Genomic DNA, 57,671 nt, shown 5'->3' with positions numbered 1-57,671 from the left:
TTACGAACGGCAGGTCCCAGCGATTGAACAGGTGCCGGGTGGTGGTCGGCGCATCACTGCCGGTAATCCGGTGCCCGGCTGGCGGGTTGTTGATGGGCACAATGGTTTCGGCTTCAAACCCCCACTCTTTCTTCACAAACTCATACTTGGATGGCTTTGGCTGATTGAGCATCCCGAAGTTGGCTTTATGCACGAAGGAAAAGTGCGAGTTATCGAAGGAGTTTTCCATAAATCGGAGTGGGCTGGTTTTCCACTGCTCGTAGAACTGGAAGATCCTGCGGTAGGCCGGCGCACCGTCCTCTTCGAACACAGGAATGGGCTGCAAAGGTTCATCAAGGCATACCCACACGTAGCCGTATTTCTCCTGACAGTGATAGGCCGTGGTTCTGGCCCCGACGGGGATAGGTGCCCCATCGGCCTGCTGCGGAATGCACACACAGGCGCCGGTCTGGTCGTAGCGCCAGCCGTGATAGCCGCACACAATCACGCCATCCTCTACCCAGCCCCTGGACAGTTGAGCAGTGCGGTGGCAACAGCGATCGGCCAGCGCCACCGGGCCTTGTCGGCCCATAAACAGCACCACCCGTTCACCGAGCAAGGTGAACGGTTGCGGGCCAGCCTCCAGGGCAGACACGGGCATCAGGGCATACCAGAAACGACGCAATACAGGTTGTTGAGTGACGAGCATGGTGGAGTTCCTCAATTCTTGGCGGCAACGGTCTTCTGCGAAACCGGATCACGGGCAGTCGGTTATTGGCTGGCCTGGCTCTGGGCCAACGGCAGTACGTTCAGGTCTTTCACAAAACGGGTGTCGTAGGCTTTGCGCCAATCGGCGTCGGCCTTGAGCAAACCGGCCTCAACCATGAAATCGCGGGTCGCCTGCCAGCGGGCATCGGTCATCACGCCAATGCCTTGGGTCTGCGCATCCCCGCCGTCCACCAGCCGGTACTGCTTGAGGGTACTGACGCCCCAACTCAGCAGTTCATCGCTCATGTTCGGATTGGCCTGCTTGATCAGCTCATTCCCCGGCGCCGGGTTGGCCAGATAGCTGCGCCAGCCTTGCATCGTGGCCTCGATAAAGCGCTGCAACACCTCTGGCCGCTGCTCGATAACGTCAGGCCGGGTCACCAGCGTTGAGCCGTAAGGCGGATAGCCCGCCTCGGCAAACAAAAAAAAGCGGGCGCCCTGCTCGGCCTTGCGCCCCTGAAACAACTCAGAGCTGGCATACGCTTGCTGCGCGGTATTGGGGTCGTTGAGGAAAGGCTGCAAATTGAAGGTATAAGGTCGGGCCTGAGACTCGTCGAGCCCGTATTTTTGCTTGAGCCATGGCCACCAGGTCTGCTGGCCCGATGTCGAAACCAGAATGTGCTTGCCCTTGAGCTGGGTCAGGTCTGCGACATCGGCATGCGCCATCAGCCCTTGGGGCTCGCCCTGAAACGCGGCAGCAACCGCCACCACCGGCAACTGCTGCTCCATGCTTTTGAGCACTTGCAGGTCGTAATTGATGATCACATCGGCCTGCCTGCTCAACAGCAACTGCATGCCATTGACCTGCGGACCACCCATGCGGATAGTCACGTCCAGCCCCTGCCTGGCGTACAAGCCCTCAGCCACGGCCTGATAAAAACCACCCTGCTCGGCCTGCGCGTACCAGGACGTGAGTAACACAATTTTATCGCTGGCCTGGGCCAGAGGCGTGATCAGCAACGCGCACACCAGCGCCGCTCGACACCGGCAAACCTTGGCTGTAGACATGGGTATTGCTCCTGCAAAAGAACCACACAGAGGTAGCCGCGATGCAAGAGGCACAGAACGAGGTGAACGGTTGGGAGGGGGCGACACGCGAGGTCAATACACCGGCCACACGCTTACTCTCCCGCCCTGCCAATAGCCAGGTTCAGGCACCCGCATCACGGGTGTGCGACAACGTCGCAAGAGCAATGCCCGGCACAGGATTGGGAATGTGCTGACCGCTTCTACTCGGTAGAAGTCATAGCAGGAGGCGTGCCAAGAAAGGTTAATCAAGGCACCTTGCAGGAGCGGGCTTGCCTCGCGATACGACTACTGCGGTTTGTCTGATCAAACCGAGTGATGCTATCGCCCCCACAGAGTGCACACAGGTTGGGCAGGCACTAAAACAGTGCCTTGGGCTTATTCCGCCAACGCGCGCAATTTGGCCAGCTCTTCTGCCCCCATCGGAATACCCGCCTCCTGCGATTTGGCACGCTCGATAAAGCGTCGATCACCCGGCATGCGCTCAAGCCCAACCACGTGCATCTGCCGCACCAGTTCTGCGCTGCGCTGGGCGAAGCTGTTACCGCCGGATTTAGTGGGGTCGATCACGATCAGCAATTGCCCGGTCCACGGGGTTTGCGCACCCGGGTGTTTCGACCAGTCGAACTCAAACGAGAAGTTGCCTCCGGTCAGCGCTGCGGCCAAGAGCTCAACCATCATCGACAACGCCGAACCCTTGTGGCCGCCAAACGGCAGCAAGGCACCGCCGTCCAGAATCTCTTTAGGGTTCTCTGTCGGTTCGCCATGTTTGTCCACGCCCATCCCGGCCGGCAGCATATGCCCCTTGCGCGCGGCAATCTGCACATCGCCGTGGGCAATGGCGCTGGTGGCCAGGTCGAAGACGATCGGGTGGCCGTCGGCACAGGGCGCGGCAAAGGCTATCGGGTTGGTGCCAAACAGAGGCTTGTGCGCGCCGTGGGGCACCACGCAGGTCATGCTGTTGACCACGCTCAAGGCCACCAGACCTTCTTCGGCAAAAGGCTCAACGTCCGGCCAGAGCGCTGCAAAGTGATGCGAGTTACGAATTGCCAGTACCGCGATCCCGGCACTGCGGGCCTTCTCGACCAGCAATTGACGGGCGGCCGCCAATGCAGGCTGGGCAAAGCCACCGGCCGCGTCCACGCGGATAAAGCCAGAGGCCACGTCTTCGACCACCGGGACAGCCTGGCCATTGACCCAGTTGCTGGCCAGCGAAGACAGATACCCCGGAATACGGAACACCCCATGACTGTAGGAACCATCGCGCTGAGCACGGGCGCAGTTGTCGGCCAAAACCCCGGCGACCGCTGACGAGGTGCCATGACGTTCGAAAATCTGTTGCAGCAAGGTGGTCAATTCACCGAGAGAAAGCGACTCCGGGGCCTGCGTGGAGGTGACGGGCTGAGACATTCTGGCGCTCCAGTCTGATTGTTATTGTGCGTGGCAAACTATCCAGCGATGACAGTTATCTGTCAATTGTTGACTTAATGACAGAAAACATTCACTTTCTGCATCGCGCTGAAATAAAAACAGGAAGCAGTCGTGAGCCAGCCGATTAAACAACGCCTTGAAAGCAGTCTGTCAACCGCCGCACCTTCGGGCCGGGCGATTGCCAGCTACATGCTGGCCAATCTTTACGAGCTGCCTTTTCAGACTGCTGCCGACATCGCCAGCAAACTGGGGGTGAGCGAATCCAGTGTCGGGCGCTTTTGCCGCTCACTGGGTTACAGCCATTTCAAAGACCTTAAAAACGATCTCAAGGACGACCTGGGCGATGGCCCGTGGCTGGTGGGCGACCGCTTGCAAGAATTTCGCCTGCAGTCGAGCCAGAGCCCGCAGGCATTGCCCCGCAGTTTTGAGCTGGAAGTCGGCGCACTGGTCAAGGTCTACGAATACAGCCTGACCCCTGAGTGGCGCACCGTCAGCCAACGCCTGGCCACCCGGCGCAAGGTGTTTGTCGCAGGCTTCCAGACCGAGCGCGGGATCGCCGCCTCCATGGTGCATTTGCTGCAATACCTGCGCGATGGTGTGCAACTGGTGGACGGCGCCGCCGGGCATTACGCCGACGTGTTGCTGTGCCCGGCCGATGACTGCGCGCTGGTGGTGTTCGAAGCCCGCCGCTACTCGCGCCACGCCCAGTTGCTGTGCCGCAAGGCGCGCGAAGCAGGGATCCCGGTAACGCTGATCACCGATACCTTTTGCGACTGGGCTGACCAGCACGCCAATGAAGTGTTCCGCGTACCCACCGAGTTCAACCTGTTCTGGGAATCCACCGCGGCAATGCTGTCGCTGGTGCATCTGCTGATCAATGAAGTGTGCAAACAACTGGGGCCGGACGTCGAGAAGCGTCTTGAGGCAACCGCGGCCTTACACAATGAGTTCGTGGGCTACACATCCTCACCCGGATCAAAACAATAAAACGAGGTGCTAGATGAAATACGTCATTCGCTTTGCAAGTGCTTGTGCACTGGTGGCAGCCGTTGCTGCCAACGCTCACGCCGATACGCTGACTATCGCCACGGAAGGCGCCTACCCTCCTTTCAACACCACCAATTCGGACGGCACGGTGTCCGGCTTTGACGTCGACATCACCAAGGCCCTGTGCGAACGCATGAATGCGCAGTGCACGATCGTCGCTCAGGATTGGGACGGGATCATTCCAGGCCTGATGGCGAAAAAATACGATGCCATCGTGGCCTCGATGATCGTGACCGATGAACGCAAAAAGAAAATCGCGTTCACCAATCACTACTACCGCACCCCGCTGTCAATCGCCGTACCCAAGGACTCTGACATCACCGATGCCCAGATCAACTTCAAGGGCCGCACCATCGGTGCCCAGGGCGCAGCCACCCAAGGCATCTACGCCGAAGATCACTACGAGAAAGCCGGCGCCAAACTCAACCTTTACCCGACCCTGGACGAGGCCAACGCCGAGCTGAAAAACGGCCGTGTCGATGCAGTGATCGCCGACAAGTTCCCGCTGCTGGAATGGATCAACAAGGCCAGCGACGACTGCTGCAAAATCATTGGTGACGTAAACGGCACCGATGCCGATGCGGCGATTGCCGTGCGCCAGAGCGACAACGCCCTGCGCGAGCGCTTCAACAAGGCGCTGGACGAAATCGTGGCAGACGGCACTTACCAGAAAATCTCCAGCAAGTACTTCGACTTCAATATTTACTGAGTCGCCCGCCCTCGTTTGAGGGCCTCCCTGCCCATGACCCTGCCCTGCGCACATAACGTGCGCGGCGGCTGAATTTCGGCCTAATTTTGCCCGGGGATTCGAGCATGCTCGATCAACTCTCACTACTTTCTTTCGCCAGTGGCGGCTGGGGCTCGGCGCTGCTCGCCGGGGCGCTGGTGACCATTGCCCTGGCCTTGAGCTGCCTGCCCATCGGTTTGCCCCTGGGGCTGGCCGTCGCCGTGGCGGCACGCTCGAAAAACCGCTGGGTGCGCGCCTGGGCAACGACCTTTTCCACCGTGTTCCGTGGTTTGCCGGAACTGCTGACGCTGCTGATCATTTATTACGGATGCCAGATCGCCGCGCAAAAAATCCTCGCCATGATGGGCTACGACGCACAGGTCACGATCAATACCTTCGTGGCCGCGATGGTTGCCTTCAGCCTGGTGTTTGCCGCCTTCTCCAGCGAGATCTGGCTAGGCGCGTTCAAAACCATCCCCAAGGGCCAGTTCGAAGCCGCCTCGGCGCTGGGCCTGAGCAAATTCACCACCTTTCGCAAGGTCGTGCTGCCGCAACTGGCGCGCATCGCCCTGCCCGGCCTGTCGAACAACTGGTTGTCGCTGCTCAAGGACACCTCGCTGGTATCGACCATTTCGCTGGTGGACCTGATGCGTCAGACCAACCTGGCGGTCAGCGTGACCAAGGACCCGATGCTGTTCTACAGCGTCGCCTGCCTGGGCTACCTGTTTTTCTCGGCCATTTCGGGGCGGCTGTTCAGCTTCCTTGAACGCTACTTCAGCCGCCACCAACGGAGCGTGCAGCCATGAGCCTGGCGGACCTGCAAAACATGTTTCTCAACCCCGACCTGCTGGAACGCTACGGCCCGCGCTTTATCGACGGGCTGCTGGTGACCGGCAAGCTGGTGGCGATCTCGTTCACCCTCGGCGCCCTGCTGGGCTTGCTGATTGCCCTGGGGCGTTTGTCCAGCAACCGTTTTTTGCGCAATTTCACCGGCGCCTATGTGTACTTCTTCCGTGGCTCGCCGCTGCTGGCGCAATTGTTTTTGCTGTATTACGGCCTCGGTTCGTTCAAAAGCTTCTGGCAAGACGTAGGCCTGTGGTGGTTTTTCCGCGATGCGTGGTTCTGCACCCTGCTGGCCTTCACCCTCAATACGGCGGCGTACCAGGCCGAGATCCTGCGGGGCAGCATCCTGGCCGTGGCCCAGGGCCAGCGTGAAGCCTGCAAGGCGCTGAACCTGTCGCGTTGGACGGCCTTTCGCAAAATCATCCTGCCGCAATCACTGCTGGTGGCCATCGGCCCGCTGGGCAACGAACTGATCCTCATGATCAAAGCCAGCGCCATCGCCTCGCTGGTGACCATTTATGACTTGATGGGCGTCACCAAAATGGCGTTCTCGCGCAGCTTCGACTTCCAGATTTATCTGTGGGCCGCCGTGCTGTACCTGCTGATCGTGGAAGTGGTGCGCCGCAGCCTGAAGCTGATCGAAGGCCGCCTCGGCCGCCATTTGCAGTAAGCCCATTGTCCGGGCTGTGAACACGGCCCCCGATTTAAGGATTTGTTTATGCATTGCGACATTATCGTTCTGGGTGCCGGCATCGTCGGCGTCAGTACTGCGTTGCAACTCCAGGCCCGAGGTCGCAGCGTGGTGCTGCTCGACCGCGCAACGCCCGGCAGCGGCACCAGCCACGGCAACGCCGGGTTGATCGAGCGCGCCAGCGTCATCCCCTACTCGTTCCCCCGTGAACTCTCGCGCCTGCTGCGCTACGGCCTCAATCAGCAATCCGACGTGCGCTACAGCCTCAAGCACCTGCCCAAGGCCGGGCCATGGCTGATGAAATACTGGCAGCAGTCCGGCGTCAAAGGCCTGGCCAAAGCCACCCGGGCCATGCTGCCGCTGATTGAAAAATGCGTGACCGAGCACGACCTGCTGGCCGAGCCTGCGGGCGTGACCGGACTGATTGACGACAGCGGCTGGATCGAGGTGTACCGCACCCCGGACGACTTCGAAAAAGCCCAGCGTGACGCGGCGGCCCTGAGCGAGTTCAAGCTCAACTACCGGGTGCTGGGTGAGCAGCAAGTCCACGCCCTGGAGCCGGGCCTGCACACGGATGTCATCGGCGGCATTCACTGGCTCGACCCCAAGACCGTCAGCGATCCGGGCGGCCTGACCCGGGGCTACGCCGAACTGTTTATCAAGCGCGGCGGCACCTTTGTGACCGGCGATGCCACCCGCCTGCGGGCCACGGCCGGGCAATGGCAGGTCGAAAGCAACAAGGGCCTGATTGTCGGCAATGAAGCCGTGGTCGCCCTAGGGCCCCAAGCGCGGGAGATTTTCGAACCCCTGGGTTATCGCATCCCGCTGGCGATCAAGCGCGGCTACCACATGCATTACGCGGCCAAGGACGGCCATACCATGCAGCACCCGATTCTTGATTCGGTGGGCGGTTATGTACTGGCCCCCATGGTGGGCGGTATCCGTCTGACCACAGGGATCGAGTTCGCAGACAGCAATGACCCGATCAATGAAATCCAGCTGCGCCGCTGCGAAGAGCGGGCCCAGCGACTGTATCCGCTGGGTGAACGGGTTGATGCCGAGCCCTGGCTCGGTCGCCGCCCGTGCCTGCCGGACATGTGCCCGGTGATCGGCCCGGCCGGTCTCCATAAAGGCCTGTGGTTCAACTTTGGTCACGCCCACCATGGCCTGACTCTAGGCCCGGTCTGCGGTCGCCTGCTGGCCGAAATGATGACCGGCGAAAACCCTTTCACCGACCCTGCGCCCTACAGCGCCGAGCGCTTTCACTGATCACTGGAGACACACCATGCACGCACAATCTGCTTACGTTCACCCTGTGTCACCAGTCACCGACACCCGCAAGGTGGTGGTGGATATCGCCGGCCTGAACAAGTACTACAGCGCCTTTCACGTCCTCAAGGGCATCGACCTCAAGGTCCGCGAAGGTGAACGCATCGTGCTGTGCGGCCCTTCCGGCTCCGGCAAATCGACCTTGATCCGCTGTATCAACCGGCTGGAAATCGCCGAGCAGGGCCGCATCCTGATCAACGACACCGACCTGTCGCAGCCCACCCGGGAAGCGAGCAAGGTGCGCAGCGAAATCGGCATGGTGTTTCAGCATTTCAACCTGTTCCCGCACATGAGCGTAATCGACAACTGCATCCTGGCGCCGATGTCGGTGCGAGGTTTGTCGCGCAAAAAGGCGATTGAACTGGCGCAGCATTTTCTGACCAAGGTCGGGATTGCCAGCCAGGCGGACAAATACCCGAGCCAGCTGTCGGGCGGCCAGCAGCAACGCGTCGCCATTGCCCGTGCGCTGTGCATGGAGCCGAAGATCATGCTGTTCGATGAGCCCACCTCGGCGCTGGACCCGGAAATGGTCAGCGAAGTGCTGGACGTGATGGTCAACCTGGCCGGCAGCGGCATGACCATGCTGTGCGTGACCCACGAAATGGGTTTCGCCCGTCAGGTGGCCGAGCGGGTGTTGTTTCTGGATGGCGGCATGGTGATCGAGGACTCGCCGCCCGAGGAGTTCTTCAACGCGCCGAAAAGCCCGCGGGCCAAGGCGTTTTTAGCGCAGATCGTGCATTAAGAGCCCCTCACCCTAGCCCTCTCCCGGAGGGAGAGGGAACTAAAGGCCAAAGCAGCTCTTCGCAACGCCACAAACCAGCCCCCTCTCCCTTTGGGAGAGGGTTGGGGTGAGGGTTAAAGCTGCGCCGCCAATCTCGACCCCTGGTTGATCGCACGCTTGGCATCCAGCTCGGCCGCCACGTCGGCGCCGCCAATCAAATGCACGCTCTGACCTGCCGCAACCAGACCATCCTGCAACTCGCGCAACGGGTCCTGCCCGGCGCAGATCACAATATTGTCCACCGGCAATACCTGCGGCTCGCCCTCGCCAATGCGGATGTGCAGCCCTGCATCGTCGATGTTCAGGTATTCAACGCTGTTGAGCATCTGCACCTGCTTGTTTTTCAGGCCTGCACGGTGAATCCAGCCGGTGGTCTTGCCCAGGCCGTCACCCACCTTGCTGGCTTTGCGTTGCAGCAGGAACACTTGACGCGCCGGGGCATGCACTTCGGGTTTGATACCGGCAACGCCGCCGCGGGCTTCCAGTTGCGTATCAATGCCCCACTCTTTCCAGAACGCTTCGCGGTCCTGGCTGGTGGACACGCCCTGGTGCACCAGGAACTCGGACACATCAAAACCGATACCGCCGGCGCCAATCACGGCGACCTTGCTGCCCACCGGCTTGCGCCCCAGGATCACGTCCAGGTAGCTCAACACCTTGGGGTTGTCGATGCCCGGGATCGCCGGTGTACGCGGCGCAATCCCGGTGGCCAGGATAATCTCGTCAAACTGGCCCGCCAGCAGTTGCGGCACATCCACCCGGGTGTTCAGGCACAGCTCAACGCCGGTGGTTTGCAGCTTGCGCTTGAAGTAGCGCAGGGTTTCAAAGAACTCTTCCTTGCCCGGTACACGCTTGGCCACGTTGAACTGGCCGCCAATCTCGCTGGCCGAATCGAACAGCGTCACTTCATGCCCGCGCTCCGCCGCCACGGTGGCCGCTGACAGCCCCGCCGGACCAGCACCGACCACGGCGATTTTTTTCACCGTAATGGTGGGCAGGTAGTTGAGCTCGGTTTCGTGGCACGCACGGGGGTTGACCAGGCAACTGGTCAGCTTGCCGCCAAAGGTGTGATCCAGACAGGCCTGGTTGCAGCCGATGCAGGTGTTGATTTCATCGCTGCGCCCGGCGGCCGCCTTGTTGACGAACTCCGGGTCGGCCAGGAACGGACGCGCCATGGACACCATGTCAGCGTCGCCTTCGGCCAGGATCTGCTCAGCGATTTCCGGAGTATTGATACGGTTGGTGGTGATCAGCGGCACGTTGACCGAACCACGCAACTTGGCCGTGACCTTGCTGAACGCCCCGCGCGGCACCTTGGTGGCAATGGTCGGTATGCGCGCTTCGTGCCAGCCGATGCCGGTGTTGATCAGGGTCGCACCGGCCAGCTCTACGGCCTTGGCCAGCTGCACGATTTCTTCCCAGACGCTGCCGCCGGCCACCAGATCAAGCATCGACAGGCGATAAATAATGATGAAGTTCGGGCCCACGGCTTCGCGTACGCGGCGCACGATTTCCACCGGCAAACGCATGCGGTTCTCGTAGCTGCCACCCCAGCGGTCAGTGCGCTGGTTGGTGTGCGCGGCCAGGAACTGGTTAATCAGATAACCTTCCGAGCCCATGATCTCGACACCGTCATAACCGGCGCTCTGGGCCAGCCTGGCGCAGGTCACGAAGTCGCTGATCTGCTTTTCGATGCCCTCTTCATCCAGTTCCTTGGGCTTGAACGGGTTGATCGGTGCCTGGATCGCACTCGGAGCCACCTGACGCGGGCTGTAGGCATAACGCCCAGCGTGCAGGATCTGCAGGCAAATCTTGCCCCCGGCATCGTGCACGGCGCGGGTCACCACCACGTGTTTTTCTGCCTCTTCAACCGTACTCAGCTTGGCCGCGCCGCTGTACACACCCCCCTCGTCGTTGGGCGCAATGCCGCCTGTCACGATCAGGCCGACACCGCCTCTGGCACGCTCGGCAAAGTAGGCGGCCATGCGCTCAAAGCCACCGGGCTTTTCTTCGAGGCCGGTGTGCATCGAACCCATCAGGCTGCGGTTGCGCAAGGTGGTAAAGCCCAGGTCCAGCGGGGCCAGTAAATGCGGGTAGTGAGCGGCAGTCATCAGTAAGCTCCACAACAGTCTGAATCACGGAACGCGAGGAGCTCTGCGGCCCCCGTCGTTGATGTGAGGCACAGTAAAGACTCAATCGACCCCACTCAATGACCCAAAGTGACAAATTATTAACCCAAATGTGCAGCACCCCTTGGCAAGCCCGCATACGCCACCTACCCTAGACCTCGAATTCCGCTGATAGCTGTCCGTTCTATGTCTATACGCACATTATTTGGCTGCACCTTACTGATCGCCCTTGCTGCCGCCGGCGGCGGTTATGCCTACTGGACCACGCAACGGGATGTCGGCCATTACCTGTCCGACCTGCGCATCGAGCTGGCGATCAACGAAGGCACCGACCAGGGCCGGGGCAACCTGCTTGGCATCGAACCCGACCTGTCCCCCCGCGACTATCAAAGCCTGGAGCTGGTGCGCCTGAAACTGGCCGCCTACTTGAACAGAGCCCGTGACGCCGGTTTGCTCAACGACAAGACCGTGGTGGTGTTGCCGGAACATATCGGTTCCTGGCTGATGTTTCGCGGCGAAAAGAACGAGCTGTACCAGGCGCCCAACCTCAATGAAGCGATGCGCTGGCTGGCACTGAGCAACCCTCTGGACTTTGCCGGGGCATGGCTGCGTGCCAACGGCGAAAGCCGGGTCAACGATGCACACCTGCGCATGAAGGCCAAAAGCATGGCCGCTGATTACCAGGCCCTGTTTGGCGGCCTGGCCAAAGAGTTCGGCGTGACCCTGGTGGCCGGCAGCATTGCCCTGCCCGACCCCCGTATCGAAAACGGCAAACTGCTGCCCGGTACAGGCCCGCTTTACAACAGCAGTATCGTCTTTGGCCGTGACGGCGCACCCCTAGGTGCACCGCAGTTGCAGCTATTGCCGACCTACGAAGAACAAAGCTATATCCAGCCGGGCCCCGACCATGAACTGAACGTAGTGGACACCCCCGCCGGGCGCCTGGGCATCCTGATCGGCAGCGACAGCTGGTACCCCGAGAACTACCGCACGCTGAACGAAAAAGGCGCACAACTGATTGCCGTACCGGCATTCATCATTGGCAAGACCACCTGGGACCAGCCCTGGGGCGGATACAAGAGCGTATCGACCCCCAGCGAGATCAGTCTCAAGCCCGGCGAAGTCACCGAAGGCGACGCCTGGCATCGCCTGACCCTGACCAGCAGCGCTCCCATCAGCACGGCCGAGGCCGGGGTCACGGTGTTTTTGCGCGGCAAGTTCTGGGACAAGTACAGCGGCGGCCATGGCTTTATCAGCCGCAACGGCCAGACCAGCCCCGACCAGCCGGGCACTGGCGCCCGACTGCTGAACCTCTGGCTGTAGCTCGATGAAACCGCTGCCCATGCGCCTGGGGGATCTGTCGGTCGGGTTCGTGCAGGCCCTGGCAGACGCCGTGCACAGCTGCGGCCACGACCCTGCGCCCTTGCTTGAACAGTTCGGGCTGGACCCGGCCCGCCTCGCCCAGCCCCTGGCACGCCTGTCGATCCCGCGCTACATGCGCCTGGGGCACGCGGCGATTGCCCTGACCGGCGAACCCGCGCTGGGCTTGCGCATGGGCCAGCTCAGCCGCCTGAGCCAGGTCGGGCTGGCCGGTGTCACCGCCGCCCAGGCGCCCACCGTGCGCGAAGCGGCACGCACCCTGATTCGCTTTGAAGCCCTGTATGGCTCCAACTACCGCGGCCAGTCGAGCCTGCACGAAGACGCCCAGGGCGCCTGGCTGCGGTTTTACTCCATCAGCCCGTACAACGCCTACAACCGCTTTGTGGTGGACTCGATCATTGCCGGCTGGTTGCAACACCTATCGTCCGTCGCGGCCCGACCGTTGAGCTGCGAACAGATCGATATCGAGTTCAGCGAGCCGGCCTACGCCCACCACTACAGCGTGCTGGGCAGCGCGGCGCTGCATTTCCGGGCCGAGACCAACCAACTGCGCCTGAACCACGCCACGCTCGACCTGCGCAACCCGCAGCACTGCCCAAGCACCTGGGCCTACCTGCTGCAATTGTGCGAACGGGAACTGGAGCAACTGACCCGCACCCGCAGCCTGCGCGAACGCATCACCCAACTGCTGGGGCCTTTGCTCAATGGCGGCCGGGAGCCCGACCTGGAAGAAGTGGCGGCACGCCTGAAGCTGCCGACCTGGACCTTGCGCCGCAAACTCGCGGAGGAAGGCACACAATTTCGCGCCATTCTCAACGACACGCGTCGCGACCTCGCCATGACCTATATCCGCGATACGGAACTGGCCTTTGGCGAGATAGCCTATTTGTTGGGGTTTGCCTCAGCCGAGGCGTTTCAGCGGGCTTTCAAGCGATGGAATGCGCAGACGCCGGGAGAATACCGACGTCGTCAGCGCCAATCTGCTTGAAGCGACCTGGAGCTCAAAGTTCGGTTGCGTCGTCAGCAGGGTCCAGCGGGTCCAGCTCAGAAGCCTGATACTCAAGCAGCTCTTCCTGATAATCGTCCATTGCAGCATCCCTTTTCAGTCTGTTTTGTTTAAGTCATGCCTGAGCATAAAGTGCCCGCATGAAGGAAAAATGACACCTTCACCGGCACTGTCAAGACTCATCAGTAAACGTAGCAGAGCTTTTGAGATTTACCGCACATTTATGGAGCCGCCAAAGGCTCTACAACGGCAGGTTCAGCTACAGGGGCGGGCTCAGGGCCGACCACTGGCGTAACCGGCTCAGGCGGCACGCTGGCCGGCGTGAGCGGCGACGTGAGCGTCACCGGGATCTCCACCGGGGCGATGACAGGCACAACGACGGCCGGGGCTACGACAGGCTCGCTGACGGGCACTACAACCGGCTCAGGCGCTGGGGCCGGAACTGGAACCGAGACCGGGACTGGAGCAACCGCTTCGACCTTGGCAGGGGCAACTTCCGGCACACCCAGCTCGACCTTGGGCTTTTCCGGGGCGTGAGGCGCTTTTTCCACTTCCTTGGGCTTGGGCAGGAACACCTCGACCAGACCAAAAAAACGGTCATAGAACTGCGGCGAAGACACGGTTTCGCTGGCGACCTTGACCATTGAGTCATCGCTCGAACCGATCGGCATCGACACCGAGCCCAACACACCGACCCCGAGGCTGGCGGAGTTGTTGACCTTTTTCAGCGCGTAACGGTCCTGCAGTGCGTTGGCAAACATCGTGGCGTGATGCTGCGAGCCACCGTCATCGGCACAGACCACGTTGAAGCTGATTTCCAGATGGCTTTCGCCGGTTTGCTGGAAGCTCTTGTGGCCGCTGATCATTTTCGGGTCGTTGCTGGTAATGATGTAACCCTGGCTGAGCAAGGCGCGGCGTGCGGCTTCGCACGAGGCTTTGTCAGTGACCGGGTAATTGCGCGAGAAGGTCCCGGAGTCGTCGAAACTTTCATGCTCGTAGACCGCGGTTTTCTTCGACGAGCAACCTGCGAGTCCAGCCAGCACAAGGGCGACTACCACGGCACGCAAGGGAAATGACATGAGCATTAAGGATCCTGAAGAGAACGGTGCGGGGCGTATTGTGCATCAAGTCGTGATAATCGCGGGCAGTTTGTCGCGTCCGATCGGGGTCTGAAGACCCAAACGGCCTCACTGTGGGAGCGAGCCTGCTCGCAAAAGCGCTAAGAGCTTCGCGTTAATCCGGCAAGTACGCGCTATCGTCCAGTATCTTCGCGAGCAGGCTCGCTCCCACATTAGCTGGAGTCTTGCAAAATCCCGGGCACAAAAAAAGCGACCCTAAGGTCGCTTTCTTTGCAGCTACAGAGAGTTCAAGGGCTCTGAAGCAAATATGGCGCAGCGGACGGGACTCGAACCCGCGACCCCCGGCGTGACAGGCCGGTATTCTAACCGACTGAACTACCGCTGCGTATCGCTCGGACTTGCGTCCGTTTGAAACTTTGAAACCTGTGAATGAAAAGCTTCGGTGCTTTTCAATCGCAAACCAGGCGAACCTGATTTGTACAAATATGGCGCAGCGGACGGGACTCGAACCCGCGACCCCCGGCGTGACAGGCCGGTATTCTAACCGACTGAACTACCGCTGCGCGTCGGTGGCAGCTCCTTTCGGAACGACCTTTCTCTTGCGAGAATCTCAAGAAGTGGTGGGTGATGACGGGATCGAACCGCCGACCCTCTGCTTGTAAGGCAGATGCTCTCCCAGCTGAGCTAATCACCCTTTGCTTCGTTGAGGCCGCGAAATTTACGCAGGTATTGAACCTAAGTCAAGGACAAGATTGAGTTTTTTTCAAAATAAGCAAAAAAGACTCACCTGCAGCGCGCGGCCCCTATTCCTCGTAAATCATCTTCCTGCTCATGCCGCCGTCGACCACAAACTCCTGCCCCGTCACAAACCCGGCGTTACGCGACAGCAGCCACGCGACCATGGATGCAACGTCTTCCACGCACCCTGCCCGGCCAACCGGGTGCTGGGCATGATCGGCCTCTGTCAGGGGCTCTGCGCGCCTCACGGAGGGGGCCCGGGCATCGATCCAGCCCGGACTCACCGCATTGACCCGCACCTGCGGCCCAAGACTGATCGCCAGCGCGTGGGTCAATGCCAGCAACCCGCCCTTGCTCGCCACATAAGCCTCGGTATCAGGCTGCGACTGGTGAGCGCGGGTGGAGGTCAGATTGACGATCGAACCGCTATGCGTACGCAAGTACGGCGCGCAATGCTTGGCCAGCAACATCGGCCCGGTGAGATTGACCGCCATGACCCGGTTCCACTGCTGCAGATCCAGACTTTCCAGGGGTTTGTTGTGCGGGTCGGCAATCGCCGCGTTGCACACCAGCCCGTCCAGCCGGCCAAATTGACCCAGTATTTGTGCGACGCACTGAATGACATCGGCCTCGACCGAAACATCCAGGGTCAAAAACCAGGCACTCTCGCCCAACGCCTTCGCCACTTTGGCACCCCGGGCACGGTCGATGTCAGCCAGCACCACTTGCCAGCCTTCGCTGACCAGCCAGGCAGCAATCCCCAGGCCAATGCCCCGCGCAGCGCCTGTTACCAGCGCTACGCGGCCATTCTCACTCACCGGTGCTTCGGTCATGCGGTCGATCACAGCGCAGCCAGGCCACGCGCAAGGTCCGCTTGCAGGTCGGCGACGTCTTCCAGACCCACCGCCACACGGATCAGGCTGTCACGAATACCCGCCGACGCACGCTCTTGCGGTGCAAGGCGACCATGGGAAGTGGTCGCCGGGTGGGTAATGGTGGTTTTGCTGTCACCCAGGTTGGCCGTGATCGAGATCAGGCGCGTTGCATCGATAAAGCGCCAGGCGCCCTCTTTGCCACCCTTGACCTCAAAGCTGACGACCGCACCGAACCCGCGCTGCTGACGCATGGCCAACTCATGCTGCGGATGGCTCTTGAGACCCGCGTAGTAAACCTTTTCAACGCCGTCCTGTTGCTCCAGCCACTCTGCCAGCGCCTGGGCACTGGCGCAGTGAGCGCGCATGCGCAGGTTCAGGGTTTCGAGGCCCTTGAGGAAGATCCAGGCATTGAACGGGCTCAGGGTTGGCCCGGCAGTGCGCAAGAAGCCGACGATCTCTTTCATCAGCTCGACACGACCGGCAACCACACCCCCCATGCAACGGCCCTGGCCATCGATGAATTTGGTGGCCGAATGCACCACGATGTCCGCACCCAGCTTCAGCGGCTGCTGCAAGGCAGGCGTGCAAAAGCAGTTGTCGACCACCAGCATGGCACCCTTGGCCTGTGCAATCCGGGCAAGAGCCGCGATGTCCACCAGTTCAGCCAGCGGGTTGGACGGCGACTCGACAAACAGCAATTTGGTGTTGGACTTGATGGCTTCGTCCCAGCCAGCCAGTTCGGCCAGAGGCACGTAATCAACCTCAATACCAAAGCGCTTGAAGTACTTCTCGAACAGGCTGATGGTCGAACCGAATACGCTACGCGACACCAGAATATGGTCACCGGCGCTGCACAGACTCATAACCACCGACAGGATGGCCGCCATGCCCGTTGCAGTCGCCACGGCCTGCTCGGCACCTTCAAGGGCAGCGATGCGCTCTTCAAAGGCGCGAACGGTGGGGTTGGTGTAACGAGAATAAACGTTGCCTGCCACCTCGCCCGAGAACCGTGCCGCAGCATCCGCCGCCGTACGGAACACATAGCTGGAGGTCAGGAACATTGCATCACCGTGTTCGCCTTCTGGCGTACGGTGCTGGCCGGCACGCACAGCCAAGGTGTCGAACGCTACGCCATCGAGGTCGCTGTCCAGCCGACCCGCATCCCAATCCTGACTCATGCTGACCACTCCTTGCTCTGTATTTGCTTTGTATTGGAGAAACGCAAACCGGCCCATCAGGGCCGGTTTGGTGAACACTTAGTTGTTGTACAAGCCTATCGTCGCACCGACACCTTGAGCAACCACCTTGGAGGCATCGTTGCGCGCACGCTCGATTCGCTCCAGGTAGTCCGCGTCGACGTCGCCGGTCACGTACTTGCCGTCAAACACCGCACAGTCGAACGTGTCGATCTTGACCTTGCCACCACCTACCGCCTCGATCAGGTCAGGCAGGTCCTGATAGATCAGCCAGTCAGCACCGATCAGTTCGGCCACTTCCTGGGTGGTGCGATTGTGTGCAATCAGCTCATGAGCGCTTGGCATGTCGATGCCATACACGTTCGGATAACGAACTGCGGGAGCAGCCGAGCAGAAGTAAACATTCTTGGCACCGGCTTCGCGGGCCATCTGAATGATCTGCTTGCAAGTGGTGCCCCGTACGATCGAGTCGTCCACCAGCATCACGTTCTTGCCACGGAATTCGAGTTCGATGGCGTTGAGCTTCTGACGCACGGATTTTTTACGTGCAGCCTGGCCCGGCATGATGAAGGTACGGCCGATGTAGCGGTTTTTCACGAAGCCTTCGCGAAACTTGACGCCAAGGTGGTTGGCCAGCTCCAGCGCAGCGCAGCGGCTGGTGTCCGGAATAGGGATAACCACGTCGATGTCGTGCTCAGGACGCTCGCGCAGGATCTTCTCGGCGAGCTTCTCACCCATGCGCAGACGGGCCTTGTATACAGAGATACCGTCGATGATCGAATCCGGGCGCGCCAGGTACACGTGTTCGAAGATGCACGGGGTCAATTGCGGGTTCACCGCGCACTGACGGGTGTGCAGCTTGCCATCATTGGTGATGTAAACCGCTTCGCCCGGCGCCAGATCGCGAATCAGGGTGAAGCCCAGCACGTCCAGCGAAACGCTTTCGGAAGCGATCATGTACTCGACGCCTTCGTCGGTATGACGCTGACCGAAGACGATAGGACGAATGGCGTTAGGGTCACGGAAGCCGACGATACCGTAGCCGGTAATCATCGCTACAACGGCGTAACCGCCGCGGCAGCGGTTGTGTACGTCAGTGACTGCGGCGAACACGTCTTCTTCGGTCGGCTGCAGCTTGCCACGCTGGGCCAGCTCGTGAGCGAAGACGTTAAGCAGGACTTCCGAATCGGAGTTGGTGTTGACGTGACGCAAGTCAGATTCGTAAATCTCCTTGGCCAGCTGCTCAACGTTGGTCAGGTTGCCGTTATGCGCCAGGGTGATGCCATACGGCGAGTTGACATAAAACGGCTGGGCTTCAGCTGAAGTCGAGCTGCCTGCGGTTGGATAGCGCACGTGGCCAATGCCCACGTTGCCGACCAGGCGCTGCATGTGACGCTGATGAAACACGTCACGAACTAGCCCGTTGTCCTTGCGCAGAAATAACCGGCCATTATGGCTGGTCACAATACCGGCAGCATCCTGGCCGCGGTGCTGGAGGACGGTTAGCGCGTCATACAGCGCCTGATTGACGTTCGACTTACCGACGATACCGACGATGCCACACATGCGACGCAACCCCTACTTAATGGATCTGAACTGAGCACCGCTTACTTGGCCAGATTGGCCGGCAAGAGATGCTCCTTGAACGGAATATCAGCAGGTACGCTGATACCGCTGGCCAACCACTGGCTACTCCACCCCAAAATGAGGTTTTTCGACCAATCGGCAACCAATAGAAATTGTGGCACGAGCCTCGACTCTTGCCACCACGAGTCTTGCTGTACCGGCCCCAGGCTCAACAGCCCGACTGCCACGACCACCAGCAACGCGCCACGCGCCGCGCCGAAGGCCATGCCAAGAAAACGATCGGTCCCGGACAACCCGGTGACGCGAATCAGTTCGCCGATAAGAAAATTGATCATTGCGCCTACCAGGAGGGTGGCGACAAACATGATGGTGCACCCGACGATAACGCGGGCGGAAGGTGTTTCGATATATCCGGAGAGGTATTGCGACAGTGAACCGCCGAACATCCAGGCTACAACCCCGGCAATGATCCACGTGCACAGCGACAAGGCCTCTTTAACGAAGCCGCGCTTCAAGCTGATCAAAGCGGAGATGGCGATAATTGCAACGATCGCCCAGTCAACCCAGGTAAATGGCACAGTTCAGCCTACGGACAGATAAGGCGGCGCATTTTAGCAGAGCGCCGCCGCTCAGGTAAGGCGATTTATCCGTGCTTGAGCAATCAGATTGAACCTTTTTACAGTCTCAACCACGTTCAGGCTGGAAGCGCACCACAAAACCCTTGAGATTCTGCTGCTTACCGAGCAAATCACGCAGGCGGTCAGCCTCTGCACGCTCAAGCAATGGCCCGACAAAAACCCGGTTCATCCCGCCAGAAGAACGCACATAGGCGTTATACCCTTTATTTCGTAGGGTTTTTTGCAGGTTATCGGCGCTTGCTCGGTTGGACAGACTCACCAGCTGAACCGACCAGCTGATTGGCAAACCATCAGGATCAACGCGTTTTTGTGTGGTATCGAGCTTCGACGGTGCCTGGGCAACGGTTTGCGCCGGCGTAACAGCCGGTGGCTTTGGCGCAACCACTGGCGGCTTTGCCACCACGGGGGCCACCGGTGCAGGGGCTGCGACCGGAGCGGCAACCACTTCCTGCACGGCCGGCGCAGGCTCTTCGGCAATCACTTGCGGCTCTGGTACGGCCACAGGCTCGACCTGAACCGGCGCCATGACCGGCATTTCAGGTGCCGTAGGCGCATCCACCTGGATCTGACGCTGCTCGTCCTGACGCGAGAACAACATCGGCAGGAAAATCACTGCCAGCGCCACCAATACCAGGGCGCCTACCATTCGCTGCTTGAATACCTTATCCAGCAAAGCCATTTGCAGCTTCCTCCATGGCACGCCGCTGCAACCACTCGAGCGCTTCGGCGACACAGTAAAATGATCCGAACAATACGATTTCGTCTTCCGGGGTGGCCCGTTCGCACTGAGCCTCCAGCGCCGCAGCCACACTGTCGTGGGCCGAAACCGACGCTTGCAGGCCTTGCAGCGCGGCCTGAACCTCGGCCACCGGCCGCGTACGCCCAGTGTTCAACGGCGCAACTGCCCAATGCTCGACCGACGACGCCAGCGGTGACACTACGCCATCCAGGTCCTTGTCCACCAGCAGGCCGAACACCGCCAGGCGCTTGCCGACCACCGGGCGCTGGGCAAGACGCCGCACCAGGTACTCGGCGGCATGGGGGTTGTGCCCCACATCCAGCAGCAGGTTCAGGGTTTTGCCCTGCCAGTTGAACTGGCGACGATCCAGACGCCCCGCAACCCGGGTACCGGTCAACGCACTGATGATACGCGCCGGCTGCCAGGGCAGTTCAGTCAATGCATACGCCTGTACCGCCAGGGCGGCGTTTTCCATGGGCAGATCCAGCAACGGGATGTCGCGCAAATCTACAGCTTGCCCTTTGGCATCAAGGCCGCGCCAGTGCCAGACCTGCTCCGCACTGGCCAGGTCAAAGTCACGCCCCCGCACGAACAGCGGGCAACCCAGCTCGCTGGCCTTGTCGAGCAATGTGTGGGGCGGATTCGTATCGCCGCACAGGGCAGGTTTGCCCGCACGGAAAATCCCGGCCTTTTCATAGGCCACCGATTCGCGGGTATTGCCTAGATATTCAACGTGATCCACGCCAATGCTGGTAACCAGCGCCATATCGGCATCCACCAGATTGACCGCATCCAGTCGACCGCCCAGCCCTACTTCCAGCACCACAGCATCCAGCTGGGCACGCTCGAACAACCAGAACGCCGCCAACGTGCCCATTTCAAAATAAGTCAGGGAAGTCTCGCCCCGCCCTGCTTCCAGGGCCACGAAAGCCTCGCAAAGCTGTTCGTCAGAGACTTCAACACCGTCAATTTGTACGCGCTCGTTATAGCGCAGCAGATGGGGAGAGTTGTAGACCCCCACCTTGAGCCCTTGCGCCTGCAGCAACGCTGCCACAAACGCACAGGTCGAGCCCTTGCCATTGGTGCCCGTAACCGTCACCACCCGAGGCGCAGGCTTTTGCAGCCCCATGCGGTTCGTTACCTCGCGCGCGCGATCCAGGCCCATGTCAATGGCGGATGGATGCAGCTGTTCAAGATAGGCGAGCCACTCGCCAAGGGTGCGCTGAGTCATATGTTTGCAGGTACCGGCGGAACAACAATCGCCACGACCGGCGGGGCAACGTATTCAGGTTTCGGCAGGCCCATCATTTGGGCCAGCAGGCTGCCCAGACGCGGACGCAGTTCCTGACGCGCAACGATCAGGTCGATTGCACCGTGCTCCAGCAAAAATTCGCTGCGCTGGAAGCCTTCTGGCAATTTTTCGCGAACGGTCTGCTCGATTACGCGCGGGCCGGCAAAGCCGATCAGCGCCTTTGGCTCAGCCACGATCACATCGCCAAGCATCGCCAGGCTGGCCGAAACGCCACCGTAGACCGGGTCGGTCAGTACCGAGATAAACGGAATGCCTTCTTCACGCAGACGCGCCAGTACCGCAGAGGTCTTGGCCATTTGCATCAGGGAAATCAGCGCTTCCTGCATCCGCGCACCGCCAGAAGCAGCGAAGCAGATCATTGGGCAACGGTTTTCCAGGGCGTAGTTGGCAGCACGGACAAAACGCTCGCCGACAATGGCACCCATCGAGCCACCCATGAAGGAGAACTCAAACGCAGACACCACCACCGGCATGCCCAGCAGGGTGCCGCTCATGGAAATCAGGGCGTCTTTTTCGCCGGTCTGCTTTTGTGCACCGACCAGACGATCCTTGTACTTTTTGCTGTCGCGGAACTTGAGACGGTCAACCGGTTCCAGGTCTGCACCCAGCTCGGCACGGCCGTCGGCATCCAGGAAGATATCGATGCGGGCACGCGCACCAATGCGCATGTGGTGATTACACTTGGGGCAAACGTCCAGGGTCTTTTCAAGCTCCGGACGATAAAGCACAGCGTCGCAAGACGGGCATTTGTGCCACAGGCCTTCAGGTACCGAGCTCTTTTTGACCTCGGAACGCATGATCGAAGGAATCAGCTTGTCTACCAACCAGTTGCTCATGCTTTCTTTCTCCAGTACCGGTGGCCAGAACGCTTGGGTTCAGGCCCCGTGTATGCCCTTGAGCTAAATTCATTAGGTGTGTGGCGATGATTGCCAGGGGAGCGGTCAGCACACGGCAAACCAGCGACCCCCTGAAACCCTCAGCCTTCCCGACAACACGCCCCAGAGCGGCTGTCACTTTAATTTCTGCCCGTCAAACTACCGGGCCCGCCTGCTTTTTTACGACGGTATGGATGGACGGCGGCAGATTGCCAGCCGTCACATCGGGCATCAGTTTGTTGCGCGTACCGCTCGCATGAAGGCACGAATCCTGTCGTGGTCCTTGATGCCCTTGCTCTTTTCTACCCCGCCACTCACATCGACGGCATAAGGCCGCACTTGCGCGATGGCATCGGCAACGTTCCCGGGCGTCAGACCACCCGCCAGAATAATCGGCTTGCTCAGGCCCTGTGGTATCAAAGACCAGTCAAAGGCCTGTCCGGTTCCACCCGGCACGCCCTCAACATAGGCATCGAGCAAAATACCGCTGGCCCCTGCATAGGCCTTGCAGGCACCGGCAATGTCATCGCCGGCCTTCACTCGCAAGGCCTTGATGTAAGGCCGGTGATAACCCTCGCACTGCTCGGGGGTTTCATCACCATGAAACTGCAACAAATCCAGCGGCACGGCATCCAGCGTTTCATTCAGCTCGCAGGCGCCGGCATTGACGAACAACCCCACCGTGGTCACAAAAGGCGGCAAGGCCGCAATGATGGCTCGCGCCTGCTGCGCCGATACGGCACGCGGGCTTTTTGCATAAAACACAAAACCAATGGCGTCAGCCCCGGCGGCTACTGCGGCCAGCGCATCATCTATGCAGGTAATACCGCAGATCTTGCTGCGAACGGCTGACATGTCGACTACACCCCAAGGCTGAACGTGAAAGCCCCGGATGGTAACAAATGCTTATCCGGGCGTCAGCCGTCCAGTTCAGTAAAACCGGTCAGGAAGTGTGGACCGATGTAACGTTCCGGCAATTGGAACTCATCGCGATACTCAACTTGCACCAGATACAGGCCATAGGGATGCGCCGTCACGCCACCGGAGCGACGCTCACGGCTTTCCAGCACTTCCTTGATCCACTCCACAGGCCGCTCGCCCGTGCCGATGGTCATCAACACCCCGGCGATATTGCGCACCATGTGGTGCAAAAAGGCACTGGCACGAATATCCAGCACGATCATCTGCCCGTGACGCGTCACTCGCAGATGGTGCATTTCCTTGATCGGGGATTTAGCCTGGCACTGGCCGGCGCGAAAAGCACTGAAGTCATGCACGCCCAGCAGGTAACGGGCCGCTTCGGCCATCCGCTCGACGTCCAGCGGGCGGTGATTCCAGGTCACTTCCTGGTTCAGGTGCGCGGGTCGGATCTGATCGTTGTAGATCACATAGCGGTAGCGTCTGGCGATGGCCTTGAAGCGCGCATGAAAGTGCGCCGGCATGACCTTGGCCCAACTGACGCTGATGTCGTGGGGCAAATTGATATTAGCCCCCATCACCCAGGCTTTCAGCGAGCGTTCGGCCCGGGTGTCAAAGTGCACCACTTGTCCGCAGGCATGCACACCGGCATCGGTACGCCCGGCGCACATCAATGACACCGGAGAGGCCGCGACTTTTGACAAGGCGTTTTCCAGGGTTTCCTGAACCGTCAGCACACCATTGGCCTGACGCTGCCAGCCGCAGTAGCGCGAGCCTTTGTATTCCACGCCTAGCGCGATTCGGGAAAAACCGTCGGCAGCCATTTCAGCGGCTGGGTTATCTATATTTGCCAAGGACTTACAGCCTGCTCATAAACGCAAAGGCGGCCATTATAGGGCGCGCCCGGCAAGACGCCATGAAACAAATGATGAGCGAGCAACAAAAACCACTGGAACCTTGAGGCAGGCACAAGGCTGTGATCGCTGCAGAAGACTGGAAAGATGAGCAACCGGCTTTCAAATAACGGCTTGCTCCGCACCCCTTCGCAGCCTTCGGCAGCGACTACGAAGGGCTGTGGATTCAGGTCAGACGCGAAATCATTTCCAGGGCTTCGGCCTGCTGCTGCGGGTTACCCTCTTCCATCACTTCGGTCAGGATATCCCGCGCGCCCTCGTCGTCGCCCATGTCGATATACGCCTGGGCCAGATCGAGTTTGGTTGCCGTTTCATCGGCACCCGAAAGGAAGTCGAACTCAGGCTCGTCATCGGCAAAAGGCTGCGCCAGGGACGACTCTTCCATGCTTTGCGACAGGCGCTGCAACTCGGCATTGACCTTGTCCAGCTCAAGCGAAAAGCTGTCCGGTGCCGCCGGAGCCGGAGCGCTCTCGTCCGCCAGGGACAGATCGAAATCCGCCGGCAGGTCCAGATCAAAATCCGTCACGTCTTCATGGGCAGACTGGACCTGCGCCTGCTGCTCAAGCACCGCTTCAAAGCTGTCCGCTGCAGGCTTGTCGAGGACTGGCTGCGACGGAACTTCGGCAGGCGAGGCCGCTTCCAGTTCGTCAAGGCTCAGGTCGAAATCGTGATCAAAGGCTTCAACGGGAGGTGCAGTTTCGGGTTCCGGCTCTACCTCGCGGTCGTCACGCATCATTTCCTGGACGAACTGCGCTTGCAGCTGCGTGGCCACTGCGGCGGTGGCGATGCCCGCCGCCCCCGCCAACATGGCCGGGTATTGCTTCTTAAGCTGCTCGACTTCGGTGTGGTTTTTGCCATTGGCGACCAGCTGACGCTCTTGCGCGACAAAGGCTTCCCGCTCGCCCAGCTCGCCATAGACTTCCATCAGCCTGAGGCGCAGGTCACAGCGGTCCGGGGCCTGATCGATCGATGCCCTGAGCAACGCTTCGGCTTCGCGCAACTGGCGCTGCTCGATCAAGTGCTGAGCCTCAGCCTGCACATCTGCTGCGGGCCTGGGCTTGCTCAACGACACGGGCGCCGCTACGGGAGCGACGGTGTGAACGACAGATGCAGGTGCCGGCTCAAGTGTGACGCTGCGCGAAGGGGTTTCCAGCCCTTCGAAGCTGCTTGGCGGCATGTCCAGATCCATCGCAAAGCCGGACTCTTCTTCGAGATCCCGCGCCATGCGCTCATGCCGCTGAGAGGCCAGCAGGGCTTTGCGCCGGCGAACCAGCAGCAATAGCAAGAGCAGCATCAAAACCGCTGCGCCACCGACCAGCCCGAGCAACAGCGGGCTACCCAACAGGTCCTGAATTTTACGCTCGACGCTCGGTGCCGCAGTGCTTTCAACCGGCGCTGGCGCGACCGCCGTCGCAGGTACGCCCTCGAGTGCCGGCGCAATATCGGCTTCCGGCGAGTCCGCCGGCTGCACCCCGGGGGCGGCCGCTATGGCAACGGCCGGGTCCACAGGCGCCTCGCTTCCAGCCTCAAGCCTGGCCAGTTGATTGTTTTTCAAATCAATCAGGCGTTGCAGTTTGTCCAGCTGGCTTTGCAAGTCTTGCATGCGGCTTTGCAGTTCGACGTTTTCACGGCGAGTGCTGTCCAGCCCTTCCTGGGCCACCGCCAGCTTGTCATTGACCTGGCTGGCATCCCCGGCATTTCCCTTGCCCGCGGCTTTACCCGCCTGCCCCGACACCAGGCTCAGACCGTCCCGGGTTGGCGTTTTGGCAACAGGGGGCCGCGCCGGCTGGCGACCGGTTGCGTCCAGTTGCTGGGCCAGTGGCACCGTGCGACGGCCGTTACGCCAGTCGGCATTTTGCGAAGCAACTTCGTTGACGGCCTTGGCCTGAGCCAACTGCACGCTTTGCGTGGCATCCGGCAAACGCAGCACCTGGCCGGTTTTAAGACGGTTGATATTGCCGTTGATAAAGGCATCTGGGTTCAGAGCCTGAATCGCCAGCATGGTCTGCTGGACCGAGCCACCATTGCGCGCCTTGGCGGCAATTTCCCACAGGGTGTCGCGGGCCGTGGTGGTGTATTGCCCAGGCTCGGCAGATGCAGAAGCGGGTGCCGATGCAGCAGCGGCTGCGGTCTGGGGCGAGAACTTTGCAGGGTCGAGCAGAACGCTGTAGTCGCGCAGCAAGCGGCCATTTGGCCACATCACTTGCACCAGGAATTTTACGAAAGGCTCGGACAACGGCTGGCTGGAGGTAACGCGCAGCACGCTCTTGCCGTCGGCGTTAATCACCGGGGTAAAGCGCAGATCCTCCAGAAAGGCCGGCCGTGGCACGCCCTCGTTGCTGAAGTCCTGGGCCGGGGCCAGGCTCGGCACCACTTGCGCAGCCGTCAGATCCTTCACGTCCAGCAACTCGATTTCGGCCAGCAACGGCTGATTCAGGGTCGACTTGAGGGTCAGCTCCCCGAGCCCAAGCGCCTGTGCCATACCGGATGACAGCGCCGAAGCGGCGGCGATTGCTAACACTAATTTGCGAACCTGAACCATAGCCTCTTCCTTATTGGTACAGAACTCGTCCCACGAGGCCTGTATAGCTGCTGCCTGAAGGCAGGCCCGGGGCTTTTACCCGGCACACTGCCCCGTTACACCTGCAAGCCCTGACAGCAGCTTAACTGCGACGACCGCCGCTGGTCCTCTGTGACAACCTGCTACAAATTGGCGCCAAGTATCTTTTACAGCAGGTCTTTTATCAACAACTCAGCCAACTGCACGGCGTTCAGCGCAGCGCCCTTGCGCACGTTGTCCGAAGTCAGCCACAGGTTGAGCTGCGATGTGTCGTCCACACCGTGACGCACGCGTCCGACATACACCACGTCCTGCCCGACTGCATCCCCTACAGCTGTAGGATAGTCGCCATCTTCGACAAGTTCGATGCAGTCCCCGGCTTCAAGTGCCGCATTGACCGCCTTCAGATCCACCGGCCCGGCCAACTGCAGCGACACACTAAAGCTATCGCCAAAAAATACCGGCACTTGAATGCAAGTGACCGACATTTTCAGCGCGGGCATGCCCAGCACTTCACGCAGTTCGGTCACCAGGCGCTTTTCGAGCGGCACATGCCCCTGGGCGTCCGGCTTGCCGACCTGGGCCAGCGCGTTGAACGCCACCTGGCGATCAAAGAAGCTGGTTTCCAGCGGGTGCAGATTCAGCAGTGCCGTGGTTTGGCGTGCCAGCTCGGCAACCGCTTCGCGCCCCTGGGTAGACACCGCCAGGCACGCGGTCACATTGAGCTGCTCGATCTGGAGCAAACCGCGCAAGGGGGCCAGTGCCACCGCAAGGGCTGTCGCCGAAGGGCTTGGGCTGCTGACCTGCACCGGCTGCGACAAACCGCTCAATGCCTGTGCATTGGCCTCGGGCACCACCTGCGGCGCCTGGGCCGAAGGCAAGGCTCCGGACAAGTCCACGATCATGCAACCGGCGGCGCGAGCCTTGGCGGCAAAGCTCAGGGTAACGGCGGGACCAGCAGCAAAGAATGCAAGCTGTACTTTGCTGAAATCGAACTCGTCGACTTCACGCACTCTTACGTTTTTGCCTCGAAAAGGCACCGAATGCCCGACTGACTCGCTGCTTGCCAGCAGGTGCAAGTCCGCTATCGGGAAATTGCGCTCTTCCAGGATCTGTACGATGGTTTCGCCGACAGTGCCGGTGGCGCCAACAACGGCGATATCGAAGGACTGGTTCATGTGTCTACCTCAGGCGAAACGTGGGGAGCGGCACTGTACCGGGCGCAACTGCGACAGGCAACGCAACCGACCTATTTGATGGATGATGACAACGCTACGGTTTATAGCCACCTGATAATCCAACAAAAAGCCCGCGCCTCTTTCGAGATGCGGGCTTGGGTGTTGCCAGGGGCGAATTAACGCTCCAGCAAGATCCGCAGCATGCGGCGCAACGGCTCAGCCGCACCCCACAACAACTGGTCGCCCACGGTGAACGCACCAAGGAACTGCGAACCCATGTTCAGCTTGCGCAGACGGCCAACCGGCACATTCAGGGTGCCTGTCACCCTGGTCGGGCTCAGCTCTTGAATGCTGGCTTCACGCTGATTCGGCACCAGCTTGACCCAAGGGTTGTGCTGGCTGATCAGGCCTTCGATATCCGCAATCGGCACATCTTTGTTCAGCTTGATGGTCAACGCCTGGCTGTGGCAACGCATCGCACCGATACGCACGCAGATACCATCCACAGGAACCGGGTTCTTGAAGCGACCCAGGATCTTGTTGGTTTCGGCCTGGGCCTTCCACTCTTCGCGGCTTTGACCGTTTGGCAGCTCTTTGTCGATCCACGGGATCAAGCTGCCAGCCAGTGGCACGCCGAAGTTTTCGGTCGGGTAGGCATCGCTGCGCATGGCTTCGGCCACACGACGATCAATGTCGAGGATGGCGCTGGCCGGGTCGGCCAGTTGATCCGCAACCGCAGCATGGGTCGCGCCCATTTGCTTGATCAGTTCACGCATGTTCTGCGCACCGGCGCCCGAAGCCGCCTGGTAGGTCATGGCGCTCATCCACTCAACCAGACCTGCTTCGAACAGGCCACCCAGGCCCATCAGCATCAGGCTGACGGTGCAGTTGCCGCCGATGTAGTTCTTGGTGCCCGCATCCAGCTGCTGGTCAATCACACGACGGTTGACCGGGTCCAGAACAATAACCGCGTCATCCTGCATCCGCAGGCTCGACGCCGCATCAATCCAGTAACCCTGCCAGCCCGCCTCACGCAGTTTGGGGAACACCTCGGTGGTGTAGTCGCCGCCCTGGCAGGTCAGAATCACATCGAGGGTTTTTAACTCTTCAATGTTGTAAGCATCCTTGAGCGGGGCAATATCCTTGCCCACGGACGGACCTTGTCCACCGACATTGGAGGTAGTGAAAAACACTGGCTCGATAAGATCGAAATCCTGCTCTTCCAGCATCCGCTGCATGAGCACGGAACCAACCATACCGCGCCAACCGACCAGACCTACACGCTTCATCACAACGACACCTTTAACAAAAAGTGGGGTCGTTACTTCCACCAACAGGAAGTAACGGGCCAGAGAGATTACAGATTCTGTAGCGCGGCGACTACTGCATCGCCCATTTCCTGTGTTCCGACCTTGGTGCAACCCGCCGACCAGATGTCACCGGTACGCAAACCCTGGTCCAGAACCAGGCTTACCGCCTGTTCGATTGCGTCAGCTGCGCCGGCCTGATTGAAGCTGTAACGCAGCATCATCGATACCGACAGAATGGTCGCCAGCGGGTTGGCAATGCCCTGCCCCGCGATGTCCGGCGCCGAACCGTGGCATGGCTCGTACATGCCCTTGTTGTTGGTGTCCAGGGACGCCGACGGCAGCATGCCGATCGATCCGGTGAGCATCGAAGCCTGATCGGACAGGATGTCGCCGAACATGTTCTCGGTCACGATCACGTCAAATTGCTTCGGCGCACGCACCAGCTGCATGGCGGCGTTGTCGACGTACATGTGGCTCAGCTCAACGTCCGGGTAGTCCTTGGCCACTTGTTCGACCACTTCACGCCACAGTTGGCTGGAAGCAAGTACGTTGGCCTTGTCTACCGAACACAGCTTTTTGCCGCGAACACGGGCCATGTCGAAACCGACACGGGCGATGCGACGGATTTCGCTTTCGCTGTACGGCAGCGTGTCATAGGCCTGACGCTCGCCATTTTCCAACTCGCGGGTGCCGCGCGGGGAGCCGAAATAGATGCCGCCAGTCAGCTCGCGAACAATAAGGATGTCCAGGCCCGCAACGATTTCAGGCTTGAGGCTCGAAGCATCCGCCAGTTGCGGATACAGGATCGCAGGACGCAGGTTGCCGAACAGACCCAATTGCGCACGGATTTTCAGCAGGCCGCGCTCAGGGCGGATATCACGGTCGATCTTGTCCCATTTAGGGCCACCCACGGCGCCCAGCAGTACCGCGTCGGATACACGGGCACGCTCAAGGGTTTCATCCGCCAGTGGCACGCCATGCTTGTCGATGGCTGCGCCGCCGATCACGTCATGGGTCAGCTCAAAGTCCAGGTTGAACTTGTCGTTGGCCAACGCCAGCACCTTGACCGCTTCGGCCATGATTTCCGGACCAATACCGTCGCCTGGGAGAATCAGAATCTGCTTGCTCATGGGTTCCTCTTTCTTGTCTGTCGATGCCCCCGGGGGCGCATCCTGAAATTTTTAGGGTTACTTCTCAGCCCAAAGCACCAGCACATCTGTACTGAACGAGCCATCGGCTTCAATGTCGAAATAGTCGCGAACTTCCGCGCCCATCGACTGTTGCAACTGGCGAATGGCCGCGCTCATGACCTGCGGCGTACGCATGCGCTCGATCCAGGAGCTGAACTCTAAACGCAAACGCTGACGCTGTGTGCTGCGCGTATGCAAACCGGCTTCGCTGATCTGGCGCAGCCACTCGGCCGTCGAATAATCGCGCACATGGCTGGTGTCGCGCAGCACCTCGACACTTTGCAGATAGGTGTCGAACAGCGGGCTGCCGGGAGAAATCACATCGATAAACGCTGCCACCCCACCCGGCTTGAGCACCCGGCGCACTTCACGCAGGGCCAGGCCGAGGTCGCTCCAGTGGTGCGCCGAATAACGGCTGAGCACGTAGTCGAACTCACCATCGGCAAACGGCAGGCGCTCGGCCGCACCGCACACGGTACTGATATTGCCCAGCTCGCGATCGATCGCGGCGGCGCTTACGACATCGAGCATTTGCTGCGACAGGTCGTAAGCCACCACTTCCTTGACCAGTGCCGCCACATGGAAACTCACATGGCCCGCGCCACAGCCCAGATCCAGCACCCGCGCCTCTGACTTGCCGGCCAGCTCGGCCTTTAGCAGGCCGAACTCTGTGCCTTGCGCGTGCACGGCACTGCTCAGATAGGCCGAAGCCTGTTCGCCGAACTGTTTTTGTACAACCTGAGTGTGCTGGGCGGTGCTGGTCATGAAAACTTCCTTGAGTAATGACTGTGTAGCCGCTGCCGAAGGCTGCGATGGATTGCGCAGCAATCCTCAAAGGCTTGAAGTTCCCGCGGAACTTTTCGCAGCCTGCGGCAGCGGCTACAGGGTTAAGCGTCGCGGAACAACCACGGCTGGCTTGCGCGGTGCTTGCTTTCGAACACGGCAATCGCATCGCCGTCCTGCAAGGTCAGGCCGATATCGTCCAGACCGTTGAGCAGGCAATGCTTGCGAAACGCGTCTATCTCGAAGCTCAACACCTTGCCATCCGGACGGGTCACGGTTTGTGCTTCAAGGTCCACGGTGAGCTGGTAACCCGGCTCGGCTTCGACCTGGGCAAACAGTTCATCCACTTCAGCGTCGCTCAAAATGATCGGCAACAAACCGTTTTTGAAGCTGTTATTGAAGAAGATGTCGGCATAGCTCGGCGCGATGATGCTGCGAAAGCCGTACTCTTCCAGCGCCCAGGGCGCGTGCTCACGGCTGGAGCCGCAACCGAAGTTTTCACGGGCCAACAGTACGCTGGCGCCCTGATAACGCTCGGCATTGAGCACAAAATCCTTGTTCAGCGGGCGCTTGGAGTTGTCCTGGTACGGCTGCCCCACATCCAGGTAGCGCCATTCGTCAAACAGGTTCGGGCCAAAGCCGGTACGTTTGATCGACTTCAAAAACTGCTTGGGAATGATCTGGTCAGTGTCGACGTTGGCTCGATCCAGAGGTGCGACAAGCCCGGTGTGCTGAGTAAAAGCTTTCATGCTGCGCTCCTTAGATCAATTCGCGGACGTCGATGAAACGACCGTTTACAGCGGCGGCGGCGGCCATGGCCGGGCTCACCAGGTGGGTACGCCCACCGGCACCCTGACGGCCTTCGAAGTTGCGGTTGGAGGTAGAGGCGCAATGCTCGCCCGACTCCAGCCGGTCCGGGTTCATCGCCAGACACATCGAGCAACCCGGCTCGCGCCATTCAAAACCGGCTTCAAGGAAAATCTTGTCCAGGCCTTCCGCCTCGGCCTGGGCTTTCACCAGACCCGAACCCGGTACCACGATCGCCTGCTTGATGGTGGACGCCACTTTACGGCCTTTGGCAATCACGGCTGCAGCACGCAAATCTTCGATTCGAGAGTTGGTGCACGAGCCGATAAATACGCGATCCAGCTGGATATCGGTAATTGCCTGATTGGCCGTCAACCCCATGTACTTCAACGCACGTTCGATCGAACCGCGCTTGACCAGGTCGGCTTCCTTCGCCGGATCCGGCACGTTCTGATCAACCGCCAATACCATCTCGGGCGAAGTGCCCCAGCTGACTTGAGGCTTGATCTGGGCAGCGTCGAGTTCAACCACGGTGTCGAAGGTTGCATCACTGTCGGAAACCAGGTCTTTCCAGGCTTCGACTGCCATGTCCCACTCGGCACCTTTAGGAGAGAACGGACGACCCTTCACGTAATCGACGGTCTTTTGATCCGCCGCTACCAAACCTACGCGGGCGCCGGCTTCGATGGACATGTTGCAGATGGTCATGCGGCCTTCAACCGACAGGTCGCGAATGGCGCTGCCGGCGAACTCAATGGCGTGGCCATTGCCGCCCGCAGTACCGATCTTGCCGATCACTGCCAGCACGATGTCCTTGGCGGTCACGCCGAACGGCAATTGCCCCTCAACCGACACCAGCATGTTCTTCATTTTCTTGGCGACGAGGCACTGAGTGGCGAGCACATGCTCAACCTCGGAGGTGCCGATACCGTGGGCCAACGCACCGAATGCGCCGTGGGTCGACGTGTGCGAGTCGCCGCAGACCACGGTCATGCCCGGCAAGGTGGCGCCCTGCTCCGGGCCGATCACGTGAACGATGCCCTGGCGCACGTCGTTCATCTTGAACTCGGTGATGCCGTACTCGTCGCAGTTGTCGTCGAGGGTCTGGACCTGCAAACGGGAAACTTCGTCAGCAATCGCTTCGATCCCGCCTTTGCGCTCCGGCGTGGTCGGTACGTTGTGGTCCGGGGTCGCGATGTTGGCATCGATGCGCCAAGGCTTGCGCCCGGCCAGACGCAGGCCTTCAAAGGCTTGCGGCGACGTCACTTCGTGAATGATATGACGGTCGATATAGATCAGCGCCGAGCCATCGTCGCGCTGCTTGACCAAATGCGAATCCCAGAGCTTGTCGTAGAGCGTTTTGCCGGCCATCAGACGGTTTCCTCATCAGCTACTTTTCTGCGCCAATAACCACTTGGCTTGTGAGGTCGATCCTATGGCGTTACAGTTAATAACTCAAATTCATAATTTTCATGCTTTGGATAACCAACAGGAATTCGAATAGATGGATCTCGCGAATCTCAATGCCTTTATTGCCATAGCTGAAACCGGAAGTTTCTCCGGGGCCGCCGAGCGGCTGTTTTTGACCCAGCCCGCCATCAGCAAACGCATCGCCAGCATCGAGCAGCAGTTGAAGCTCAGGTTGTTCGACCGCCTGGGCCGTGAGGTCAGCCTGACCGAAGCGGGCCGTGCCTTGCTGCCGCGGGCGTATCAGATTCTCAATGTGCTGGATGATACCCGGCGGGCGCTGAACAACCTGAACGGCGAGGTCAGCGGACGCCTGACCCTGGCTACCAGCCATCATATCGGCCTGCACCGTTTGCCCCCCCTGCTGCGCGAGTTCACCCGCACCTACCCCAAGGTCGCACTGGATATCCAGTTTCTGGATTCAGAAGTGGCCTACGACGAAATTCTCCATGGCCGTGCCGAACTGGCGGTGATCACCCTCGCACCGGAACCCCATTCGCTGATTCGTGCCGTGCCCGTATGGGATGACCCGCTGGATTTCGTGGTGGCCCCGGAGCACAGCCTGACCCGGCAAAAGGCGGTCAGCATGGCTGACATTGCGCGCCATCCGGCGGTGTTCCCCGGCGGCAATACCTTCACCCACCATATTGTCCATCGCCTGTTTGAAGCCCAGGGCCTTACGCCCAATATCGCCATGAGCACCAACTACCTGGAGACCATCAAAATGATGGTGTCCATCGGTCTGGCCTGGAGCGTACTGCCGCGCACCATGCTCGATGAGCAAGTAGCATCGATTGCCCTGCCCGGCATCCAGTTGACCCGCCAACTGGGTTATATCGTGCATACGGAGCGAACCCTGTCCAATGCCGCCCATGCCTTCATGACCCTTCTGGATGGTCAGGTCGACACTCAGGCCCCTCAAACGGACGACTCCCGACTTCGTCACCCAGTGAAATAATCCAGCGCATTTGGCCCAATAAAACAACAAGGATCCGCCATGCAAGCTTCTGAAATTTTCATCCTCAGCGCCCAGCGCACGGCCATCGGCACCTTTGGTGGCGCACTCAAGGACGTGCCTCTGGGCGACCTGGCCACCACCGCCATAAAAGCGGCGTTGCTGAACAGCCAGGTCGAGCCCGAGCGCATCGGCCACGTGGTGATGGGCAACGTGATCCCGACCGAGCCCCAGGATGCCTATCTGGCGCGAGTCGCCGCGATCAATGCCGGGATCCCCAAGGAAACGCCGGCCTATAACGTCAATCGCCTGTGCGGCTCCGGTTTGCAGGCGATTATTTCAGCTGCCCACACCCTGATGCTTGGCGATGCCGAGTTCGCCATTGGCGCCGGGGCCGAAGCCATGAGTCGTGGCCCGTACCTGCTGCCTGCCGCCCGCTGGGGTGCGCGCATGGGGGATACGCCGATGCTCGATTACATGCTTGGCATTCTGCATGACCCGTTCCACGGCATTCATATGGGCATCACCGCCGAGAACATCGCCCAGCGCAACAACATCAGCCGCCAGACCCAGGATGCGCTGGCGCTTGAAGACCAGCAGCGCGCAGCGCGGGCCATCGCCCAAGGCTACTTCGACAGCCAGATCGCCGCTGTCGAGGTACGCAGCCGCAAGGGCACCGTGTTGTTCAGTCAGGATGAACACCCGAGGGCCACAACCCTTGAACAGCTGGCGCAGATGAAACCAGCCTTCAAGAAAGACGGCAGTGTGACCGCGGGTAATGCATCGGGGCTCAATGACGGTGCAGCGGCACTGGTATTGGCCAGTGGCGCTGCGGTACAGGCGGGCAATCTGGCGCCGATGGCCCGGCTGGTGGCCTACGCCCATGCCGGAGTTGAACCTGAGCTGATGGGCCTGGGGCCGATTCCGGCGACCAGGCTGGCGCTCAAACGGGCGGGGCTGAAGATCGAGGACATGGACGTTATCGAAGCCAATATCGCCTTCGCCGCCCAGGCCTGCGCCGTGATGCAGGAGTTGGGCATGGATCCGGCCAAGGTCAACCCCAATGGCTCGGGGATCGCCCTGGGGCATCCGGTTGGCGCCACCGGCGCGATCATCGCCACCAAGGCCATCCACGAACTGCACCGGATCAAGGGCCGCTACGCCCTGGCAACCATGTGCATTGGCGGAGGCCAGGGCATAGCGGTGATTTTCGAACGGGTTTGAAATCCCATTCCTCGTCCCCGTAGCAGCAGCCTCGTTCCTTCGGCAGCTGCTACGGGTTATGCGTAGATCAAGCAGGCATCCGGCCAAACTTGCCCGACTGGAAGTCAACAAATGCCTGTTGTATTTCGGCATCCGTATTCATTACAAACGGGCCATGCCCCACGATCGGTTCGTCTATCGGCTCGCCACTCAGGATTAGCAGCACTGCATCGTTATTGGCCTCAAGCCGGACGTGAGAACCGTCACGCTCGAACAGCGCCAACTGCCCTTCACGCACCACTTCCTGACCGTTGACCTCAACCGCACCGTGCAACACCACCAGCGCCGTGTTACGGCCCTGATGCACGTCGAACGTGGCGGCCTTGCCCGCGTTCAAGCGGATATCCCACACGTCGATATCGGTAAAGGTCCGCGCCGGACCGCGTTTTCCATCGAACTCACCGGCAATCAGGCGCAAACGACCTGCATCGTCCTTTAGCGCCAGATCAGGAATGTCCCGATCCACAATGCCCTGATAACCCGGTGCGGACATTTTGTCCCTGGCCGGCAGGTTGACCCACAACTGAACCATTTCCAGCGGGCCGCCACTGCGGGCAAACGCTTCGGAGTGAAACTCCTCGTGCAGGATCCCCGACGCAGCGGTCATCCACTGCACATCGCCAGGCCCTATCACCCCGCCGTTGCCGGTGGAGTCGCGGTGCTCGACTTCGCCCTTGTAGACGATGGTCACCGTTTCAAAACCACGATGCGGGTGCTGCCCTACGCCCCGACGCTCTGTAGTTGGCGAGAACTCGGCTGGCCCGGCGTAATCGAGCAACAGGAACGGGCTGATGTGTTTGCCCATGCTGTCGTAGGAAAACAGCGTGCGAACCGGAAAGCCATCGCCAACCCAATGGGGACGGGGAGCGGTGTAAACACCAAGAATCTTTTTCATGTTGCACCTCCTGTAAATCATGGTGACCAGTTTAGATTCGACACACCGATACGACTAGACAGGTTTTTTAGCACTCAGCGTTCTACCAGCAGAACAATTCCCTGACATAAAAGGCCAGGGGAATCGATCAGAACATTAAATCCGGTTTTTCCAGAAACTTGTTTCTGGTTTCTCAATCGCGCTGCGTCTAATAACTATTCCCATTAACAAAAAAGAAATTTCATCTCGGAGCCTAGGCACGCAATGCAACGACCCAACCTGAACCGGACCCCTCTTTCGATCGCCACCCAGCGTCAAACTGTTCGCCGCACCTTGTTGACCAGCGCCTTTGTGGCCTCGGTCCTGCTGGGTTCGACCATGGCCCAGGCAGCTGCGGTGGCCTTGAATATTCCGGCACAGTCGCTGGCCAGTGCATTGAATGAACTGGGCAAGCAAGCCAACCTGCAGATCCTGTATAGCCCGGATCAGGTTCAAGGCATCAAATCGCGTTCCGTCTTGGGTTCTCTGGAGCCGGTCAAGGCACTGGAATCCCTGCTTCAAGGCAGCGGCATTTCGTATCAACTCAATGGCGACACGGTAATTTTGAGCGCACACCAGGGCCAAGGCCTGGAGCTGGGTGCGACCAATATCTCTGGCCAAGGGATGGGCACCTCGCTGACCACCGAAGACACACATTCCTACACCACTGGCGCCAGCAACAGCTCGACCAAATTGCCACTGTCGATCCGCGAAACCCCGCAAACCGTGACCGTGATCACCCGTCAGCTGATGGACGACCAGGCGGCCCAAAGCATCGGCGATGTGCTGCGCAACGCGCCGGGCATTTCCACTCAGGCCTACGACAGCGACCGCATGGAATACTCGGCCCGCGGCTATGCCATCACCAACTTCCAGTACGACGGCGTTAACACCTTGTATGACGGGGTTTTCGACGAAGGTGCCACCAAGGTCGACATGGCCCTGTATGACCGGGTTGATATCGTCAAGGGCGCCACCGGCCTGCTGTCCGGTTCGGGCGAGCCTTCGGCCACGGTCAACCTGATCCGCAAAAAGCCGACACGCGAATTCAAGGCTTCGGTCACTGCCAGCGCAGGCTCGTGGGACAACTACCGCACCGAAGGCGATATTTCCGGGCCGCTGAATGACGATGGCAGCGTGCGCGGCCGCTTTGTGGGGGTGTATCAGGACGCCGATTCGTACCGCGATCACTACTCGAAAAAGAATGATGTGTTCTACGGCATCATCGAAGCGGATCTGACACCGGACACCCTGTTTACCTTCGGCATGGACTACCAGAACATCAAGCCTCGTGGCTCGTCCTGGACGGGTAACCCTTACTACTTCTCCGACTACACCAAGACCGACTTCAGTCGCTCGTTCAACCCGGCTACCGACTGGAGCCGTCGCGATGTTCAGATCCAGTCGACCTTTGCCGCCCTGGAGCACCGCTTTGCCAACGACTGGAAAGTCAAAGGCACCCTGACCCAGCAAACCAACGATCACGACACCCTGTTGGGCTCGGCCAGCGGCGGCAAGCCGAACCCGGTCACCGGTGACGGCATGTTCTTCTACTGGGGCAAGTGGGAAGGCCATCGCGTACAGAACACCTTCGATCTCAATGCCACCGGCCCGTTCACCCTGTTCGGCCGCGAACATGAACTGGTGGTGGGTGCGACCTCTCAGTCCTCCCGGCAAACCGGCGCGACCTTTGACGGCAGCGAGTACCGCAAACTGAACAGCAGCATCTTTGACTGGAACGGCAAATACCCGCAGCCCGATTTCCCGAAAAACGGCAAGTATGAAACCAACCAGAACCAGAACAGCGCTTACATCGCCGCGCGTTTCAAGCCGGCAGACGACTGGTCGATCATCCTCGGCAGCCGCGTGAGCGACTTCCAGTACAACAGCACCTACACGTACTACCAACAGACCAGTACTTTCCAGGACAACAAAACGACTTCCAAACAGCACGGCAAGGTCACGCCCTACGCAGGGGTGGTGTATGACATCAACGATACTTACTCGGTCTACGGCAGCTACACCTCGATCTACAAGCCCGTCACCGAGCAGAGCAGCTCCGGGACCACCCTGGCACCAACTGAAGGGAACAGCTACGAAATCGGCTTGAAGGGTGAGTACTTCGATGGCCGTTTGAATGCCAGTGCAGCCGTGTTCCGGACTGAGCAAAAAAATGTGCCGATACAAACAGGCACTGATGTGAACACCAACCTGGGCATCTACGAGTCCCTCGACGGGGCAACCACCAACGGTATTGAACTGGAACTGGCCGGTGAGCTGATGCCGGACTGGAACCTTATGGCCGGTTACACCTACGCCAAAACAAGGTCCGAAGATGGCAAGCGCGTGTATGGCTACCCGCTTGAAACCACCAAGCCGGAAAACGTGGCGCGGGTGTTCACCACGTATCGCCTGCCGGGCGTGATGAACAAGGTGACCGTGGGCGGTGGCGTGAACTGGCAAAGCCCGTTCTACGGCAAGATCTACAACGATGCAAAAGGCGACTCCGACTTCATCGAGCAACAGAGCTACGCGCTGGTCAACCTGATGACCCGCTACGAATACAACGAACACCTGACGTTCAACCTCAACGCCAACAACGTGTTCGACAAAAAGTACCTCTCGGGCCTGGGCAACTTCAACACCACTTACTACGGCGAGCCACGCAGTTTGATGCTGACTTCCAAATACACCTTCTGATCTGAAGTGCGGGAGCGGCCCTGGCCGTTCCCGCACAGGATTGGGGTGAGTAACCGCCTGTTCTCCCTTACACTGAACGCCCCTTGCTGACTGGCGCGTTTATGGACCTCGACCTGGCCCGCACCTTCCTCGAAATCGTTCGCTACGGCAGCCTTGTCGGCGCAGCCGAAAAGCTGCATGTAACCCAGACGGCCGTGACCGCGCGGGTGCACAAGCTCGAAAGCCTGTTGGGCGTGACCCTGTTTATCCGCAACCGCGCTGGCGCCAGGCTGACACCCGAGGGTGAAGCCTTTGTGGTGTACGCCAATCAACTGCTGCAAACCTGGGAAGCCGCCCGCCGTGATCTGCCACGCCCTGAAGGGCTGCACCAGATGCTGCACATCGGTGGCGAAGTCAGCCTGTGCAACCCGCTGATCCTCAGTTGGGCCAAGGCCCTGCGCCAGCACCTCACCACCCATGCCCTGCGGGTGCAGATCCGCGATTGCGAGTGGTTGTTGCGCCAGCTCGAAATGGGCCTGCTGGACGCCGTGCTGGTCTATCAGCCGGCCTATTGGCCCGGCGTGCAGGTCGAGCAGTTGCTGGAAGAAAAACTGATCCAGATTCGCCGCCCCGACCTGCCCGATCCCTATGTTTACGTTGACTGGGGCGACGACTTTCGCCGTCAGCATGACGCCGCCCTCCCCGACAAGGCCCGGGCCGCCATCAGCTTCAACCTGGGCCCCGTCGCCCTGCATTTCATTCTGCAAAACGGTGGCAGCGGCTACTTCCGCACCCGGGTGGTACAGAGCTACCTGGACAGCGGAGCCCTGGAGCGGGTGCCCAAAGCCCCCGAATTCAGCTACCCGACCTATCTGGTGTATTCCCGCGAGCGCGACAGTGCCGCCCTGCAACAAGGCATTGAATTGCTGCGCGACGTGGTCAGGCATGACAGTGACTGGTCCCAGGGCTGGGTGCCGGAGATTTAAGCCCCGGCCCCCTGCCGCTGCCGGCGACATTGAGCTACATTTTCTCAGGCCGCTGCGCGCCTTCACCACAAGGACCCACCATGAACCTGATCAATGCCCGACTGCGTCACATGGATGGCCTGCACACCCTGAGCTGGGAAAACCGGGTTTTCACCGCGATCACTCCACAAACCGCAAGCCTGACCCCGGGCGCACGGGACCTTGACGCCCGGGGCTGGCTGGTGATCCCGCCGCTGGTCGAACCCCATATTCACCTGGACGCAACCCTGACCGCCGGGCAACCCGAGTGGAACATGAGCGGCACCCTGTTTGAGGGCATCGAGCGCTGGAGCCAGCGCAAGCAGACCATCACCCTTGAAGACACCCGGCAGCGGGCCCATGCCACCCTCCGCATGCTGGCCGAGCACGGCATTCAACACGTGCGCACCCACGTCGACGTGACCGATCCGTCGCTGGTTGCTCTGCAAGCCATGCTGCAAGTGCGCGAAGAAGCCAGCCACCTGATCGATTTGCAGATCGTGGCCTTCCCCCAGGAAGGCATCGAGTCCTATGCCGATGGCCGGGCCCTGATGGAGCGTGCCGTGGCCATGGGCGCAGACGTGGTGGGCGGCATTCCGCACTTTGAAAACACCCGCGAACAGGGTGTCAGCTCGATCCACTTCCTGATGGACCTGGCTGAGAAACATGGCTGTCTGGTGGATGTGCATTGCGATGAAACCGACGACCCTCATTCACGCTTTCTCGAGGTCCTGGCCGAACAGGCCAGGGTGCGCGGCATGGGCAGCCGGGTAACCGCCAGTCACACCACCGCCATGGGCTCCTACGACAACGCCTATTGCTCCAAACTGTTCCGGTTGCTCAAGCAGTCGGGGATCAATTTTGTCTCGTGCCCCACCGAAAGCATTCACCTGCAAGGGCGCTTCGACAGCTTCCCCAAGCGCCGGGGCGTGACCCGTGTGGCCGAGCTGGATCGCGCCGGGATGAATGTCTGCTTCGGCCAGGACTCAATCATGGACCCTTGGTACCCACTGGGTAATGGCGCCATTTTGCGTGTGCTGGATGCCGGGCTGCACATCTGCCACATGCTGGGGTTTGAAGACCTGCAGCGCTGCCTTGACCTGGTCACCGACAACAGCGCCCGCACCCTGAATCTTGGGGATCGCTACGGCCTGGCTGTAGGCCGCCCGGCCAGTCTGGTGGTGCTGGAGGCCACCAGCGATTTTGAAGCCGTACGCCTGCAGGCCAAACCGTTGCTGTCGGTGCGCGGCGGCCAGGTAGTCATGACCCGCACCCCGCAGGTGGTTCATCTGAATGCCTGAGCGGCGCAAGGATGAAACCTTTCAGCTATTCACTTCAAGAGCAATCCCTTAGGCTGCGAACGTTGAATAACGACAAGAACACCACAGGTGGCCAATGACCGATCTCACCCGCACCAGCGACAGCTGGCTCACATCCTTACCCCATCAGCAGTGGCTGCGGGATCAGGGCCAGGCGCTGGTCGACTTTGCCAAGGCCGCACGCGTGCCCGACGGGTTCGCCCAGCTGGACTGTTTTGGCCGCCGCCCGGACGATGCCCCGGCGAACACCGTGACCACGGCGCGCATGGTGCACAGTTTTGCGCTTGCCCATATTCAGGGCCTGCCGGGCTGCACCCCGCTGATCGACCACGGCCTGGCCGCACTGGCCGGGCCCTTGCGTGATGCCAGCCACGGTGGCTGGTTTGCCAGCGCCCATGGGCAGGACGGCAATACCCGCAAAGAAGCCTATCTGCATGCCTTCGTGGCCCTGGCTGCCAGTTCCGCAGCCGTTGCCGGTCGTGGTGGCGCCGATCAATTGCTCAGTGATGCGGTGCAAGTCCTCGAAGAGCACTTCTGGTCGGAGCCTGAAGGCGCCCTGCTGGAAAGTTTTGCCGGTGACTGGAGTGACTGCGAGGCCTATCGCGGAGCCAACAGCAACATGCATGGCACTGAAGCCTTTCTGGCCCTGGCCGATGTCCTCGACCAGGACCTGTGGCTCAACCGCGCCCTGCGCATCGCCGAGCGAGTGATTCACCAGCACGCCGCACAATCGCACTACCTGCCGATCGAGCATTTCGATGCCCGGTGGCAGCCGCTGCCCGACTACAACCAGGACAACCCGGCGGACGGTTTCCGCCCGTTTGGCAAAACCCCGGGCCACGCCTTTGAATGGGCGCGCCTGTTGCTGCACCTTGAAGCTGCGCGCAAACAGCGTGGCCTGCCGGCACCCGAGTGGCTGCTCGAAGACGCCCGCCAACTGTTTCGCAGCGCGTGCCAGCATGGCTGGAATGTCGATGGCAACAGCGGCATCGTCTACACCCTGGACTGGAACAACCAGCCCGTGGTGCGCGAGCGCCTGCACTGGACCCTGGCCGAAGCGTCTGCTGCTGCGGCGGCGTTATTGCAGCGCACCGAAGAGCATGAGTACGAAGTCTGGTATCAACAGTTCTGGGACTATATCGACCTGTACATGATCGACCGCCAGCACGGCAGCTGGCACCACGAGCTGGGGGTCGACAACCAGCCTACGCAAAAGATATGGCCCGGCAAGCCGGACCTTTACCATGCGTACCAGGCCACGTTGCTACCGCGCCTGCCGCTGGCCATCAGCCTGGCCAGCGCTCTGAAACTGCGACGCTGAAAAAAACCTCGGCCTGTAGCCGCTGCCGAGGAACGAAGGCTGCGATGCAGACGCCTCGATGTATCAGATACATTGAGGCGTCTGCATTTGCGATCGCTTCGCGACCGGTCGCAGCCTCGCTTCGCTCCTCAGCGGCTACGGGTCGATTGCAGTGGCATCACCAATCGTATTTGACTTCCAGCGCTGCCGTTCTTTGCTGCCCGTAATAACAGCCAAAGCTGTAGTTGCACGAGGACACGTACTCGCGATCAAACAGGTTCTGCACGTTCAGTTGGGTACTGACCCCTTTGAAGCTCGGGTCCAGGGCTGCCAGGTCGTAGCTGAGCGTGGCGTCGTACACGACAAATGACGGGGTCTTGAAGGTGTTGGCCGAGTCGCCGAAGTTTTTGCCCGTGTAACGCGCACCGCCACCGAGGGTCACGCCCTTCAGCGCTTGCGCAGTGAAGTGATAGTCCGCCCACACACTGGCTGCCCACGGTGCTTGTGCCTCACTGCGGTTGCCTTCGTTGCCGTAGTTGGATTTGCTGTAGAACACGTCCAGGTAAGACAGCGAGGCAATCAGGTCAATATCGCCCAAGCGGCTTTTGCCCTCCAGCTCTATCCCCCGCGAGCTGACCTCGCCTTCCTGGACTTGATACTCCAGATACTCCAGGTCGCCGGTCAGGACGTTTTGCTGCTTGATCTCAAACACCGAGGCCGTGAGCAAGGTCGTATCATTCGGCTGGTACTTGACCCCCACTTCGTATTGCTTGCCGGTCATGGGCGCAAACGCCTTGCCTCCGCGGGCCGGCGCGCTGGTGCCCACCGAGGGCAGGAACGATTCGGTGTAGCTGATATACGGTGCCAGACCGAACGAAGTGACATAGGTCAGGCCCACACGCCCGGTGAACTTGTTGTCGTTCTGCGTCTCCCGCGAATGGGCGAGCAAGTCATTGTTTTCAACTTTCGCCCAATCCTGGCGACCGCCAATGGTCAGGATAAAGTTGTCGAGCTTGATCTGGTCCTGCACATAAAAACCGGTTTGCTTGACCCGGTTATCCCATTTTGTGGTCAGGGTCGGCACACCCGTGGTGCGATAGTTGCTCGGGTTGTAGAGGTCGATGACCTCGCTGCCACTCAGGTTGTAGCCCTGGTATTTGCGAATGAAGCTTCGGTAGTCCAGGCCCACCAGCAAGGTGTGCTGCAACGGCCCGGTGACGAAGTCGCTTTGCAGGTGGTTATCGAAGCTGTACGAGCTGTTCTGCTGGCGCCAGTCGAGCTTGGTGCGGCTGGCGTGGGTGTCGGTCGCGCCGTCCGGGGCCGTGACAAAGCGGTTCAGGTAAAACCCCTTGTAGCGGTCGTCGACGTCGATGTAGCTCAGGCTCTGGCGATAGGTCATGGTCTCGTTGAAAGCATGGGTGAACTGATAGCCCAGCACATATTGGTCGCGCTTGTAGTCATTCCATTTCGAGTCGCCCAAAAACGTGTCGCGATCAATCTTGTTGCCCCGGGAGTTGCGGTACAGGCTGCCCACGGCAGGCAAGGCCTGGTAATCGGCCAGGGCATCATCGCGTTGCAATTGCGCGTACAACGTCAGTTCGGTGTCGTCATCGGGTGCCCAGGTGAAGCTGGGGGCCAGCAGCATGCGCGAGTCTTCGGTGTAATCCACTTGTTCGCTGCCGGTGTTGCCGACACCGATCAGGCGATAGCCAAGGGTTTTGGCATCGTCCAGTGGCCCGGTGAAATCAAAGCCCAGGTTGTAGCGGTCAAAACTGCCGGTGCCGACCTTGATCTCATGCCGGGCCTGCATGCTCGGACGCTTGGACACCATGTTGATCATGCCCCCCGGCTGGTTCTGGCCATACAGCACCGAGGACGGCCCCTTGAGCACTTCGATGCGTTCCAGGGTGTACGGATCGATTTGCGGTGTGCCGCCCAGGCTGCCCGCCGACGGCAGATACGCGCCATCGAGGTAGAGCAGGGTCGGTGCAAACCCGCGGCTGGTGATTTCGTCCGCGATGGTGTTGCGATCGGTGTAACCATTGGTACTCAGGCCCGGCGTATACCGCAGCGCCTGGGTCAGGTCGCGCGCGCCCTGCACCTCCACTTGATCGGTGGTCACCACGTTAATGGTTTGCGGGATTTCCAGGATCGGCGTATCGGTTTTGGTCGCCGTCGCCGAACGGGTAGCGACAAAACCGTCAACATGACCACGGCCATCTTCGGCCACAAGCGCCGAAACCGTGGTCGCCCCCAGGTTCAACGCGCCCGCTTCGGCCTGCGGGTAAACACTCAAAGCCCCGCTGTCTGTCACGCTCAGGCCCAGGCCACAGCCCACCAGCGCGCGCTCGGCCGCCTGTTGCGGGGTGTACATGCCGTTTACCGCAGCGCTGGTTTTGCCCTGCAACAAGGCCGGCGCAACGGACAGGGTCAGGTTACTGTCACGGGCGATCCGGCTCAGGGTCACACCCAAAGGCGCAGGCGGCAGATCAAAAAAACGGACGGCCCCCTGGTCAGCGTGCATCGCCTCGGCCACCGCGCTTGGCAGGTGGCCGGCAATGCCCAGGGTGATTGTCAGTGCCAGCAGGCAGGGTTTAAGCGGGGCGTACGGCATGGGGCGTCCTTTCTCGTTGCACGGTAGGCAGTTGTAACCTTGACCAACGAGCAAGGGTTTCCCCTCAGACTATTTGTAATTAATTCGCATTCATTGAATTTTTACCGACGTACATCGATCAGCGTCAGCCAGGGGCCGTAACGCGTGACCTTGATCGGCAAGGTCTGCGCCAGTGCACTCAAGGTTTGAGGGGTGTTGTCCAGCGGGAACACGCCGAACACCCGCACTTTGGCGGCTTCGGGGCTGATGCGCAGCACACCGCTCTGGTACGGTCGCAGCGCGTCGACAAGGGCTTGCAACGGCTCATCATGCAACTCGACCCGGCCCTGCAGCCAATCGGTCTGGCTGCGCGAGGTCGGGATTTGCGGGTCAATCTGACTGGCCGTGAAAGACACCGCCTGGCCGGTGTCTATACGCCGTTGCTGGCCGCCCAGGGTATCGAGTTGCACGCTGTGTTGTTGCACGCTGGCCAGGCTTTCTTCAGCTCCCTGGCGCACCATAAAGCGCGTCCCCAGTGCCTGAACCTGGCCCTGGGCGGTGGTGACCACAAACGGGCGCCCGGGATCGACGGCCACATCCACTTGCAACTCGCCTTCGCGCAAATGCACACGCCGCTGGCCGTGGCTGAACTGGATATCTACCGCGCTGCGGGCGTTGAGCGTCAGAAGGCTGCCATCGTCCAGCTGGATGGTTTTGCGCTCACCGGTGCCGGTGTGCTGGTCGGCCATCAGGCCTGCCAGTGGGGTAACGCGGTCAACCAGCCCCGCCGCCCCCAGCCCGAGCAGCAACAGTAACAAGCCGCCCTGCAGGGCCTTTTTGCGCGAACCTGAAGTGCCGCCCAGCAGTGCCCGGCGTGCCGCCTGCAATTGCCCCGGGCTGCGCCGCTCGACCGATTGCAGGTCGGCCATCGGGGCTTTCAGCACCCCGGCCACGCGCTGCCATGCGGCCATGTGGTCGGGGTTTTCAACCAGCCAGGCTTTGAACACCTGACGCTCCGAAGGGCAGGCATCCCCGGACTCAAGGCGCAGCATCCAGTCAATGGCTGCACGGGTGATCGGATCGACCTTGGCGGTACTCATAGGGGCTGCACTCTGTGTGTCAGGCAGTGAACGAAGGCGCGGCGCAAATCGCGTTCCACCGTCGCCAGCGAAACCCCCAAAAGGTCAGCGATGGCCTGCTGGGGCATGCCTTCGAGGCGATTGAGCAAAAAGGCCCGCTTAACGCGTGACGGCAATCCTTCGAGCGCGTGATCGATGGCTTCAATTGCCTCGCGCACCAGGGCAATGTCTTCGGCAGAAGGTGCATGGGCGGTTGGCAAATCGGCCAACTGGTCCAGATAGGATTGTTCCAGCTTGCGCCGACGCCACAGCGAACACAGCAGACGGCGGGCAACGGTGCTCAAATAGGCGCGGGGTTCCTGGATGCGGTCCAGTTGCCGGGCATCATAGGCGCGCAGAAAGGTGTCCTGGGTCAGATCGGCCGCATCCTGCGGGCAACGCACCTGTCGCGACAGCCAGCCGCGCAACCACGCATGATTGTCCTGATACAGGCTGGCAAGCAGGCTTTTGGGATCCACAGGAGTAGGCACGATAGATAACCGGACTTAAATAGCAATAAGTCGCATTATCGTCGGATCAAGCGTAAAAGCAAGCAATGTGGGAGCGAGCCTGCTCGCGAAGATCATTCGCGAGCAGGCTCGCTCCCACGGCCAGAGTGTCTAAGGGAGATAGTGGGGGCTTACCGCCCGCCGCCCAGATCCAGAAAGGTGCCGGTGGTATACGAGGCCTTGTCCGACAGCAGCCAGATAATCGCTTCGGCCACTTCTTCCGGACGCCCGCCACGGCCCATCGGGATGATCGGTTCAAGTTTGCTGACCCGCCCGGGGTCGCCGCTCAAGGCGTGGAAGTCGGTAAAAATGTAGCCCGGGCGCACCGCATTGACCCGGATACCTTCGCCCGCCAGTTCCTTGGACAAGCCCAGGGTGAAGGTATCCACTGCGCCCTTGGAGGCGGCGTAGTCGACATACTCGCCGGGCGAGCCCAGACGGGACGCCACCGACGACACGTTGACGATATTGCCACCCTGCCCGCCGTAACGTGGCGACATGCGCAGCACGGCATGCTTGGCGCACAGGATGGGGCCCAGCACGTTGGTTTTCAGCGTGTGCATGATGCGCAGCTCGGACAGCTCGTCCACCCGTGACTTGAGGCCCACGGTGCCGGCGTTGTTGACCAGCGCCGTGACCGGGCCCAACTGCTCGTCAACCTCGATGAACAGACGGACGATTTCCTCTTCGTCGCTCACATCGGCACGCACGGCGATGGCCTGCGCGCCCAGAGCGCGGACTTGTGCCAGCACCTCATGGGCCGCGGCATCGTCGGCCAGGTAGTTGATGCAGATCCGATATCCCTGCTGCGCCGCCAGCACGGCAGTGGCGGCACCGATGCCACGACTGCCACCGGTGATCACGATGACTTTATCCATAAACACGCGCTCCCCTTCAACGATCCAAGTCTGGCGGCCAGAATAACCGCGAAGGACCAGTCTTGTCAGGTCGGTATCGGGTTGCGATCCGTGCAGGGCTCGGCGCGATGGATATCGTGCATGAACTGCTCGGCAGGCAGAGGCTGGCCCAGCAGAAAACCTTGCAGGGCATCACAGCCCAACGTGGTCAGAAAGCTTTGCTGGGTATCTGTTTCGACCCCTTCGGCCACAATCCGCAGCCCCAGTGCCTGACCCAGCGCCACAATCGCCGAGACGATCGCCGCATCGTCGCTGTCATGCTCCAGATCACGCACAAAACCACGGTCGATTTTCAGCTCGTTGGCCGGCAGGCGCTTGAGGTACATCAGGCTGGAATAGCCGGTGCCGAAGTCATCAATGGACAGGTCCACGCCCATCTGCGACAGGCGTTGCAGCACCACCATGCTCGCATCGGCATCGTTCATGGCGGTGGTTTCGGTGATTTCCAGGGTCAGGCTGTTGGCGGGTAAACGGTGGCGCTCCAGGGCCGCGACAACGCTGTCAACCAACCCCGAATAGCAGAACTGCAAGGCCGACAGGTTGACCGCGATGCGCCAGTGGCTATAGCCCTCATCGAACCAGACACGCATCTGGCGGCACGCTTCGTTGAGCACCCAATCGCCGATGGGGATGATCAGGCCGGTCTTCTCCGCCATGTCGATAAAGTCTTCCGGCAACAATAAACCCTGCTGCGGATGCTCCCAGCGCAACAGGGCTTCGGCACCCACCGGCTGGTTGTTGCTGGCGTCGAACTTGGGCTGGTAGAACAAGCGAAACTGTTGCAGTTCCAGTGCCTGACGCAAGTCTTGCAACAGCTGCAATTGCTTGCGGGCGTTGGTGTTCATCGACGCATCGAAAAAGCTGTAGCCGTTTTTGCCCGCGCCCTTGGCGTGGTACATGGCCGCATCGGCATTCATCAGCAACTCTTCGGCGGTCTGGCCGTTGCCGGGGTACAGCGCGATACCGACACTCGCAGAAATCAGCAGGTCATGGTCGTCCACCCGGAACGCCTTGGACAGCAGGCCGACCTGGCGCGCCGCCACTTGCGGTGCATCGTCCGGCTCAAGCAAGCGCACCAGCAGCACAAACTCGTCGCCACCAATGCGCGCCAGGGTGTCCTGACTGCGCAACTGCTCGCGCAGACGCAAGGCCACCTCACGCAGCAAGCGGTCGCCCAGGTGATGGCCGAAGGCGTCATTCACCGGTTTGAAGCCGTCCAGATCGATAAACATCAACGAGAAACACCCGCCTTGCTCGTGCACTTTGCTCATCGCCTGAGCGATGCGGTCTGCCAGCAAAATCCGGTTGGGCAACCCGGTCAGGGTGTCGTGCAGCGCCAGTTGTGTCAGCTCTTCATTGGCCAGGGTCAGTGAGTCCGCCAGGGCCGAGGTGCGGGCATCCAGTCGGGCATCGAAAACCGAGGTCAGCAACGCAATGACCAGCACCGCCAGGCTGGACACCAGCACCAGGTTATCCAGGCCATTGCCACTCAAGCCGTCCACGGCAGCACCGCAAAAACTGCCAACGGGGAAGTTGGCCGCCGCCATGCCGGTGTAGTGCATGCCGACAATCGCCAGGCCCATGATGACCGCAGCCCCGCCCCGCGCCAGACGGACGTAAGGGGTTTGCCGGCGCAGATGGAAGGCGATCGACAGCGCAGCAGCCGAAGCCCCAACGGCTATCAGCAAGGACAGACCAAACAGCGTCGGGTCGTAATCGATCCCCGGCTGCATGCGCAACGCAGCCATGCCGCTGTAGTGCATGGCACTGATGCCCGCGCCCATGATCAAGGCGCCGAACAATAGCTGCAGCCAAGGCAGGCGCGGCTGGCTCACCAGCCACAAGGCAAAGCCTGACGACAAAATGGCCACCAGCAACGACCACAGGGTCAGCCCCAGGTCGTAACCCAGTGCCAGCGGCAGCTCCAGCGCAAGCATCCCGATAAAGTGCATCGACCACACCCCAAACCCCATAGCCAGGGCGCCGCCGCCGATCCACAGGTACACGGTCCGGCCTCGCGCCGTGGCGATACGCCCGCTCAGATCAAGGGCGGTGTATGACGCCAGAATCGCAACACACAGGGAAATAAAAACCAGCGAGGGAGAGTAACTTGCAGAAACCATGGGTCTTCTCGTGAGCGTGTGCCGAACAGCATCCATGCCCGGTAAAAAGTGCGCGATTGTACTGCTTCCCGGCTTTAACGCACGTATATGGCCGACTAAATGCTGCAGTCTTTCAGCACTATTTCGCGTCCAGCCCGGCTGTACGCGCATCACGTTTGACCTGCTCGATGTAACGGGTCACAACGGCTGACTTTTCAAATCGGCGGTAGATCAAGGACAACCACGACTGCGCCTCGCAGCCCTCGATCGGGCGGTAGAGCACATTGGGCAGACTGATATGCCCCACCACCGACGCCGGCACCACCGCCACCCCCTGACGCAGCGAAACCAGCGCAATCACCGCCACCAGCCCGCCGGGCTGGGCCCCCAGTTTCGGAGCGTAGCCCCCTTGGGCCGCTACGTGCAGCGTGCCGCTGATTTGCTCGGGGAGGATAAAGGTCTCGTTTTGCAAATGCCCGGGGCTGATGTTCTTGAGGCGCGCCAGCCAGGTATCAGCGGCCAGCGCCAGTACAAAGCCCTCCGCATTCAGCCGAATTGCCTCCAGCCCCTCGGGCAGCGTCATGGGTGAGCGCACATAGCCCAAGTCGAACCGACCTTCAACGATCCGCTCCGGCAAACTGGCCATCGACGCTTCACGCACATTCAGACTGACTTCGGCATAGTCGCTGGCAAACGCCTGCACCTGGCGCTGCAACACCCCCGAATACACCGCCGAAGCGACGTAACCCAACTCGATGTGCCCTGTCTCACCGCGCCCGGCGCGCTGGGCATTGCGTTGCGCCAGCTCGAACTGGCGCACCGTGGCTTCGGCATCGGGCAACAACGCCAGCCCCGCTTCGGTCAAGCGTACTTGCCTTTGCTCGCGCACAAACAGGCGCACCCCCAGGGCGTGCTCAAGGTCCTGGATTTGCCGAGTCAGGGTCGGTGGCGCAATCCCCAGTGTTTCAGCCGCGCGGGTAAAATTGCGTTGCTGGGCAACGGCCAGAAAATAACGGAAATGACGTATATCCATAGCAGCATTAGCTCAAAGGTAATGAAGTCCGGGCTGCCAGCTAACAAACCCCGGGATGTGCGGCGATACCCTGTGACCACCGTCACACTAGAGAGCCGCGAGCATGCCCGTCAAACTGATTGCCCACAAAGTAATGCGCGAGGTGCAACGATGAAAAGCGTCAGCCCGCGCCTGACCCTGCTCACCGCCAGCGGGGTGTGCTCACTCATCGTGCTCGATACCAATATTGTCGCGGTCACCCTGCCCAGCATCGCCCGTGATCTGGGGGCCAGTTTTGTCGACATCGAATGGGTGGTCAGCGCTTATATGCTGGCGTTTGCCGCCCTGCTGCTGCCGGCCGGCAGCATTGCCGACCGCTTCGGCCGCAAAAAGACCCTGCTCTGGGGCTTGAGCATTTTTATCCTTGCGTCCCTGGGCTGCGGCGCCGCGCCCACCAGCCTGCTGCTGGAAATCGCCCGTGCCGTCAAAGGCGTGGGAGCGGCCCTGCTGCTGACGAGTGCACTGGCTTCCATCGGGCACGCCTTCCACGACGAAGTGGAGCGGGCCAAGGCCTGGGCCTTCTGGGGCGCCTGCATGGGCGTGGCCATGACCGCCGCACCGACCCTTGGCGGGCTGATCACCGAGTACCTGGGCTGGCGCTGGATTTTCTACCTCAACCTGCCAGTGGGCCTGCTGCTGATGGCGCTGGTCAGGCATGCCATTGGCGAGTCCCGCGACCCGCAATCCGCACGACTCGACCCCTGGGGCAGCCTGGCTTTCAGCGCCAGTCTGCTGTGCCTGATCTGGGGCCTGATCGAGGCCAACCGCATTGGCTGGAACTATCCGCTGACCTATGCACGAGTGTGTGCCGGGGTGCTGTTGCTGGGCCTGTTTGTGCTGATCGAAGCCTTGCAGCGCCGGCCCATGATTGACCTTCAACTCTTTCGCCATCCGCGCTTTATCGGCGCTCTGCTAGGCATGTTCGCTTACGCGGGCTGTGCTCAGGTAATGATGACGCTGCTGCCGTTTTATCTGCAAAACGGCCTGGGCTTCAGCGCAGTCGCATCTGGCCTGGGGATGTTGCCGTTTGCCCTGACCATGCTGATTTGCCCGCGTATCGGCGCTCGCCTGGCGTCGCGCATCAGCCCCGCCAGCATGATGGCTGCGGGCTTGACCCTGGTGGGTTGCGGCAACCTGCTCAGCGTCTGGGCGGTGGACCATGGCAGCTATTTGAGTTTTGCGCTGACCACCGCGGTGACGGGCGCCGGGGCGGGTCTGCTCAATGGTGACACCCAGAAAAACATCATGGCCTGCGTGCCCCGTGACCGTGTGGGCATGGCGTCCGGCATGAGCACGACCATGCGCTTCAGCGCCATCGTGTTAGCCATCGGTGTGTTCGGCGCCTTGCTGGGCAGCCATACCGAGCAAAATCTGCAGGCAGCCCTGCGCCAGGACGCCGGGCAATGGCTGGAGCAGAGTCACTTTATTGCTTCGCGGGTGGTGGCCGGGGATATGCCGGGGGCACTGAGCCAACTGCCGGCGCAGGTTCAGGCGCAGGTTCAGCCGATGGCGACCCGGGCTTTTGTGGCGGGGTTTGCCGTGGTGCTGTGGGTGGCAGGCGTGCTGGGGCTGATCGGTGCGGTGCTGGTGGGGACACTGATGCGTAATCCAATCCCGCCCCAACCCTCACTCCAGCCATCCCCCGGAGGCAGAGGGCTGGGGTGAGGAACACTTCATCAATTCAGCTCGAACAACCCCGCAGCCCCCATCCCGCCGCCGATGCACATGGCAACCACGACATAACGCGCGCCACGGCGGCGGCCTTCAAGCAGGCTGTGGCCCACCATCCGCGCACCCGACATGCCGAACGGGTGACCAATGGAAATTGCCCCGCCGTTGACGTTGAGGCGGTCGTTGGGGATCTGCAGGAAATCGCGGCAGTACACCACCTGGCACGCGAACGCTTCATTGATCTCCCACAGGTCGATGTCCGAGACGGTCAGGCCGAACCGTTTGAGCAGCTTGGGAATCGCGAACACCGGGCCAATGCCCATTTCTTCCGGCGCACAACCGCTCACGGCAATCCCGCGGTACACACCCAGCGCTTCGATCCCGCGCTGCCTGGCTTCGGCACGGCTCATCAGCAACACGGCGGCAGCACCATCGGAAAACTGCGAGGCGTTGCCCGCTGTAATGAACTCGCCCTGCTGCACCCATTTGCCGTCTTTCCACACCGGCTTGAGTGCAGCCAGATCCTCAAGGGTGGTGGACGGGCGATTGCACTCGTCACGGTCGGCAATCACATCCTGATAACCGCTGGGCTTGCCTTCCTTGTCAAAGCACAGCTTGCGCGCAGCCAGCGGCACGATCTCGTCGGCAAACAGACCTTCGGCCTGGGCGGCGGCGGTACGCTGCTGGCTTTGCAGGGAATACTGGTCTTGCACTTCACGGCTGATGTTGTAACGCCGTGCCACGATCTCAGCGGTTTCGAGCATCGGGATATAGGCCGTGGGCATGCATTCAAGCACCGCCTCGGACTGAGCGCGGTACGTGTTTTTATACTTGTTCTGGGTCAGTGACAGCGACTCAACGCCACCGGCCACGGCAATCGACATTTCGCCGGTCATGATGCCTTTTGCGGCCACGCCGATACTCATCAAACCCGAGGCGCACATGCGGTCGATCGCCATGCCCGGCACCGTGTTGGGCAGGCCGCCGGTGTTGGCGCACAAGCGCCCGATGTTGTAGCCCTGGGTGCCTTGCTGGGCGGCCGCACCCATGATCACGTCTTCCACGGAACCCGGCTCGATGCCTGCTCGCTCAACCACCGCACGCACCACATGCCCGCCCAGTACCGGCGCTTCCGTGTCGTTGAACGAACCACGGAAGGACTTGGTCAGGGCCGTTCGGGCGGTGGATACGATCACTACGTCATTCAGATTCATGCTCAAGGCTCACTTCTCAAGAGGGTTGAAGGTGTAGCGGCTGATGGTGTCCACCACGCAGCCGGGGCGCTCGCTGCCCTCGATTTCGACGCTGATGCGCACCACCGCCTGCAATGCCTGGCCCAGAGCCTCGACCTGCATGATCTGGCCATGCCCGCGCACCCGCGAACCGACCTTGACCGCTGCCGGAAAGCGCACCCGGTCACTGCCGTAGTTAACGCCCATGGCCAGGTTTTCGAATTGCATCAGTTGCGGCATAAACAGATTGGCCAGGGACAGGGTCAGGTAACCGTGGGCGATGCAGGCCCCGAATGGTCCCTTGGCGGCACGTTCAGGGTCGACATGAATCCACTGGTGATCGCCCGTGGCCTCGGCAAACAGGTTGATCCGCTCCTGAGTCAGCAACAGCCAGTCAGTGCGGCCCAGGTCTTGCCCTTGTGCCGCGAGCAGCTGCCCGGCACTGCTAAATAGCGTACTCATGCCTGTTGCGAGCTGACGGGCAGCACTTCGCCGACCATGTACGAGGCGTAGTCGCTGGCCAGGAACACCATCACGTTGGCCACTTCCCACACTTCAGCCGCACGGCCAAAGGCTTCGCGACTGGTCAGTTGTTCCAGCAGTTCGCTGCTGGAGGCTTTTTTCAGGAAGTCATGCAAGGCAATGGACGGCGCCACGGCATTGATGCGCACGCCACTCTCGGCCGCTTCCAATGCACTGCAACGGGTCAGGGCCATGACGCCGGCCTTGGCGGCGGCATAATGGGCCTGCTCTTTCTGTGCGCGCCAACCCAGCACCGACGCGTTGTTGACGATGGCACCGGCGCCTCGGCGCTCCATGTGCGGAAGCATGGCGCGGGTCATGCGCATGGTGCCGGTCAGGGTGATATCCAGCACCGAAGACCATTGCTGATCGGTCATTTCGGTCAGTCGCACCTGGCCGCCAAGCCCTGCGTTATTGATCAGCACATCGACCCCGCCCAATGCGTCTTCAGCCGCGGCGACCAGCGCCTGTACATCGGCTTCGACGGTGACGTTGCACAGCTGCCCGTACACCGCCTGCAACCCGGTTTCTGCCTTGAGACGCTCGACTGCTTCTTCGAGGCGGCGCGGATGGATATCAGAAATCATCAGGGCGCGGCAGCCCTCTTCGGCGCAGCGCTTGGCGGCGGCATAACCGATCCCGGCACCGGCAGCGGCGGTGATCAAAATCGACTTGCCGGCGAGCAACTGGTGGCCGGGAACGTAAGGAGGCGCTTGTCTCATGGTTGAATTCTCTTTTTTATCTAAAATCAAAAAGCCCCTCACCCTAGCCCTCTCCCCCCGGGAAAGGGTTGGGGTGAGGGTCAGGGATATCAGCTACCCCAAACCCTTTGCGGCGCAGGTGCTTCGGCCAGAATCTGCCCCATGGCTACGCCCACTTCTTCTGGCTGCCATTGCGCACCCTTGTCGCGGGTCACGCCGGTGCGCCAGCCGTCGCCCAGGGACAGGCGCCCGCCCTGGCTTTCGATGATCTGCCCGGTCACATGGCCCGACAGTTCGCTGCCCAGCCACACCACCAGCGGTGCGACGTTTTCCGGAGCCCAGGCATCGAAGCCGCCGTCTTCGGGCTTTTTCACCACGTCCGGCATCGCGCTTTCAGTCATCGAGGTCCGCGCCGCCGGGGCCAGCGCATTAGCCGTAACGCCATAACGCGCCAGCTCTGCGGCCTGCACCAGGGTCAAGGCGGCAATCCCGCCTTTGGCGGCGCTGTAGTTGGATTGCCCCACCGAACCCTGCAGGCCCGCACCGGAGCTGGTGTTGATGATTCGAGCCGCTACCGGATGGCCGGCCTTGGCCAGGTCACGCCAGCGCTTGCCAAGGATATTGGCCAGGCAGAAATGCCCCTTGAGGTGAACGCGCATCACCGCGTCCCAGTCATCTTCGCCCAGGCTGATAAACATCCGGTCGCGCAAAATCCCCGCGTTGTTAACCAGCACATGCACTTCGCCAAACGCGGCCAGGGCGGCGTCCACAATGAGCTGTGCCGTGGCAAGGGTGGTGATGTCGTCCGCGCTGGCAATGGCCTGACCGCCCGCCTCGAGAATTTCAGCGACGACCTCTTGCGCGGCTTCACGACGAATATCGTTGACCACCACGTTGGCGCCCTGCCCGGCGAAAGCCAATGCATAGGCCCGGCCCAAACCGCCGCCGGCGCCAGTAATGATGACGGTACGTCCTGCACAAATTGCCATGTCAATGCTCCTAGAGGCGCTCAATAATCGTCACGTTGGCTTGCCCGCCGCCTTCGCACATGGTCTGCAAGCCATAACGGCCGCCGCTGAGTTCAAGCTGGTTGAGCAGGCTGGTCATCAACCGCGCACCGCTGGCCCCCAGTGGATGACCGAGGGCAATCGCGCCGCCGTTGGCATTGGTTTTGGCGGGGTCGAAATCCAGCTCCTTGGCCCAGGCCATGACCACCGAAGCGAAGGCCTCGTTGATCTCCACCAGGTCGATGTCGCGGATGCTCATGCCGGCTTTTTTCAGTGCGGCACGGGTCGCGGCAATCGGTGCGGTGAGGTGCCAGATCGGGTCGTCGCCCATCACCGACAGGTGATGAATCCGCGCCCGCGGGGTGAGGTTGTAGCGTTTGAGCGCCGCTTCCGAGACCACCAGCAATGCCGCCGAGGCATCACAGGTCTGGCTGGAAACGGCGGCGGTGATCGACGGAAACTCGGCGGACACAGGCTCCAGCTCAGCCATTTTTGCCAGGCTGGTGTGACGCGGGGTTTCGTCGTCCCATACCCCTTCGCAGGGCACGATTTCGTTGACAAAACGGCGCCCGGCAATGGCATCCAGCGCCCGACGGTGGCTTTCCAGCGCGTAGGCTTCCATCTGCTGACGGCTGATGTTCCAGTGATCGGCAATGCGCTGGGCGGCGTAGAACTGGTTCACCGGCTGATCGCCGAAACGCGCTTTCCAGCCTTTACTGCCGGAAAACGGGTCACTGAAACCCAGCGGCTGACCAGCCAGCATCGCGGAAGAAATCGGGATCTGGGTCATGGTTTGCACGCCGCCAACTGCGATCACATCCTGGGTGCCGCTCATCACGGCTTGCGCGGCAAAGTGCAGCGCCTGCTGCGAAGAGCCGCACTGTCGATCAATCGTGGTGCCGGGTACGTTCAGCGGCAAACCGGCGGCCAGCCAGCTTGTGCGGGCGATATCACCGGCCTGCGAGCCGATGGTGTCAACGCAGCCAAAAATCACGTCGTCGTATTCGTCGGCCGGGATCTGGTTGCGCTCTACCAGCGCCTTGAGCACATGGGCGCCCAGGTCGATCGCATGAACATGGGCCAGACCGCCCTTGCGCTTGCCGGTCGGAGTGCGCAGGGCATCAACAATATAGGCTTGGGGCATCAATCAATCCTCGAAGGTATGGCCAGGGCCCAAAGGCGCCGCACCGCTGAGTACATGTTCGGCCACGCGATTCTTATGCAGCGCGCGATCGCCCCAGGCGTTGTCCAGTGCCCAGGCGCGTTTCATGAACATTTGCAGGTCGACTTCCCACGTGTAGCCCATGGCGCCATGCACCTGAATGCCGTGGCGCGCGGCCAGCCAGCTGGCTTCGCAGCACGCCAGGCGGGCTTGCGACACCCACACCGAGGCGTTTTTCTCGCCGTGAGCCAGGGCGTAAGCGGCGCGGTACAGCACCGGTTTGGCAAATTCGAGCTGGGTGGCGACGTCCGCCAGGTGATGTTTGACCG

49 protein-coding genes and 3 tRNA genes (2 of these 52 only partly in view) are annotated in these 57,671 nt (G+C 60.8%); 15 read left to right on the top strand and 37 right to left on the bottom strand.

Annotation, left to right across the window (positions count from 1 at the left end; genetic code table 11):
- The 3 genes from BLW11_RS13455 to BLW11_RS13445 form a co-directional block, all read right to left on the bottom strand.
- Positions 1–688, bottom strand: the 5' portion of a protein-coding gene (locus BLW11_RS13455) for an aromatic ring-hydroxylating dioxygenase subunit alpha (protein WP_048358273.1). The gene continues 347 nt to the left of window position 1, outside the view; only the first 688 of its 1,035 coding nucleotides appear in the window; it begins with the start codon at positions 686–688; the stop codon falls past the left edge of the window.
- Between the two features lie 62 nt (positions 689–750).
- Entirely contained in the window at positions 751–1,755 is a 1,005-nt protein-coding gene (locus tag BLW11_RS13450) for an ABC transporter substrate-binding protein (protein ID WP_048358274.1), read from the bottom strand.
- 396 nt (positions 1,756–2,151) lie between these two features.
- Complete coding sequence (locus BLW11_RS13445; protein WP_048358275.1) at positions 2,152–3,183, bottom strand: Ldh family oxidoreductase; 1,032 nt, start codon at positions 3,181–3,183, stop codon at positions 2,152–2,154.
- Positions 3,184–3,315: 132 nt separating this feature from the next.
- On the opposite strand from BLW11_RS13445, the gene BLW11_RS13440 reads away from it, so the two are divergent.
- From BLW11_RS13440 to BLW11_RS13415, 6 genes are all read left to right on the top strand, one after another.
- Complete coding sequence (locus tag BLW11_RS13440; protein WP_048358276.1) at positions 3,316–4,191, top strand: MurR/RpiR family transcriptional regulator; 876 nt, start codon at positions 3,316–3,318, stop codon at positions 4,189–4,191.
- A 13-nt stretch (positions 4,192–4,204) separates the two neighbouring features.
- Positions 4,205–4,960, top strand: coding sequence for a transporter substrate-binding domain-containing protein (locus tag BLW11_RS13435; protein WP_048358277.1), 756 nt, complete (start codon positions 4,205–4,207; stop codon positions 4,958–4,960).
- 104 nt (positions 4,961–5,064) lie between these two features.
- Positions 5,065–5,784 (top strand): ABC transporter permease, encoded by a 720-nt coding sequence (locus BLW11_RS13430; RefSeq protein ID WP_048358278.1) that lies wholly within the window; start codon positions 5,065–5,067, stop codon positions 5,782–5,784.
- A complete protein-coding gene (locus BLW11_RS13425; RefSeq protein ID WP_048358279.1) occupies positions 5,781–6,491 on the top strand; it encodes an ABC transporter permease in 711 nt (236 codons plus the stop codon). The genes BLW11_RS13430 and BLW11_RS13425 overlap by 4 nt, the downstream gene beginning before the upstream one ends.
- Before the next feature lie 48 nt (positions 6,492–6,539).
- Positions 6,540–7,781 (top strand): NAD(P)/FAD-dependent oxidoreductase, encoded by a 1,242-nt coding sequence (locus BLW11_RS13420; protein WP_048358280.1) that lies wholly within the window; start codon positions 6,540–6,542, stop codon positions 7,779–7,781.
- A 16-nt stretch (positions 7,782–7,797) separates the two neighbouring features.
- Entirely contained in the window at positions 7,798–8,583 is a 786-nt protein-coding gene (locus tag BLW11_RS13415; protein ID WP_048358281.1) for an amino acid ABC transporter ATP-binding protein, read from the top strand.
- A 113-nt stretch (positions 8,584–8,696) separates the two neighbouring features.
- Here BLW11_RS13415 and BLW11_RS13410 read toward each other — a convergent pair whose 3' ends face one another.
- Positions 8,697–10,733 (bottom strand): NADPH-dependent 2,4-dienoyl-CoA reductase, encoded by a 2,037-nt coding sequence (locus BLW11_RS13410; RefSeq protein ID WP_048358282.1) that lies wholly within the window; start codon positions 10,731–10,733, stop codon positions 8,697–8,699.
- A 210-nt stretch (positions 10,734–10,943) separates the two neighbouring features.
- On the opposite strand from BLW11_RS13410, the gene BLW11_RS13405 reads away from it, so the two are divergent.
- Entirely contained in the window at positions 10,944–12,074 is a 1,131-nt protein-coding gene (locus tag BLW11_RS13405; RefSeq protein WP_048359479.1) for a nitrilase-related carbon-nitrogen hydrolase, read from the top strand.
- 4 nt (positions 12,075–12,078) lie between these two features.
- Positions 12,079–13,119: an AraC family transcriptional regulator gene (locus tag BLW11_RS13400; RefSeq protein WP_048358283.1), complete on the top strand. Its 1,041-nt coding sequence runs from the start codon at positions 12,079–12,081 to the stop codon at positions 13,117–13,119.
- A gap of 239 nt (positions 13,120–13,358) precedes the next feature.
- Here the strand turns inward: BLW11_RS13400 and BLW11_RS13395 are convergent, their stop codons facing one another.
- The 20 genes from BLW11_RS13395 to leuC all read right to left on the bottom strand — a co-directional run bounded on the left by BLW11_RS13395 (position 13,359) and on the right by leuC (position 33,207).
- Entirely contained in the window at positions 13,359–14,222 is an 864-nt protein-coding gene (locus tag BLW11_RS13395) for a DUF2242 domain-containing protein (protein ID WP_048358284.1), read from the bottom strand.
- Between the two features lie 302 nt (positions 14,223–14,524).
- Positions 14,525–14,601: transfer RNA gene (locus BLW11_RS13390), tRNA-Asp, on the bottom strand.
- Positions 14,602–14,702: 101 nt separating this feature from the next.
- Positions 14,703–14,779 (bottom strand) — tRNA-Asp (locus BLW11_RS13385).
- A gap of 55 nt (positions 14,780–14,834) precedes the next feature.
- Positions 14,835–14,910: transfer RNA gene (locus BLW11_RS13380), tRNA-Val, on the bottom strand.
- Between the two features lie 109 nt (positions 14,911–15,019).
- The gene (locus tag BLW11_RS13375; RefSeq protein ID WP_048359480.1) at positions 15,020–15,787 is read right to left on the bottom strand and encodes an SDR family oxidoreductase; all 768 of its coding nucleotides are present in this window, start codon (positions 15,785–15,787) and stop codon (positions 15,020–15,022) included.
- Positions 15,788–15,795: 8 nt separating this feature from the next.
- A complete protein-coding gene (locus BLW11_RS13370) occupies positions 15,796–17,007 on the bottom strand; it encodes an O-succinylhomoserine sulfhydrylase (protein ID WP_048359481.1) in 1,212 nt (403 codons plus the stop codon).
- A 78-nt stretch (positions 17,008–17,085) separates the two neighbouring features.
- On the bottom strand, positions 17,086–18,591 hold the full coding sequence (gene purF / locus BLW11_RS13365; RefSeq protein WP_048358285.1) for an amidophosphoribosyltransferase: 1,506 nt from the start codon (positions 18,589–18,591) through the stop codon (positions 17,086–17,088).
- Between the two features lie 41 nt (positions 18,592–18,632).
- Positions 18,633–19,190, bottom strand: a complete 558-nt coding sequence (locus BLW11_RS13360) for a CvpA family protein (RefSeq protein WP_048358286.1) — start codon at positions 19,188–19,190, stop codon at positions 18,633–18,635.
- A gap of 106 nt (positions 19,191–19,296) precedes the next feature.
- On the bottom strand, positions 19,297–19,929 hold the full coding sequence (locus BLW11_RS13355) for an SPOR domain-containing protein (RefSeq protein ID WP_048358287.1): 633 nt from the start codon (positions 19,927–19,929) through the stop codon (positions 19,297–19,299).
- Positions 19,913–21,220 carry a bifunctional tetrahydrofolate synthase/dihydrofolate synthase gene (folC, locus tag BLW11_RS13350; protein WP_048358288.1) on the bottom strand — a complete coding sequence of 436 codons (1,308 nt, stop codon included), beginning with the start codon at positions 21,218–21,220 and terminating at the stop codon, positions 19,913–19,915. The genes BLW11_RS13355 and folC overlap by 17 nt, the downstream gene beginning before the upstream one ends.
- Positions 21,217–22,137, bottom strand: coding sequence for an acetyl-CoA carboxylase, carboxyltransferase subunit beta (accD, locus tag BLW11_RS13345; protein WP_048358289.1), 921 nt, complete (start codon positions 22,135–22,137; stop codon positions 21,217–21,219). The genes folC and accD overlap by 4 nt, the downstream gene beginning before the upstream one ends.
- Before the next feature lie 270 nt (positions 22,138–22,407).
- Positions 22,408–23,031, bottom strand: coding sequence for a phosphoribosylanthranilate isomerase (locus BLW11_RS13340; protein WP_048358290.1), 624 nt, complete (start codon positions 23,029–23,031; stop codon positions 22,408–22,410).
- A 62-nt stretch (positions 23,032–23,093) separates the two neighbouring features.
- Positions 23,094–23,918: a tRNA pseudouridine(38-40) synthase TruA gene (gene truA, locus BLW11_RS13335; protein ID WP_048358291.1), complete on the bottom strand. Its 825-nt coding sequence runs from the start codon at positions 23,916–23,918 to the stop codon at positions 23,094–23,096.
- Positions 23,919–24,174: 256 nt separating this feature from the next.
- The gene (locus tag BLW11_RS13330) at positions 24,175–26,550 is read right to left on the bottom strand and encodes a FimV/HubP family polar landmark protein (protein ID WP_048358292.1); all 2,376 of its coding nucleotides are present in this window, start codon (positions 26,548–26,550) and stop codon (positions 24,175–24,177) included.
- A gap of 185 nt (positions 26,551–26,735) precedes the next feature.
- Positions 26,736–27,746: an aspartate-semialdehyde dehydrogenase gene (locus BLW11_RS13325; RefSeq protein ID WP_048358293.1), complete on the bottom strand. Its 1,011-nt coding sequence runs from the start codon at positions 27,744–27,746 to the stop codon at positions 26,736–26,738.
- A 176-nt stretch (positions 27,747–27,922) separates the two neighbouring features.
- Positions 27,923–29,035: an aspartate-semialdehyde dehydrogenase gene (asd, locus tag BLW11_RS13315; protein WP_048358295.1), complete on the bottom strand. Its 1,113-nt coding sequence runs from the start codon at positions 29,033–29,035 to the stop codon at positions 27,923–27,925.
- A gap of 68 nt (positions 29,036–29,103) precedes the next feature.
- Positions 29,104–30,186: a 3-isopropylmalate dehydrogenase gene (gene leuB, locus BLW11_RS13310; protein ID WP_048358296.1), complete on the bottom strand. Its 1,083-nt coding sequence runs from the start codon at positions 30,184–30,186 to the stop codon at positions 29,104–29,106.
- 57 nt (positions 30,187–30,243) lie between these two features.
- Positions 30,244–31,011: a class I SAM-dependent methyltransferase gene (locus BLW11_RS13305; protein ID WP_048358297.1), complete on the bottom strand. Its 768-nt coding sequence runs from the start codon at positions 31,009–31,011 to the stop codon at positions 30,244–30,246.
- A gap of 122 nt (positions 31,012–31,133) precedes the next feature.
- Positions 31,134–31,778 (bottom strand): 3-isopropylmalate dehydratase small subunit, encoded by a 645-nt coding sequence (leuD, locus tag BLW11_RS13300; protein WP_048358298.1) that lies wholly within the window; start codon positions 31,776–31,778, stop codon positions 31,134–31,136.
- A 10-nt stretch (positions 31,779–31,788) separates the two neighbouring features.
- Positions 31,789–33,207 (bottom strand): 3-isopropylmalate dehydratase large subunit, encoded by a 1,419-nt coding sequence (leuC, locus tag BLW11_RS13295; protein WP_048358299.1) that lies wholly within the window; start codon positions 33,205–33,207, stop codon positions 31,789–31,791.
- 133 nt (positions 33,208–33,340) lie between these two features.
- Between leuC and BLW11_RS13290 the strand changes: the two genes are divergently transcribed.
- Positions 33,341–34,261, top strand: coding sequence for a LysR family transcriptional regulator (locus BLW11_RS13290; protein WP_048358300.1), 921 nt, complete (start codon positions 33,341–33,343; stop codon positions 34,259–34,261).
- 39 nt (positions 34,262–34,300) lie between these two features.
- Complete coding sequence (locus BLW11_RS13285; RefSeq protein WP_048358301.1) at positions 34,301–35,482, top strand: acetyl-CoA C-acyltransferase family protein; 1,182 nt, start codon at positions 34,301–34,303, stop codon at positions 35,480–35,482.
- Between the two features lie 67 nt (positions 35,483–35,549).
- Here BLW11_RS13285 and BLW11_RS13280 read toward each other — a convergent pair whose 3' ends face one another.
- Positions 35,550–36,416, bottom strand: coding sequence for a pirin family protein (locus tag BLW11_RS13280; protein WP_048358302.1), 867 nt, complete (start codon positions 36,414–36,416; stop codon positions 35,550–35,552).
- A gap of 243 nt (positions 36,417–36,659) precedes the next feature.
- On the opposite strand from BLW11_RS13280, the gene BLW11_RS13275 reads away from it, so the two are divergent.
- The 4 genes from BLW11_RS13275 to BLW11_RS13260 all read left to right on the top strand — a co-directional run bounded on the left by BLW11_RS13275 (position 36,660) and on the right by BLW11_RS13260 (position 42,757).
- A complete protein-coding gene (locus BLW11_RS13275; RefSeq protein WP_048358303.1) occupies positions 36,660–39,134 on the top strand; it encodes a TonB-dependent siderophore receptor in 2,475 nt (824 codons plus the stop codon).
- A 101-nt stretch (positions 39,135–39,235) separates the two neighbouring features.
- Positions 39,236–40,099 carry a LysR family transcriptional regulator gene (locus BLW11_RS13270; protein WP_048358304.1) on the top strand — a complete coding sequence of 288 codons (864 nt, stop codon included), beginning with the start codon at positions 39,236–39,238 and terminating at the stop codon, positions 40,097–40,099.
- 80 nt (positions 40,100–40,179) lie between these two features.
- Complete coding sequence (gene codA, locus BLW11_RS13265) at positions 40,180–41,418, top strand: cytosine deaminase (RefSeq protein WP_048358305.1); 1,239 nt, start codon at positions 40,180–40,182, stop codon at positions 41,416–41,418.
- Positions 41,419–41,512: 94 nt separating this feature from the next.
- Entirely contained in the window at positions 41,513–42,757 is a 1,245-nt protein-coding gene (locus tag BLW11_RS13260) for a D-mannose isomerase (RefSeq protein ID WP_048358306.1), read from the top strand.
- Between the two features lie 157 nt (positions 42,758–42,914).
- Here BLW11_RS13260 and BLW11_RS13255 read toward each other — a convergent pair whose 3' ends face one another.
- From BLW11_RS13255 to BLW11_RS13230, 6 genes are all read right to left on the bottom strand, one after another.
- Entirely contained in the window at positions 42,915–45,350 is a 2,436-nt protein-coding gene (locus BLW11_RS13255; protein WP_048358307.1) for a TonB-dependent siderophore receptor, read from the bottom strand.
- A 101-nt stretch (positions 45,351–45,451) separates the two neighbouring features.
- The gene (locus BLW11_RS13250) at positions 45,452–46,429 is read right to left on the bottom strand and encodes a FecR domain-containing protein (protein WP_048358308.1); all 978 of its coding nucleotides are present in this window, start codon (positions 46,427–46,429) and stop codon (positions 45,452–45,454) included.
- Entirely contained in the window at positions 46,426–46,938 is a 513-nt protein-coding gene (locus BLW11_RS13245; protein WP_048358309.1) for a sigma-70 family RNA polymerase sigma factor, read from the bottom strand. Before BLW11_RS13245 ends, BLW11_RS13250 begins: the two co-directional genes overlap by 4 nt.
- 149 nt (positions 46,939–47,087) lie before the next feature.
- Positions 47,088–47,834, bottom strand: coding sequence for an SDR family oxidoreductase (locus tag BLW11_RS13240; protein WP_048358310.1), 747 nt, complete (start codon positions 47,832–47,834; stop codon positions 47,088–47,090).
- Positions 47,835–47,899: 65 nt separating this feature from the next.
- On the bottom strand, positions 47,900–49,996 hold the full coding sequence (locus tag BLW11_RS13235; protein WP_048358311.1) for a putative bifunctional diguanylate cyclase/phosphodiesterase: 2,097 nt from the start codon (positions 49,994–49,996) through the stop codon (positions 47,900–47,902).
- Positions 49,997–50,114: 118 nt separating this feature from the next.
- On the bottom strand, positions 50,115–51,008 hold the full coding sequence (locus BLW11_RS13230; RefSeq protein WP_048358312.1) for a LysR family transcriptional regulator: 894 nt from the start codon (positions 51,006–51,008) through the stop codon (positions 50,115–50,117).
- 150 nt (positions 51,009–51,158) lie between these two features.
- Between BLW11_RS13230 and BLW11_RS13225 the strand changes: the two genes are divergently transcribed.
- On the top strand, positions 51,159–52,712 hold the full coding sequence (locus BLW11_RS13225) for an MFS transporter (protein ID WP_048358313.1): 1,554 nt from the start codon (positions 51,159–51,161) through the stop codon (positions 52,710–52,712).
- 11 nt (positions 52,713–52,723) lie between these two features.
- Here BLW11_RS13225 and BLW11_RS13220 read toward each other — a convergent pair whose 3' ends face one another.
- From BLW11_RS13220 to BLW11_RS13195, 6 genes are all read right to left on the bottom strand, one after another.
- Positions 52,724–53,932, bottom strand: coding sequence for an acetyl-CoA C-acyltransferase (locus tag BLW11_RS13220; protein WP_048358314.1), 1,209 nt, complete (start codon positions 53,930–53,932; stop codon positions 52,724–52,726).
- 9 nt (positions 53,933–53,941) lie between these two features.
- Positions 53,942–54,412, bottom strand: coding sequence for a MaoC family dehydratase (locus BLW11_RS13215; protein WP_048358315.1), 471 nt, complete (start codon positions 54,410–54,412; stop codon positions 53,942–53,944).
- Positions 54,409–55,194, bottom strand: a complete 786-nt coding sequence (locus BLW11_RS13210; RefSeq protein ID WP_048358316.1) for an SDR family oxidoreductase — start codon at positions 55,192–55,194, stop codon at positions 54,409–54,411. Before BLW11_RS13210 ends, BLW11_RS13215 begins: the two co-directional genes overlap by 4 nt.
- Positions 55,195–55,283: 89 nt before the next feature.
- Positions 55,284–56,162: an SDR family oxidoreductase gene (locus BLW11_RS13205; protein ID WP_048358317.1), complete on the bottom strand. Its 879-nt coding sequence runs from the start codon at positions 56,160–56,162 to the stop codon at positions 55,284–55,286.
- A 10-nt stretch (positions 56,163–56,172) separates the two neighbouring features.
- Positions 56,173–57,324 carry an acetyl-CoA C-acetyltransferase gene (locus BLW11_RS13200; protein ID WP_048358318.1) on the bottom strand — a complete coding sequence of 384 codons (1,152 nt, stop codon included), beginning with the start codon at positions 57,322–57,324 and terminating at the stop codon, positions 56,173–56,175.
- A 3-nt stretch (positions 57,325–57,327) separates the two neighbouring features.
- Positions 57,328–57,671 carry the final stretch of an acyl-CoA dehydrogenase family protein gene (locus tag BLW11_RS13195; RefSeq protein ID WP_048358319.1) on the bottom strand. It continues 715 nt past the right edge of the window, so 344 of the gene's 1,059 nt are visible here — the last part of the coding sequence; the start codon falls outside the window, past its right edge; its stop codon occupies positions 57,328–57,330.

The organism is Pseudomonas deceptionensis, from assembly GCF_900106095.1.
Taxonomy (GTDB): domain Bacteria; phylum Pseudomonadota; class Gammaproteobacteria; order Pseudomonadales; family Pseudomonadaceae; genus Aquipseudomonas; species Aquipseudomonas deceptionensis.
The sequence above is the reverse complement of the archived record's forward strand: the minus strand, read 5'-3'. Positions and strand labels throughout refer to the sequence as shown.

Excerpts from the sequence above, each read along its gene's own strand:
- BLW11_RS13420 (WP_048358280.1), top strand. The coding sequence starts at position 6,540 with ATGCATTGCGACATTATCGTTCTGGGTGCCGGCATCGTCGGCGTCAGT.
- codA (WP_048358305.1), top strand. The coding sequence starts at position 40,180 with ATGAACCTGATCAATGCCCGACTGCGTCACATGGATGGCCTGCACACC.
- BLW11_RS13225 (WP_048358313.1), top strand. The coding sequence starts at position 51,159 with ATGAAAAGCGTCAGCCCGCGCCTGACCCTGCTCACCGCCAGCGGGGTG.
- BLW11_RS13220 (WP_048358314.1), bottom strand. The coding sequence starts at position 53,932 with ATGAATCTGAATGACGTAGTGATCGTATCCACCGCCCGAACGGCCCTG.
- BLW11_RS13375 (WP_048359480.1), bottom strand. The coding sequence starts at position 15,787 with ATGACCGAAGCACCGGTGAGTGAGAATGGCCGCGTAGCGCTGGTAACA.
- BLW11_RS13275 (WP_048358303.1), top strand. The coding sequence starts at position 36,660 with ATGCAACGACCCAACCTGAACCGGACCCCTCTTTCGATCGCCACCCAG.
- BLW11_RS13450 (WP_048358274.1), bottom strand. The coding sequence starts at position 1,755 with ATGTCTACAGCCAAGGTTTGCCGGTGTCGAGCGGCGCTGGTGTGCGCG.
- BLW11_RS13230 (WP_048358312.1), bottom strand. The coding sequence starts at position 51,008 with ATGGATATACGTCATTTCCGTTATTTTCTGGCCGTTGCCCAGCAACGC.
- BLW11_RS13215 (WP_048358315.1), bottom strand. The coding sequence starts at position 54,412 with ATGAGTACGCTATTTAGCAGTGCCGGGCAGCTGCTCGCGGCACAAGGG.
- BLW11_RS13400 (WP_048358283.1), top strand. The coding sequence starts at position 12,079 with ATGAAACCGCTGCCCATGCGCCTGGGGGATCTGTCGGTCGGGTTCGTG.
- asd (WP_048358295.1), bottom strand. The coding sequence starts at position 29,035 with ATGAAGCGTGTAGGTCTGGTCGGTTGGCGCGGTATGGTTGGTTCCGTG.
- BLW11_RS13425 (WP_048358279.1), top strand. The coding sequence starts at position 5,781 with ATGAGCCTGGCGGACCTGCAAAACATGTTTCTCAACCCCGACCTGCTG.
- BLW11_RS13340 (WP_048358290.1), bottom strand. The coding sequence starts at position 23,031 with ATGTCAGCCGTTCGCAGCAAGATCTGCGGTATTACCTGCATAGATGAT.
- truA (WP_048358291.1), bottom strand. The coding sequence starts at position 23,918 with ATGGCTGCCGACGGTTTTTCCCGAATCGCGCTAGGCGTGGAATACAAA.
- BLW11_RS13240 (WP_048358310.1), bottom strand. The coding sequence starts at position 47,834 with ATGGATAAAGTCATCGTGATCACCGGTGGCAGTCGTGGCATCGGTGCC.
- BLW11_RS13305 (WP_048358297.1), bottom strand. The coding sequence starts at position 31,011 with ATGACCAGCACCGCCCAGCACACTCAGGTTGTACAAAAACAGTTCGGC.
- BLW11_RS13200 (WP_048358318.1), bottom strand. The coding sequence starts at position 57,324 with ATGCCCCAAGCCTATATTGTTGATGCCCTGCGCACTCCGACCGGCAAG.
- BLW11_RS13270 (WP_048358304.1), top strand. The coding sequence starts at position 39,236 with ATGGACCTCGACCTGGCCCGCACCTTCCTCGAAATCGTTCGCTACGGC.
- BLW11_RS13430 (WP_048358278.1), top strand. The coding sequence starts at position 5,065 with ATGCTCGATCAACTCTCACTACTTTCTTTCGCCAGTGGCGGCTGGGGC.
- BLW11_RS13395 (WP_048358284.1), bottom strand. The coding sequence starts at position 14,222 with ATGCTCATGTCATTTCCCTTGCGTGCCGTGGTAGTCGCCCTTGTGCTG.
- BLW11_RS13255 (WP_048358307.1), bottom strand. The coding sequence starts at position 45,350 with ATGCCGTACGCCCCGCTTAAACCCTGCCTGCTGGCACTGACAATCACC.
- purF (WP_048358285.1), bottom strand. The coding sequence starts at position 18,591 with ATGTGTGGCATCGTCGGTATCGTCGGTAAGTCGAACGTCAATCAGGCG.
- BLW11_RS13250 (WP_048358308.1), bottom strand. The coding sequence starts at position 46,429 with ATGAGTACCGCCAAGGTCGATCCGATCACCCGTGCAGCCATTGACTGG.
- BLW11_RS13285 (WP_048358301.1), top strand. The coding sequence starts at position 34,301 with ATGCAAGCTTCTGAAATTTTCATCCTCAGCGCCCAGCGCACGGCCATC.
- BLW11_RS13435 (WP_048358277.1), top strand. The coding sequence starts at position 4,205 with ATGAAATACGTCATTCGCTTTGCAAGTGCTTGTGCACTGGTGGCAGCC.
- BLW11_RS13325 (WP_048358293.1), bottom strand. The coding sequence starts at position 27,746 with ATGAACCAGTCCTTCGATATCGCCGTTGTTGGCGCCACCGGCACTGTC.
- BLW11_RS13355 (WP_048358287.1), bottom strand. The coding sequence starts at position 19,929 with ATGGCTTTGCTGGATAAGGTATTCAAGCAGCGAATGGTAGGCGCCCTG.
- BLW11_RS13330 (WP_048358292.1), bottom strand. The coding sequence starts at position 26,550 with ATGGTTCAGGTTCGCAAATTAGTGTTAGCAATCGCCGCCGCTTCGGCG.
- BLW11_RS13260 (WP_048358306.1), top strand. The coding sequence starts at position 41,513 with ATGACCGATCTCACCCGCACCAGCGACAGCTGGCTCACATCCTTACCC.
- leuB (WP_048358296.1), bottom strand. The coding sequence starts at position 30,186 with ATGAGCAAGCAGATTCTGATTCTCCCAGGCGACGGTATTGGTCCGGAA.
- folC (WP_048358288.1), bottom strand. The coding sequence starts at position 21,220 with ATGACTCAGCGCACCCTTGGCGAGTGGCTCGCCTATCTTGAACAGCTG.
- BLW11_RS13205 (WP_048358317.1), bottom strand. The coding sequence starts at position 56,162 with ATGGCAATTTGTGCAGGACGTACCGTCATCATTACTGGCGCCGGCGGC.
- BLW11_RS13290 (WP_048358300.1), top strand. The coding sequence starts at position 33,341 with ATGGATCTCGCGAATCTCAATGCCTTTATTGCCATAGCTGAAACCGGA.
- BLW11_RS13235 (WP_048358311.1), bottom strand. The coding sequence starts at position 49,996 with ATGGTTTCTGCAAGTTACTCTCCCTCGCTGGTTTTTATTTCCCTGTGT.
- BLW11_RS13280 (WP_048358302.1), bottom strand. The coding sequence starts at position 36,416 with ATGAAAAAGATTCTTGGTGTTTACACCGCTCCCCGTCCCCATTGGGTT.
- BLW11_RS13445 (WP_048358275.1), bottom strand. The coding sequence starts at position 3,183 with ATGTCTCAGCCCGTCACCTCCACGCAGGCCCCGGAGTCGCTTTCTCTC.
- accD (WP_048358289.1), bottom strand. The coding sequence starts at position 22,137 with ATGAGCAACTGGTTGGTAGACAAGCTGATTCCTTCGATCATGCGTTCC.
- BLW11_RS13415 (WP_048358281.1), top strand. The coding sequence starts at position 7,798 with ATGCACGCACAATCTGCTTACGTTCACCCTGTGTCACCAGTCACCGAC.
- BLW11_RS13370 (WP_048359481.1), bottom strand. The coding sequence starts at position 17,007 with ATGAGTCAGGATTGGGATGCGGGTCGGCTGGACAGCGACCTCGATGGC.
- BLW11_RS13410 (WP_048358282.1), bottom strand. The coding sequence starts at position 10,733 with ATGACTGCCGCTCACTACCCGCATTTACTGGCCCCGCTGGACCTGGGC.
- BLW11_RS13210 (WP_048358316.1), bottom strand. The coding sequence starts at position 55,194 with ATGAGACAAGCGCCTCCTTACGTTCCCGGCCACCAGTTGCTCGCCGGC.
- leuD (WP_048358298.1), bottom strand. The coding sequence starts at position 31,778 with ATGAAAGCTTTTACTCAGCACACCGGGCTTGTCGCACCTCTGGATCGA.
- leuC (WP_048358299.1), bottom strand. The coding sequence starts at position 33,207 with ATGGCCGGCAAAACGCTCTACGACAAGCTCTGGGATTCGCATTTGGTC.